We start from the raw sequence: 51,333 nt of genomic DNA, 5'->3' as shown, positions 1-51,333 counted from the left end.
GCGGTGAGCTGGTGTTGCCGTAGAGACCCCAGCCGATTCCGATGCCGAGCAACACGGCGACAACCAGCGCGGCCACCGCGATACCGCGACTGCCGAGCGCCGGGGATTTGGCGAGTGAGGGCAGTTGCACCGGGGCGCTGGCGGTCTGCAGATCACCCACCAACGTGTGCAGATCACCGAGTGTCACCGCACTGGTGGCCGCGCTGGTTGTCGCCGTGTTGCTCGGCATCGGAATCGGCTGGGGTCTCTACGGCAACACCAGCTCACCGCTGAGCTTCACATCGGATCCCGGCGAAAAACCCGACGGCATCGCGCCGGTGGTGTTGACGCCGCCGCGGCAACTGCAGTCGCTGGGCGGGTTGACCGGGCTGATGGAACAGGCCCGCAAGAAGTTCGGCGACACCATGGGCTATCGCCTGGTGATCTATCCCGACTACGCGTCGATGGAGCGCGCGGACCCCAACGAGCCGCGCCGGCAGCTGAGCTACACCTACCGCGGCGGGTGGGGCGATCCGAGCAGTTCAGCCAAAAGCGGTGACGCTGCTCTCGTCGACCTGGGGCAGTTCGACCCGAAGACGACGGTCGGCATCCTGCGGGGCGCCCCGGAAACCTTGGGCATCAAGCAGGCCGACGTCAAGTCCACGTATTTGATCGTGGAGCCCGCGCGCGACCCGACTACGCCGGGAGCGCTGTCGCTGTCGGTGTATGTCTCCAGCGACTACGGCAGTGGCTACATCCAGTTCGCCGGCGACGGCGCCGTCAAACGGGTGAACTACCCATCCTGAGCAGTTGAACGCGGTGCGAACGGCAGCTGGTGTGGTGGCAAATATATCGGGGCGATACTATGGCGCGAAGCTATACCCCGACACATCCAATCGTCGTAACGGCCGAGCAAAGGAGGTGACTCGATGCTGGAGCTTGCCATCCTCGGCCTTCTGCTCGAGTCGCCCATGCATGGTTATGAGCTGCGCAAACGACTGACCGGGCTACTCGGCGCGTTTCGGGCGTTTTCCTACGGGTCGCTCTACCCGGCGCTGCGCCGCATGCAGGCCGACGGGCTGATCGCCGAGGACGCCGCCCCTGCCGGGACACCGGTGCGACGGGCCCGTCGGGTGTATCAGCTGACCGACGCCGGCCGCCAGCGCTTTTCTGAACTGGTCGCCGACACCGGACCGCACAACTACACCGACGACGGCTTCGGGGTGCACCTGGCGTTCTTCAACCGCACCCCGGCCGAAGCGCGGATGCGCATCCTGGAGGGCCGGCGCCGCCAGGTCGAGGAACGCCGTGAGGGCCTGCGTGAAGCAGTGGCGCGGGCCAGCAACTCGTTCGACCGCTACACCCGCCAGCTACACCAGCTCGGGCTGGAATCGAGCGAACGGGAAGTCAAGTGGCTCAACGAGCTGATCGCAGCCGAACGCGTGGCGCAACACCGCGCAGAGCAGTCCTAAAACAATCCAGCAACACCGAAATACCCACGACACAGGGAGAAGTAAGGAGAACGCCCTAATGACTGAGCAAACCGCGGCAGAGGCGTCGACCGAGATCCGGGTCGCCATCGTCGGCGTCGGCAACTGCGCGTCCTCGCTGGTACAGGGCGTCCAGTACTACCAGAACGCTGACGAGGCAGCCACGGTGCCCGGCCTGATGCACGTGCGCTTCGGGCCGTACCACGTGCGCGACGTCAAGTTCGTCGCCGCGTTCGACGTGGACGCCAAGAAGGTCGGCTTCGATTTGTCCGAGGCGATCTTCGCGTCGGAGAACAACACCATCAAGATCGCCGACGTGCCGCCCACCGACGTGGTGGTGCAGCGCGGCCCGACGCTCGACGGCATCGGCAAGTACTACGCCGACACCATCGAGGTGTCCGACGTCGACGCCGTCGACGTCGTCAAGGCGCTGCGCGACGCCAAGGTCGACGTACTGGTCTCCTACCTGCCGGTGGGCTCGGAAGAGGCCGACAAGTTCTATGCCCAGTGCGCGATCGACGCAGGAGTCGCGTTCGTCAACGCGCTGCCGGTGTTCATCGCCTCCGACCCGGTGTGGGCCAAGAAGTTCGCCGACGCGGGCGTGCCGATCGTCGGCGACGACATCAAGAGCCAGGTCGGCGCGACGATCACCCACCGCGTGATGGCCAAGCTCTTCGAGGACCGCGGTGTGCAGCTTGACCGCACGATGCAGCTCAACGTCGGCGGCAACATGGACTTCCTCAACATGCTCGAACGCGAGCGGTTGGAGTCGAAGAAGATCTCCAAGACTCAGGCGGTCACGTCGAACGTGCAGCGCGAGTTCAAGACCAAAGACGTGCACATCGGCCCGTCCGACCACGTCGGCTGGCTCGACGACCGCAAGTGGGCGTATGTGCGGCTGGAAGGCCGGGCGTTCGGTGATGTGCCGCTGAACCTGGAGTACAAGCTCGAGGTGTGGGACTCGCCCAACTCGGCGGGCGTCATCATCGACGCGGTGCGGGCGGCCAAGATCGCCAAGGACCGCGGCATCGGCGGCCCGATCGTGGCGGCGTCGGCTTACCTGATGAAGAGCCCCCCGCAGCAGCTGCCCGACGACGTCGCCCGCACCCAACTCGAACAGTTCATTACCGGTTAGCGCGATGTTGACTCTGCGCTGACCAGACAAGCTACTCGCACTTCTGTCTGGTAGACGCAGAGTCAGTGCCAAAGATGAGCGACGACGAACTGGCCGGACTCTCCGAGTTCGCGCTGCTGCATGAGAACGCCGAACAGGCGGGAGTGACTCGGCGGCTACCGGACGTCCAGCGCGTCGACACCGGCGGCATCAGCGCGCTGCGCTGGGATGAGCGCCCGCCCCGGGTGATCTTCCTGCACGGCGGCGGGCAGAACGCGCATACCTGGGACACCGTGATCGTCGGGGTGGGCGAGCCGGCGCTGGCGGTGGATCTGCCCGGCCACGGCCACTCGATGTGGCGCGACGACGGCGACTACTCGCCGCAGCTCAACGCCGACGCGCTGGCGCCGGTGTTGCGCACGCTGGCGCCACATGCCGAACTTGTCGTCGGCATGTCGCTTGGCGGGCTCACCGCGATCCGGTTGGCGGCGATAGCACCAGAACTCGTCAACGAACTCGTGCTCATCGACGTCACCCCGTCGGCGTTGCAGCGGCACGCCGAGATGACCAAGGAGCAGCAGGGCACCGTGGCATTGATGCACGGCGAGCGCGAGTTCCCCAGCTTCGACGCCATGCTCGAGCTGACCACCGCCGCGGCACCACACCGAGATCCGAAGGCGTTGCGCCGCGGCGTGTTCCACAACTCGAAGCGGCTCGACGACGGCCGCTGGACGTGGCGCTACGACGCCATCCGCAGCTTTCCCGACTTCGCAAGCCTCTGGGACGACGTCGACGCCCTGTCCGCGCCTGTCACTCTGATTCGCGGCGGTGCCTCCGGCTTCGTCAGCGACGACGATGTCGCTGAATTACGCCGTCGCGCAAAGCGGTTTCGCGGCGCGCACGTCGTCGAGAATTCCGGCCACTCCGTGCAAAGCGACCAGCCTCGTGCGCTGGTCGACATTCTGCGAGCCGTGCTCGACGCCCGCTGAGCCAGATGACCAACGTCGATCGCCGCGGTGCTTCGGTCGGCCGGCCGCGTGACGCCTCGATCGACGAGCGAGTGCTGTCGGTGACGCGGGAATTGCTGGCCGAAGTCGGCTGGGACGAGCTGAGCATGCGCTTGGTCGCAGCACGGGCGGGGGTGGGCCGGTCCAGCTTGAACCGTCGCTGGGCCTCCAAAGCGGAGTTGGTGCTGCACGCCATATTGGGCGAAACCCCTGATCTGTCACCATTTTCCGGCACCGACGTGACTGGCTGGCTCGAGTGGGTGGTGCGCGGCAGTCACGAACTTTTCAGCAGAGCCGACGTGCGGGCAGCGGTGCCGGGCCTGCTGCTGGCGCTGAGTGAAAACGACGACCTCCGCAAAACCTTGTGGGCGGAGTTCAGCGGCCCCGCGGTGCGGCTGTTCGCCGAGGACGTGAACGCCACGACGCGTCCCGAACGGCGGCGCGCCGACCTCGACGCCCGGGCGTCGCTGGCGATGGCCGCGGGCGCAGCGCTATTCGTGACGACGATTGCCGTCGAAGACGACTCTCCAGCGCTACGAAACCGGATCGCGCAACTGCTGACGACGGCCATCACCGCGTCCCGCGCGCAATGACTCGACGATCGCGGCTTTCGGGCAGCGCCAAGTGATCCCGAGCTCGCGCAGCGTCTTGCTGTCGTCGGTCGGGGTGGCGGCGGTCAACAGCATCGCCGCCTCGTAGCTCAGCCCGTCGGCGAGTGTCAGGTAGCGGCCGGCCACGTCGGCGAGACGCCCGATGCCGCGAAACACCCTTGGCGACACCGGGATACGTCGCACTCGCCGCCCCAAGCCCGCTTCGAGGGCGTCGATCATATCGTCGAAGCTGAGCAGCTGCCCGCCACACACGTAGCGGCGAGGGCCCTGGCCGAGTTCCATGATCCGCACGTGCACGTCGGCGACGTCACGCACGTCGACCATCTGCATGCCGCCGGGCACGCTCGGCGCGACCGCCCAGCGCACGATCGGCGCCCAGCCCCGCTCGGTCACACCGGGGGCGGTGCCGAACGCGGGGCCGACCACGCTCGAGGGATAGGTGACCACGACCGGCGCGCCGGCGTCCTGCAGTCGCCGGGCGACCCGGTCGGCGTAGCCCTTGGTTTTGGCGTAGGCGCTGCGACCATCGGCTGTCGGCGAGTCCGGCGTGATGATCCCGTTCGGCGGCGGAAACAGGGCACTGTAGCTGCTCACCGATACCACCGGGTCAAGCCCGAGCTCGACAGCGCGGGTGAGAATCGATTCCGTCGCATAGGCGTTGATGTCCCACATCGCTTGGGCTCGGCGTTCATCGGTGCCGACAATGCCGGCCGCATGCAACACGGCATCGGCACCGCCCAGCAATTCGTCGATCGTCGACGACGCCCGAACGTCACCGACGGCTACCGTCACCGGGCCGAGCGTGCGGAACCGGTCGACGACGGCGGCCGGATCGTTCGGTGCCACCAACAGCCTGACCTCGTGGCCGGCCTCGAGCAGCGCACGCACGGTGTGCGCGCCCAGGTAGCCGGTTCCGCCCGTGACCGCAATGCGCACCGATCCGCCTCTCGCCGTGACGGAACCCTCCGCCGTAGTATATTTCGATGCCAATGGTATCGAAACAAGCCTTCACGTCAACGCGGGTGGGCCCGCTGACCCTGAAGAACCGGTTCGTCAAAGCGGCGACGTTCGAGGGCGTGATGCCGCGCGGCCAGGTCAGCGACGCGCTCATCGACTTCCACGTCGAAGTCGCCCGCGGTGGAGCGGCCATGACCACCGTCGCCTACTGCGCAACTTCGCCCGGCGGCCGGGTGCATCGCGACACCGTCGTGCTGGACCGTGATCGCATACCGCAGCTGCGCCGACTGACCGACGCGGTGCATGCCGAGGGCGCCCTGGTCTGCGCGCAGATCGGCCACGCGGGGCTGGTCGCCAACACACTGTCGAATCGGACACCGACGCTGGCGCCGTCGACCCGGCTCAGCGCACCGGCCATGGGGCTGGTGCGGGCGGCGACCACCGACCAACTCGACGGCGTCATCGACGACTTCGCCGCCGCCGCAGCCAACGCTGTCGAGGCCGGCTTCGACGCGATCGAAATCCACATGGGCCACGGTTATCTGCTCAGCTCGTTCTTCAGCCCGAATTTGAACAAACGCTCCGACCGCTACGGCGGCGACACCGTGAGGCGCGCCGAACTGGCCCGTCGGGTAGCCGAGCGCGTTCGGCTCACCGTCGGCCGATCCGTGGCGATCACCGCGAAGTTCAACATGGATGACGGGGTACGTGGCGGCTTCTGGCTGACCGACAGCCTGCCCACGGCACGGCTCCTGGAATCCGACGGACACCTCGATGCGCTGCAACTGACCGGCGGCAGCTCACTACTCAACCCGATGTACTACTTCCGCGGCGATGTCCCCCTCGACGAGTTCATCGCCTCTCAGCCTCGGCTGGTGGGCCTGGGCCTACGGGTTATCGGCCGACGGATGTTCCGCGCCTACCCTTTTGAAGAAGCGTTCTTCTTGCCGCTCGCACGCCAATTCCGGGCAGCGCTGTCGATGCCGCTGATGTTGCTCGGCGGGATCAACCGGCTCGACACGGTCGACAACGCGCTTGACGAGGGGTTCGAGGTGGTGGCCATGGCCCGCGCGCTGCTTCGAGACCCCAACCTGGTCAATCGCTTCCGCGAGGGCAGCGCCCGCGAAGGCCTGTGCATCCACTGCATGAAATGCATGCCCACCGTCTACAGCGGAACACACTGTACGGTCCGCGAAATCGCGAGCGGCCTGCCGACCGGATGAGGGTGAGTTCTACGGTAAGGGAATGACTCGCCCCGTCCGTATCGCCGTGCAACTGCAACCCCAACACGCCCCGCAGTACAGCTACCTGCGCGACGCGGTCCGCCGCTGCGAAGACATCGGTGTCGACATCGCGTTCAACTGGGACCATTTTTTCCCGCTCTACGGCGACCGCGACGGCGCCCACTTCGAATGCTGGACCATGCTGGCCGCCTGGGCCGAGCAGACGTCGCGCATCCAGCTCGGCGCCCTGGTGAGCTGCAATTCCTACCGCAATCCCGAACTGCTCGCCGACATGGCTCGCACGGTCGACCACATCTCTGACGGGCGGCTGATCCTGGGCATCGGCTCCGGCTGGAAACGCAGAGACTACGACGAGTACGGGTACGAATTCGGGACGGCCGGCAGCCGCCTCGACGACCTGGCCCTCGCGCTGCCTCGCATCAAAGCGCGGCTGGCCAAGCTGAATCCGGCCCCTACCCGCGAGATTCCGTTGCTGATCGGCGGCGAGGGTGAGAAGAAGACGCTGCGCCTGGTCGCCGAGCATGCCGACATCTGGCACAGCTTCGCCAATACCGAGAGCTATCCGGCCAAGTCGGCCGTGCTGGCCGACCACTGCAGCACGGTCGGTCGCGCCGCAGACCAGATCGAACGCTCGACGGCGGTAGGCGGCGAGACCGGCCGCGGTGGAGCGGACGAGCTGATCGCCGAAGCGGAGGCGCTGGTCGGCCTCGGTGTCACGTTGTTGACTGTCGGCTGTAACGGGCCGGACTATGACCTGACCGCCGCGGAAACGTTGTGCCGGTGGCGGGATCGCGGGTAGGCCGCTCACAGCGTCGCATGAGAAACTGGCCGGCGGATTCGTCGACGGGAATTGAGCGATGCCCAAGAAGTACGGGGCCAAGGAAAAGGACCAGGTTGTTGGCTACATCCTCAACCAAATCCTGACCGGCAAACTGCGCACCGGCGACCGCGTCGACCGCAACGAGATCGCCACCGAACTCGGGATGAGCCGCGTCCCGATTCAGGAAGCCGTCGTGCAGCTGGAACACGACGGGGTGCTGTCCACCCAATATCACCGCGGCGCGTTCGTCGAACGGTTCGACGAGGACACCATCCTCGAGCATCACGAGCTACACGGTGTGCTGATCGGCATCGCGTCGGCGCGGGCCGCCGCCAACCCCACTCCGCGGATCCTCAACCAGCTCGAGGCCCTGATGCGCACCATGCGCAGCGCGAAGGAACCTCGGGCCTTCCAGCAGACCGCGCGCGAATACCGCCGCGCAATCAACGACGAATACGCCGGCCCCCGGCTCCACGCCGCGATCCGGGCGTCGGCGGGCCTGATTCCGCGGGCGTTCTTGCTCAGCTACCCCAACGTCATCGCAGAGATGTTGCCGTTCTACGAGGAGGAGACGGCCGCGATCCACGGCCGCGACCCCGACGCCGCACGGGCCGCGTGCAGCGGCTGCGCGGCGTTGATGGCGAAAGTCATGGTGACCGAACTCGTTCGTCGAGGAGTGCTGGCTCCGCCACAGAAACCCGTCGTGGCGTTCTGAGCCAGCCGGCCGAACGTGGCCGAACCGATCATTCGCCGATACGTTGCGGGTTATGAATTTCAACGCCGGCTGCGCTGCAAAGCTGTTCGCGCTGATCGCCACCGCACTGCTGGTATGCAGCCTCGGAACGGCCGCACCGGCAGGAGCGAATCCCGACAGGTGTACCCCACCCGGGCTGGAGAGCGCGACCGAGTTGCCTCCGAAATTGGCCACCGCGAAACGCACTCACGAGGACAAGTACACGACCGCCAGCGTCGAACCACTGTCGTCGGTGGACGTCTCGACGCTGGGTCTCATCACGCCGGGCACGCTGACGGTCGGCACCATGTCGGAGTCACCGCCGAACGCCTGCATCAACGCCGCCGGGCAGTTCACCGGTTTCGACAACGAGGTGCTGCGGGCCATCGCCGCAAAATTGGGGTTGCAGGTCCGCTTCGTCGGTACCGACTTCGCCGGACTGCTCGCCCAAGTGGCGTCGCGACGGTTCGATGTCGGCTCGGCGTCCATCATGGCCAGCGAAGCGCGGCGACGGATCGTCAGCTTCACCAACGGCTATGACTTCGGCTATGCCTCGCTGGTCGTCCAGCCGGGCTCGCCGATCACCGGATTCGACGACCTCGCCGCCGGACAGCGGATCGGTGTCGTGCAGGGCACCGTGCAGGATGCCTACGTCACCGAGACGTTGGGTCTGCAGCCGGTGAAGTTCCCCGACATCATCACTGCCTACAGCAGCCTCAAGACTCATCAGATCGACGCCTGGGTTGCGGGTGGACTGGAGGCGATGAACGCGGTGCGGCCCGGCGACCCCGCCGCGATCGTCGCGAACTCGTTCAACGAGGGCGACTTCGTGGCCTACGCCGTCGCGAAAGACAACCGGCCGCTGCTCGATGCGCTGAACTCAGGATTGGACGCCGTCATCGCCGACGCCACCTGGTCGGGTCTGTACTCGGAATGGGCGCCGCGCCCGCTGCCGCCAGACTGGAAACCAGGATCGAAGGAAGCGCTGACACCTCACCTGCCGGACTTCGCCAAGATCGCGGAGCGCCATCACCGACCCAAGGCCGGACCGCCCGCGCCGACGTCCACGCTGGCCCAGTTGCGGGAATCCTTCCTCGACTGGGACCTCTACAAACAGACGATCCCCGTGCTGCTCAAGACGGGGTTGCCCAACACCTTGATATTGACGATCAGCGCCAGTGTCATCGGGTTGGGTGTGGGAATTGTGCTGGCCGTCGCCGGGATCTCGCGGACCCGCTGGTTGCGGTGGCCGGCGCGGGTGTACACCGACATCTTCCGCGGCCTGCCCGAAGTCGTGATCATTTTGCTGATCGGGCTGGGCGTGGGGCCGATCGTCGGCGGGCTGACCAACAACAACCCCTACCCGCTGGGGATTGCCGCGCTGGGGCTGACCGCCGCGGCGTATGTCGGTGAAATCTTCCGCTCGGGCATCCAAAGCGTCGAACCCGGGCAGTTGGAAGCCTCCCGCGCGCTGGGGCTCAGCTATCGGTCGTCGATGCGGCTGGTGGTGGTTCCGCAGGGGATTCGGCGAGTGCTGCCGGCGTTGGTCAACCAGTTCATCGCGCTGCTGAAGGGCTCGGCGCTGGTTTACTTCCTCGGACTGATCGCCGGGCAACGGGAGCTGTTCCAGGTCGGCCGGGATTTCAACGCGCAGACCGGCAGCTTGTCGCCGTTGGTGGCCGCCGGAATCTTCTACTTGATATTGACGGTTCCGCTGACCCACCTGGTGAACTTCGTCGACAACCGGCTTCGCCAGGGCCGCACCGCAGGCGAGCCCGAAGATCCCCTCGACCGGATTGCCTCAACAACCGGGCAGGAGATGACGTGACCGAAAGTATCGAGCGAGTACAACCAGTATCGTTGGCGGGCAAGGACATTCATTTGGCCTTCGGCCCGAACACGGTGCTGCGCGGCGTGGACATCGACGTGCCCGCAGGCAGCACGGTAGCGGTGATCGGCCCGTCGGGCTCAGGCAAGTCAACGCTGCTGCGGACCCTCAACCGGCTCCACGAGCCCGACCGCGGAGACGTCTTGCTCGATGGTCGCTCGGTGCTGGCCGAGGACCCCAACCGGCTGCGCCAACGCATCGGGATGGTGTTTCAGCACTTCAACCTGTTCCCGCACCGCAGCGTGCTGGACAACGTCACGCTGGCGCCGCGCAAGCTGAAGCGACTGCCGGCCGACGCCGCCCGCGAGTTGGCGCTGGCCCAATTGGACCGAGTCGGCATGAAGCACAAAGCCGACAGCCGGCCCGGCGCCCTGTCAGGTGGGCAGCAGCAACGGGTCGCGATCGCCCGCGCGTTGGCGATGGCACCGCAGGTGATGCTGTTCGACGAAGCCACCTCGGCGCTGGACCCCGAGCTGGTCAAAGGCATCCTGGCGCTGATCGCTGACCTCGGCGAAGAGGGCATGACGATGGTGGTCGTCACCCATGAAATGGGTTTTGCCAGGTCAACCGCGGATTCGGTGGTTTTCATGGATAACGGCGCAGTGGTGGAAACCGGGGCGCCCGAGCAGATCTTCGAGGCGGCCACAACCGAGCGGTTGCAACGGTTCCTCTCCCAAGTACTTTGACAGTACAACTGATTTTCGGCCTGCCTGAGGCCCATCAGGTTAGACTGGCGAATTATGGCGGAACGTGAAGCCACCGTGCCCGAAGTGACACAGCTGGCTGAAGGTCTACACCGCACACTGTCCAAACTTTTCACGATCCTCCGTCGCGGTGACCCTTCCGCGGGCGCCGCGACCGCCGGCGAGCTCACCCTGGCCCAGTTGTCGATCCTGGTGACGTTGCTCGACCAGGGTCCGATCCGAATGACCGACCTGGCTGCACACGAACGGGTCCGCACCCCGACCACCACCGTGGCGATCCGCCGACTGGAGAAGGTGGGCCTGGTCAAGCGCTCCCGCGACCCGTCTGACCTGCGCGCGGTGCTGGTGGACATCACCCCTCGAGGCCTGGCCGTGCACCGCGAATCGCTGTCCAACCGGATCGCCGCGCTGGCCGGAATGCTCAGCCAACTCAGCGAATCCGACCTGGACACGCTGACCAAAGCACTGCGACCGCTGGAACGCCTGGCCGGTGGCGAAGCCGCTGACGGTCCAGCCGATACCTCGCCTGCCCGCGAACAGGCGTGAAAGCCGCAGAGCCGCAACACTTTCACTGATATGCCGACCGCACTCATCACCGGCGCCAGCCGTGGTATCGGTGCTGCGATTGCCGAGGCCCTGGCTCCGACGCATACCCTGCTGCTGGCGGCGCGCCCGTCGGCGCAACTCGACGCCGTCGCCCATCGCCTTGCCGCCACAACGTTCCCGCTGGATCTGACCGACACCGACGCGATCGCCGCCGACACCGCGTCGATCACCGAACTCGACGTGCTGGTGCACAACGCCGGGGTGTCGATGCCCGGCCATGTCGGCGATACGACCGTCGACCAATGGCGCACCACATTCGACGTCAATGTCGTTGGCGCAGTGGCTGTTACGTTGGCGCTGCTGCCGGCGCTGCGGCGCGCCCGCGGGCAGGTGGTGTTCGTCAACTCCGGGTCTGGCCGCACCGTGTCACCGGGAATGCCCGCTTATTCGGCCAGCAAGTTCGCGCTTCGCGCATTCGCCGATTCACTGCGCGCCGATGAACCCACGTTGCGCGTCACCACCGTCTACCCCGGTCGCGTCGACACCGACATGCAACGAGACCTGGTCGCATTCGAGGGCGGCGAGTATGAGCCCGGACGCTTTTTGCGGCCACAAACCGTCGCCGAGGTGGTAGCCAATGTGGTGGCCACCCCGCCCGACGGGCATGTGCACGAAGTCGTGATCCGCCAACGCTGAACCATCAGACGACGAGGTTGACCAATCGACCGGCCACCACGATCACCTTCTTCGGGGTGGCCCCGTTCAGAAACGCCTGAACCTTCTCGTCGGCCAGCGCGGCTGCCTCCAGGGTGTCGGCGTCGGCGTCAGCGGCCACCACCACTTTGCCCCGCACCTTGCCGTTGACCTGCACCGGGTATTCGACGGTGTCTTCCACCAGGTACGCGGGATCGGCAATGGGAAATGGTCCGTGCGCCAACGAGGTAGCGTTACCCAACCGCTGCCACAGTTCTTCGCTGACATGTGGCGCCAGCGGCGCCAGCATCAGAACCAGGGGCTCGACCGCCGCGCGCGGCACCTCGCCCTGGTGGGTTTTGGTGAGGTGGTTGGTGTACTCGATCAGCTTGGCCGCCGCGGTGTTATTGCGCAGCGCCGCATAGTCTTCCGATACGCCGGCGATGGTGCGGTGCAGCAGCCGCAGGGTGTCTTCCGCGATGGCCGCATGGTTGGCCACCCGGGTTTCACCGGTCTGCTCGTCGACCACCAGCCGCCACACCCGCTGCAGAAACCGGTGCGCACCGACGACGTCCTTGGTGGCCCACGGACGTGATGCCTCCAGCGGACCCATCGACATTTCGTAGAGCCGCAGTGTGTCGGCGCCGTATTCGTCGCAGATCTCGTCGGGCGACACCGAATTCTTCAGGCTCTTACCGATTTTGCCGAACTCCTGGAAGACCTCGATCTCACCGGCCGGGCCGGGATAGTAAAACGTGCCGTCGCGTTCGATCACGTCGGCAGCGGGCACGTAAAAGCCCCGGGCATCGGTGTAGGCGAACGCTTGAATGTAGCCCTGGTTGACCAGTCGACGGTACGGCTCGCGGGAGCTGACCTCGCCCAGGTCGTAGAGCACCTTGTGCCAAAATCGGGCATACAGCAGATGCAGCACCGCGTGTTCGACACCACCGACATAGAGGTCGACGCCACCGGGGTCGTCGGGACCGTGCTCAGTCGGCCGCGGCCCCATCCAGTAGGCCTCATTCTCTTTGGCGCAGAACCGTTCCGAGTTGTGCGGATCGGTGTAGCGCAGTTCATACCACGAGCTGCCGGCCCAGTTCGGCATAACGTTGGTGTCGCGGGTGTAGGACTGCAACCCATCGCCGAGATCCAGCTCGACGTGCACCCAGTCGCTGGCCTTGGCCAGCGGCGGCGACGGCACACTATCGGCGTCGTCCGGGTCGAACAGCACCGGCGAGTAGTCCGAGACATCCGGCAACTCGACGGGCAGCGCGGCCTCGTCGAGCGGGTGCGGGCGCCCGTCGTCGTCGTAGACGATCGGAAACGGTTCACCCCAATACCGCTGTCTCGCGAAAAGCCAGTCCCGCAGCTTGTATTCGACACGGGTCCGGCCCCGGCCGTCGGATTCCAGCCGGTCGGTGATGGCCTGCTTGGCCGTCGCCACGTCCATGCCGTCGAGATAGCCGGAATTCACCAACGTCCCGTCACCGTTGTAGGCGGCATGTGAAATGTCGCCGCCGGTGATGACTTGCACGATCGGCAGGCCAAGCTCATGGGCGAATTCCCAGTCGCGTTGGTCGTGACCGGGGACGGCCATGATCGCACCGGTGCCGTAGCCGGCCAGCACGTAGTCGGCGATGAAGATCGGCACCTGCTGGCCGCTGGCCGGATTCGTTGCGTAACTGCCCAGGAACACCCCGGTTTTGGCTTTGCTCTCTTGGCGTTCCAGGTCCGACTTTGCGGCGATCGCCTTCCGGTACGACGCGACGGCCTCGGCCGGTGTTGCGGCACCGAATGTCCACCGCGGGTCCACGCCGTCCGGCCACTGGGCGGCGACCAAGCCGTCGACGCGGTCGTGTTCGGGCGCTAACACCAGATAGGTAGCGCCGAACAGCGTGTCCGGGCGGGTGGTGAAAACCTCGATGTCGCCGTTGTCGGTGCCGAACATCGCTGCAGCGCCGACCGAACGTCCGATCCAGTTGCGCTGCATCGTCTTGACCTTCTCCGGCCAGTCCAGCAGATCGAGATCCTCCAGCAGCCGATCGGAGTACGCGGTGATGCGCATCATCCACTGCCGCAGTCGTTTCCGGAACACCGGGAAATTTCCGCGTTCGCTGCGGCCGTCGGCGGTCACCTCTTCATTGGCCAACACGGTGCCCAGCCCCGGACACCAGTTCACCATCGAATCCGACCGGTAGACCAGCCGGTAGCCGTCGACGACATCTGCTCGCTCGTCGGCTGACAGGGTGGCCCAGTCCTTGCCGTCAGCCAAAGTGCGCTCAGCCGAATCGAGTTCGGCGATCAGTTCCGTGACGGGTCGTGCCCTGTTGGCGTCGGTGTCGAACCAAGCGTTGTAGATCTGCAAGAAGATCCACTGTGTCCACTTGTAGTAGTCGACGTCGGTGGTGGAGAAGCTGCGACGGGGGTCATGTCCGAAACCCAGCCGGCCCAGTTGACGCCGAAAGTTGACGAGGTTGGCCTCGGTACGCTCGCGCGGATGGGTGCCTGTCTCCACTGCATACTGCTCAGCAGGCAGACCGAAGGAATCGAACCCTAAGGCGTGCAAGACATTGCGGCCGTTCATCCGGAAGTAGCGCGCGTACACATCGGTGGCGATAAAGCCCAGCGGATGCCCGACATGCAGACCCTGGCCTGAGGGGTAGGGAAACATGTCCTGCACGAACATCTTGTCCTCGGGCACCGGGCCACCATCCGTGGGCGCCAGTGAGCCGACCGGATTGGCCACGTTGAACGTCCCCCACCGGGTCCAATTGTCCTGCCAGGCCCGTTCGATGCGATCGGCCAGCTGCGCGGTGTAGCGATACCGCGGCACGTCGGAGTCCGCGTCGCCTGCGCCGGTCCCGGCCGCGATCGGGGGTTCAGTCACGCCAACAGGGTATAAGGCGCCCGCTGACCGGCACGCCGGCCACGGCTCGGTCTCGGTTACGTTGCGGTGCGATCAGAGCTTCATCCCAGGTCTATTGCGAGCCTGGCGATAGCCGCGTGGCGCTGGTTACATTCGGCCTCTAACCCTGCGTTACCGGGAAGGACCGACGCTCATGATGCAGATCGCCCGTGGCTGGCGGGTTTTGATAGCGGGTCTGGCCGTCGGATCCGCGGGTGTGATGGGCTTGGGGGGCGCGGTCGCGTCAGCAGACCCGCTCTTTCCGCCCCGACCGAACCCGGCACCGGTGCCCGCTCCCCCGGCGGCGACCCAGAACAGTCTCGGCACCCTGGGCTCCGTCGGCAACAGCATGCCCGGTACGGCCCCGGCGCTGTCGCCGCCGCCGGTCTCGTCGCCGCTGCCCGCGGCAGCGCCTGCGCAGGTTCCTGCCGCGCCGACCCAGGTCTCTCCGCCACTGGCCGCCGCGGCCCCGGCACAGCCGTCGCTGCTGCCCGCCAGTTCCGGGACGCTGCGCGACTATTTTCAGGGCAAAGGCGTCCACCTCGAGCCGCAGCAGCCCCGGGGCTTCAAGGCCCTCGACATCACCTTGCCGATGCCGCCGGGCTGGACCCAGGTGCCCGACCCCAACGTTCCTGACCCCTTCGCGGTGATCGCCAACCGCTCCAGCAACAGCCTCTACACCTCGAACGCTCAGGTGGTGGTTTACAAGTTGATCGGCGACTTCGATCCCAACGAGGCGATCACCCACGGCTACGTCGACAGTCAGCAGCTGCCCGCCTGGCAAACCACCAACGCCTCGCTAGGCAATTTCGGCAGCTTCCCATCGTCGATCATCGAGGGAACCTATCGCCAGAACGATATGACGCTGAACACCTCGCGTCGCCAGGTCATCGCCACCTCCGGACCGGACCGCTACCTGGTGTCTTTGGCGGTGACCACGGATGCCGCCCAGGCGGTGGCCGAGGCGCCCGCTACCGACGCCATCGTCAACGGATTCCGGGTGAGCGCGCCCGCCGGGACCGCGCCTGCTGTTCCTCCCGCAGCGCCGGCACAGGCCGCAGCGCAACCCCTTCCCGCACTCCCGACGCTGCCCGGATTGTCGCCCGCCCCGACCCGCTGAGCCCGCTCGGCGGCCTCGTATTGTGGCCCCATGCTGATCGCCGGGGTGCTCTGCGTGGGCGCGGCGACCGTCTGCGCCGCGCTGGGATTGTGGTCGCTCTCTCGGCCGGCCGCCTCCGACGCCTCCCGGCAACTCGCACGCTCGGTGGCGCCGACGCAACTGGCCGCAGCTGTCATGCTCGCCGCTGGAGGGGCGGCGGCCCTGGTCGCCCCTCGGCACGCCGCAGTGCTAGCGGTGCTCGGCATGTGCATCGTCGGCGCACTCGGCACCATCGTCGCCGGATCCTGGCAAAGCGCGCGCTATGCGCTGCGGCGCGACGCCGCCCCGGCCGGCTGCAGCGGTGTGTGCGCGACCTGCACCCTAGGTGCTGACGCTCGTCCCTGCCACTGATCCGCCGTTCCGCGTGGCTTAGTTGCGGCTGACGTCGATCGGGTGGCTGGCCAACAACGCGAGCGGCAGCGGCTGTCGTCGCAGCACGGTGCTCCACAGATCTACCCGGGGCTGAACCAAAACGTCAGACGGCAAGGCCGACAACACAATCCAGTCGTCGCGTTCGATCTCGCCTTCCAGTTGTCCAATCGTCCAGCCGGAGTATCCCGCGAAGATCCGCACCCCTTCCACCAGCGGCGCGATCGAGTCAGGGTCGGCGTCGAGATCGACCATTACCAGTCGGCCCGACACATGGCGTAGTCCCGGCACCCCGTCCGGATCGGCGCCCACCCGCAGCACCGAGAGGCACAGCGCCGCGTCGCGTTTCACCGGGCCGCCGATGAACATCGTCTTGGGTTTGGCGGCCAACTTCGCCCATTGCGGCAACACGTTGTAAACGGCGGTCTCGCTGGGCCGGTTGAGTACCACCCCGAGCGTGCCGCCGTCGTTGTGTTCGACGATGTAGATCACGCTGCGACGAAATGTCGGCTCCAGCAGGTCGGTGTTGGCAAGCAGCAGAGTTCCCGCCCGCACCCGATGCGCGGTAGGAGCGATAAAGTCCTCGGGATCTTCGGGCTGAGCCACCTCACCATCATGGCATCCGCGCAGGGATCCCTGCGGTGAACAAGCGGCGCGCTGCGCAATATTTGTAGGCTGGATTGGGCCTCGAGTTGCGGCCTAGCTTGCCGGGCCGCCCGCGGAAGTAGGTTCTGTGATCCACATGCGCGCACCCGCAGCTGTCTGGCGCTCCGTGCGCAGCCTGCCCGACTTCTGGCGGCTGCTGAAGTTGCGCGCCGTCAGTCAATTCGGCGACGGCCTGTTTCAGGCGGGCCTCGCCGGCGCGCTGCTGTTCAACCCCGAGCGGGCCGCCCATCCGCTGGCGATCGCAGCAGCCTTCAGTGTGCTGTTTCTGCCTTACTCGGTCCTGGGCCCATTTGCCGGTGCGCTGATGGATCATTGGGACCGGCGGCTGGTGCTGGTCGGCGCCAACCTGGGGCGGCTGCTCTCGGTGGTCGCCGTGGGCATCCTGCTGGCCGCCGGGACAGGCGACCAGGCGGTGTTGTGCGGTGCGCTGATCGTCAACGGCTTTGGCCGGTTCGTCTCCTCGGGTCTATCGGCCGCGCTGCCCCACGTCGTGCCCCGCGAGCAGGTGGTGACGATGAACTCGGTAGCCGCCGCGACGGGTGCGGTCGCTGCCTTCCTCGGCGCGAACTTCATGTTGGCGCCCCGCTGGCTATTCGGAGCCGGTGACAACGGCTCTGCCTCGATCATCTTCCTCGTCGTGGTCCCAGTGGTGATCGCGCTGCTGCTGTCGTTGCGGTTCGCGCCGCACGCACTGGGTCCTGACGACACCAAACGTGCCCTCCACGGACCGGTGGCCTACCTGGTCGTCACCGGCTGGCTGCACGGCGCGCGGACGGTACTGGCCCGCCCGACGGTGGCGGCCACGCTCGCTGGGCTGGCCGCGCATCGAATGGCCTTCGGCATCAACACCTTGCTGGTGCTGCTGCTGGTGCGCCACGCCGGCGACACGTCCGTCGTTGGCCTGGGTACCGCGGTGCTGTTCGTGGCAGCGACGGGGACCGGGTCGTTTCTGGCCAACGCGTTGACCCCACCTGCGGTGCGCCGGTGGGGCCGCTACACCACCGCCAACGGCGCATTGGCAATCGCGGCCGCCATCCAGGTCATCGGCGCCACTCTGCATCTGCCGGTGATGGTGACCTGTGGATTCTTTCTCGGGACGGCCGGTCAAGTCGTCAAGCTGTGCGCCGATACCGCGATGCAGGTCGACGTTGACGATGCCCTACGCGGCCATGTGTTCGCGGTGCAGGATTCGTTGTTTTGGGTCTCGTTTATCGCGGCGATCACTGCGGTGGCGTTCGTCGTCCCCGACGACGGACGCGCTCCCGCGCTGGTGCTGGCTGGGACCGCGATTTATCTCGGCGGGCTCGCCATTCATGCCGTCGTCGGTCGGCGAGCGGCGGCAAGCGCCTCGCGCGAAGTGAGCCGCCCACCAGCCCCGTCAGCCGAGGACCAGCCCTCGTTAAGGTATTCGGATGGCCGGCCTTGATTCGATCGTGGCGGATTTGCGCGCCGAAAGCGATGAACTCGACGCGCTGGTAGCGCCGCTTTCCGGTGACCGCTGGGCCGAGCCCACGCCCGCGCCGGGCTGGACGATTGCACACCAAATCGCCCACCTGCTCTGGACCGACCGGGTGGCTCTGACGTCGGTCACCGACGAGTCCGCCTTCAGCGAAATGCTCGAAGCTGCGGCCGCCGACCCGACCGGATTCGTCGACGCTGGCGCCGACGAGCTGGCGATGACGCCGCCCGCCGGACTGCTTGCCGATTGGCGAGGCACCCGGATGCGGTTGCACGACAAGCTGTCGACCGTTCCCGACGGCCGGAAGCTGCCGTGGTTTGGTCCGCCGATGAGCGCAGCGTCGATGGCTACCGCCCGGTTGATGGAGACCTGGGCGCACGGCCTTGACGTCGCCGATGCGCTCGGCGTTCAGCGGCGGCCCACTGCGCGGCTGCGATCCATCGCGCACATCGGGGTGCGGACCCGCGATTACGCCTTCATGGTCAACGGTTTGACACCGCCGACCGAGCCGTTCCTCGTCGAGCTGCGCGCACCCGACGGCGGCATCTGGTCGTGGGGCCCAGCCGACGCCGCCCAGCGGGTCACGGGATCTGCCGAGGACTTCTGTTTCCTGGTCACGCAGCGACGCCCGCGCAGCGCACTGGATATCGTGGCCGAAGGTGACGACGCGCAGCGCTGGCTGGGCATCGCGCAAGCGTTTGCCGGCCCGCCGGGTCCGGGGCGATAATTTTCGTCGAACGTCGGGTTGTTGTGCGGTTTCCCGCGTTTTGCGCACAACTTCTCGACGTTCGAGGCACTGACTACAGCGTCGCTGCGCCGTCGGCGGTGCCGTCGCCGTCGCTGTCGGTAAGTCGTAGATCCCACCGGCCGTCGCCGTCGGTGTCGAGATATCCGGACATGCCATGCTCGCCGGCGCACATCGCACGATCGGCCAAGCCATCGCCGTCGCTGTCCAGCAGCCGGTCGTCGGCCTGACCGTCGCCGTCGAAGTCGACCAGCGGCCCACCGGTGTGTTCGACGCCGTCGAGTCCGAACCAGCACAGTGGACCGCCCCGGTCAGCCGCAACCGCCCACGTTCCGGAGCCGTCGTCGGTGAAGTAGCTTTCCGCGGTGCCGTCGTCGTCGAGATCCAGCACGGCATGGTCGGCGACACCGTCACCGTCGAGATCCGCCAGCGCGTCATCACGCAACCCGTCGCCATCGAAATCCAAGCCCACGGCGTCCAGCCGGCCGTCACCGTCGAGGTCGAGGTCGGGCTGGCCATCCCAGATCGTCGCCGCGCCGTCGGCGTCACCCAAGCAGTACTCCATACCCAGACCGACGCGCCATGAGCGCTAGCGGTTCCCGCGCTCCTGCCACCACGCCAGCAGTTCGGCCGTCGCCTCGTCGCGCGACAACGGCCCCCGATCCAGCCGCAGTTCCTTCAGGTGACGCCACGCCTCACCGACCTGCGGCCCGGGCGGAATGTCCAGCAGCTCCATGATCTCGTTGCCGTCGAGGTCAGGGCGCACCCGCTGCAGGTCTTCAGCGGCGGCCAACTCGGCGATCCGCGCCTCCAAGTTGTCGTAGTTGGCCTGCAACCGGGCCGCGCGCCGCTTGTTTCGGGTGGTGCAGTCGGCACGCACCAGCTTGTGCAGTCGCGGCAACAGCGGTCCGGCGTCCGTGACGTAGCGGCGCACGGCCGAGTCGGTCCACCGCCCCCCGCCGTAGCCGTGGAACCGCAGGTGCAAATACACCAGCTGCGAGATGTCGTCGACCATCTGCTTGGAGTACTTCAGCGCGCGCAACCGCTTGCGGGTCATCTTGGCGCCGACCACCTCGTGATGGTGAAAGCTCACGCCGCCGTCGGGCTCGTGGCGGCGGGTGGCGGGTTTGCCGATGTCATGGAGCAGCGCCGCCCACCGCAACACCAGATCCGGACCGTCGTCCTCGAGTGCGATGGCTTGGCGCAGCACGGTCAGCGAGTGCTGGTAGACGTCCTTGTGCTGGTGGTGCTCGTCGATGGCCATCCGCATGCCGCCGATCTCGGGCAGCACCACCTCTCCCATCCCGGTCTGCACCATCAAGTCGATCCCGGCGGCCGGATCGTCGCCCAGCAGCAGCTTGTCCAATTCGGCGGCGACCCGCTCAGCGGTGATCCGGCCGAGTTCCGGGGCCATCTGCTCGATCGCCTCCCGCACTCGCGGTGCGACGGTGAAACCCAGCTGCGAGACGAACCGCGCGGCACGCAGCATCCGCAACGGGTCGTCGCCGAACGACACCGACGGCGCTGCCGGCGTGTCCAATACTGCGGCGCGAAGCGCCGCCAAACCCCCTAGCGGATCCACGAATTCGCCCGCCCCGTGCGCTGTGATGCGCACGGCCATCGCGTTCACGGTGAAGTCGCGGCGTACCAGATCGTCCTCGATGCGGTCGCCGAAGCGGACCTGCGGATTGCGCGACACCTGGTCGTAGCGGTCGGTGCGGAAGGTGGTGATCTCCAGCCGCTGGTCGCCCTTGCCGACCCCCACGGTGCCGAATTCAATTCCGGTGTCCCACAGCGCATCGGCCCACGGCCGCATAATCTTCTGTACCTGCTCCGGATGGGCGTCGGTGGTGAAATCCAGATCGGGGCTCAACCGTTGCAGCAGCGCATCACGCACCGATCCGCCGACCAGATACAGCTCGTGGCCAGCCGCAGCGAACAACGAGCCGAGCTCCCGAAACAGTTCGGCATACCTGTTCAACGCGACGGCGGCTGCGGTCAGCAGATCAGCGTCCTGGACGGTTTCTGGCACGTGGAGAGCGTAGTCCGAGTCGGTTTCAGGCCATTCCGGCCCGCGTCGTCGGCCGGACGGAAAGATGCGACGGGCAGCACATCACCGCACTACCGGCGAGTGGGGCCGGGCGGCACAGGCGTGCCAGCTACTATCGCTTGGGTGTCGGACGGCGAACATGCCAAACCACGTCGGCGCCGGGGCAGGCGCCGCGGGCGACGCGCTGCCGGTCCGGCCGAAAAGCGCACCGACAACGGTCAGATCAGCGCAGCCAGCCCGGCCTCGGGCGGCGGGCCGGCAAACTCGGGGCGTTCACGCTCGGCCGGTCGCGCACCCGATCGGTTGCGCACCGTCCACGAGACCTCGGCCGGCGGGTTGGTCATCGACGGCATCGACGGGCCGCGCGAAGACCAGATGGCCGCGCTGATCGGTCGAGTCGACCGGCGCGGTCGGATGCTGTGGTCGCTTCCCAAGGGTCACATCGAGCTCGGCGAGACAGCTGAGCAGACCGCGATTCGGGAGGTCGCCGAGGAGACCGGAATTCGCGGCAGCGTGCTGGCCGCGCTGGGCAGCATCGACTACTGGTTCGTCACCGACGGGCGACGCGTACACAAGACCGTGCACCACTATCTGATGCGGTGCTCCGGCGGAGAGCTGTCCGATGAGGACCTCGAGGTGGCCGAGGTGGCCTGGGTGCCGATCCCCGAGTTGCCCGCCCGACTGGCCTACGCCGACGAACGCCGGCTGGCCGAGGTCGCGGACGAACTGATCGACAAGCTGCAAACCGACGGGCCCACCGCGCTGCCGCCGCTGCCGCCCACCTCGCCGCGGCGCCGGCCGCAGACGCACTCCCGCGCCCACCACCGGCAACCCGCGCCCGCCCGGAAGAACGGTCGCGGTCGAGGGCCGTGATCGGGCCCCGCCTATTCCAAGTGGCGACCCGCCGCGCCCGGCTTCGCCGCGCTCGCGATCGCCACGGGCTGTTCCACGTGGCCGCCCTACTGCGCTTCGCCGTAGTGGCCGGCATCTTGGCTGGCCTAGGAGCCGTGCTCACGCTACCGACCGCCGCACCGCGCGCCGTCGCGGGCGAGCCCGGCGCAACACCGTTTGTCCAGATCCGAATCGACCAGGTGACCCCGGACGTGGTCACCACCACCAGCGAACCCGTCGTCACCGTGAGCGGCATCGTGACCAACGTCGGCGACCGGCCGGTGCGGGACGTGATGGTCCGCCTCGAGCGCGCGGATCCGGTGACCTCGTCGGCCGGCCTGCGCACCAACCTCGACGGAAGCACCGACCAGTACCAGCCGGTGGCCGATTTCCTCACGGTGGCCGGCCAACTGCAGCGTGGACAGGGCGCAGGCTTCACGTTGTCTGCCCCCCTGCGCTCGCTGAGCGCAACCTCATTGGCGATCGACAAGCCCGGCGTCTACCCACTTCTGGTCAATGTCAATGGAACACCCGACTACGGTGAACCCGCCCGGCTCGACAACGCCCGATTTTTGCTGCCAGTAGTAGGGGTGCCGGCCGACCCGACGGATAACTCGGCGGACGCGTTGAGCTCCGTCGTCGCGCCTGACACCTCCAAACCGGTGCAAATCACCATGCTGTGGCCACTGGCTGACCGACCACGATTGTCGCCGGGCGTACCCGGCGGTGCGGTTCCGGTGCGGTTGATGGACGACGAGCTGGCGACCGAGCTGGCCACCGGCGGACGGCTGGATATCCTGCTGTCCGCCGCCGAGTTCGCAACCAGCCGCGACGTCGATCCCGACGGCGCGGTCGGCCGTTCGCTGTGCCTGGCCGTCGACCCAGACCTGCTGGTCACTGTCAATGCGATGACCAGTGGCTATGTCGTCGCCGACGCCCCCGACAAAGCCGGCCCGGGCGCCCCCGCGCATCCAGGCACCGGCCAGGCCGCAGCCGCGGGCTGGCTCGACAGGTTACGCGCGTTGGCTCGCCGAACGTGTGTCACCGCGATCCCCTACGCCCAAGCCGATCTCGACGCCCTGCAACGCGTCGGCGATGACAGCCTCAGCGCCATCGCCACCACTACCAGCAGTGACATCGTCGACCAGATCCTGGGAGTCATGTCGGTTCGCGGTGCCACGCTGATCGCCGACGGTCCGCTGACCCGCCGCACCGTAGATTTGCTCAGCGGCGACACCGAGACCGTGGCGGTTGCCGCCGCAGACTTCTCGGCAGCCGACTCGGCTACCGGCGCACCCGCGACCGCAGACACCGCCGCATACCGGGTGTCGGCGCAGGTGGTCACCGCGCCGTTCGACCCGACGGTCGGCGCAGCGCTGGCGGCCGCCGGCACCGACCCGATCGCACCGACCTATCTCGACCCGGCGCTGGCGGTGCGACTCCGGCACGACTCCAGCACCGCCCGCCGCCAAGATGCGCTGGGGTCGATGCTGTGGCGGGGGCTTCGGCCTGACCTCGAACAGCGCACCGAGATTCTGTTGCCGCCGACGACGTGGACCCTGCAATCCGATGACGCGGGCGCAATCCTGACCACGTTGGCCACCGCGGTGCGCTCCGGGCTGGCCGCGCCGCGCCCGCTACCGGCGCTGATCGCCGAGGCTGCGGCCGACACCAGCGCGCCCCGACCGCCAACTGCCGACGCAACTCAGCGCGGCCGGTTCGACGACCAGGTGATCGCCCAGATGTCCCGCGAGATGGGCCGCCTGCGTGATCTGACCTCAGCCCTGACGACCGATGCCCGAACCGGGTTGAGCGGAACTGGCTACACGGCTCCGCTGCGTGAGGACATGCTGCGCGCAGTCAGCCAATCGGAGCGACCGGACACCCGCAACGGACTGGCCCATCACCGGTTGGAGATCGCCGGCAACTCCATCGATGACCTGTTCGGCGCCGTCACGATCGTCAACCCGGGCGGGTCCTACACGCTGGCCACCGAGCACAGCCCGTTGCCGCTGGCACTGCACAACGGTCTGGCAGTCCCTATCCGGGTGCGGCTTCAGGTGGATGCGCCACCGGGAATGACAGTGACCGACCTCGGCGAGATCGAACTCCCGCCGGGGTATCTCCCGCTGCGGGTGCCCATCGAAGTCAACTTCACCCAGCGCGTCGCGATCGACGTGTCGCTACACACCCCCCAAGGCGTGGCGCTGGGTGAACCGGTGCGGCTTTCGGTGCACTCCAACGCCTACGGCAAAGTGCTGTTCGCAATTACGTTGTCTGCCGCGGCGGTGCTGGTGGCGCTGGCGGGTCGACGGCTGTGGCACCGGTTCCGCGGTCAGCCCGACCGTGCCGACTTGGACCGTCCACCCGAGCCGCCCGAACCCGCCGATGCGCGGCTGGCCGCGAAACACGCTGCGGCCAAAGACCTCGTCGACGAAGAGCGCCCGGTATGAGGTCCGGCGGCCGGCGGGTGCCGCCACCGGCACAGCCACCGACGCGGGGGTCCGCGCCTCCCCCACCGGGGCTGCCACCCCCGGCGCAGCCACCGCGGCAACCACGGGCCGAACTCTCCGACGCAGCGCTGGTGTCGCGGTCCTGGGGGATGGCGCTCGCGACGCTGATCAGCCGCGTCACCGGCTTCGCGCGGATCGTGCTACTGGCCGCAATCCTCGGCGCGGCGCTGTCGAGCGCGTTCTCGGTGGCCAACCAGCTGCCCAACCTGGTCGCGGCACTGGTGTTGGAGGCCACCTTTACCGCGATCTTCGTTCCGGTGCTGGCCCGCGCCGAGCAGGACGACGCCGATGGCGGCCGGACGTTCGTCCGCCGCCTGGTCACGTTGGCGACCACGCTGCTGCTGGTCACCACGCTGCTGTCGGTGGCCGCCGCACCGCTGCTAGTGCGGCTGATGCTCGGCCGGGACCCGCAGGTCAACGAAGCGCTCACCACCGCATTCGCTTATCTGCTGTTGCCGCAGGTGATCTTCTACGGCCTCTCGTCGGTGTTCATGGCAATCCTGAACACCCGCAACGTGTTCGGGCCTCCCGCGTGGGCACCCGTCGTCAACAACCTCGTCGCGATCGTCACGTTAGGCGTCTACCTTGCGGTGCCCGGCCAGTTGTCGGTCGACCCGGTACGGATGGGCAACGCCAAGCTGCTGGTTCTGGGCATCGGTACGACGTTGGGGGTCGTCGCGCAGACCGCGGTGCTGCTGGTGGCGATCCGGCGCCAGCGCATCAGCCTGCGTCCGTTGTGGGGAATCGACCAGCGGCTCAAGCGTTTCGGCGCAATGGCCGCCGCGATGGTGTTCTACGTGCTGATCAGCCAGCTCGGTTTGGTGGTCGGCAACCAGATCGCCAGCACCGCAGCGGCTTCCGGCCCGGCGATCTACAACTACACCTGGCTGGTGTTGATGCTGCCGTTCGGCATGATCGGCGTGACGGTGCTGACCGTGGTGATGCCGCGGCTGAGCCGCAACGCGGCCGCCGACAACACCGGGGCGGTGCTGGCCGATTTGTCGCTGGCCACCCGGCTGACGATGATCACGCTGATTCCGGCGGTGGCGTTCATGACGGTCGGCGGCCCGGCCATCGGCAGCGCGCTGTTCGCCTATGGACGTTTCGGCGAAGTCGATGCCGGCTATCTGGGGGCGGCCATCGCATTGTCGGCATTCACGCTGATCCCCTACGCGCTGGTGCTGTTGCAGCTACGGGTTTTCTACGCGCGTGAGCAGCCCTGGACACCCATCGCGGTCATTCTCGTCATCACGACCGTCAAAATCGTGGCTTCGCTGCTCGCGCCGCACCTCACCGCCAACCGCGAGCTGGTCGCAGGCTACCTGGGGCTGGCTAACGGCCTGGGATTTCTGGCCGGCGCGATCGTCGGGTATTTCCTGCTGCGCAACGCCCTGCGCCCGCCCGGCGGGCATCTGATCGGGGCCGGCGAGGCGCGCACAATCCTGGTGACGATCGCAGCGTCGCTGCTGTCCGGATTGGTGGCTCATGCGGCCGATCGGCTGCTTGGGCTGGAAAAGTTGACGGCCTACGGTGGCGGCGCCGGATCGCTGCTCCGGCTGTTCGTAGTCGCGATGATTATGGCCCCGATCATTGCCGTCGTGATGTTGCGCGCGCAGGTGCCCGAGGCGCAGGCCGCGCTCGCCAGGATCCGCGGCTGGCTCGGCGCCGGCGCCAAGACGGGCCGATCCGCGCGACACGATCAGCTGCCCGGCCAGGGCACGGTCCCGTACTCTGAGCAAAGGAATTCGTTCACGACGGGGGGGCATCCGGTTCGGGAACCCATCCGGCGCGGGCCTCCGGAGCGGGTGACCGGAGCGGGCATGCGGAAAGGACCGGAGGTGACCGACGGCCCATCGGACAGCACTGCATCCAAAGCCGGCTCAGAGCCGGACCGGCCGCGGCAGTCCGGATCTGATGGTCCGGCTCCTTCTCGGGCCACTGCGCGGCCCGCATCGTCGCCGTCGGAGTCTGATGGTCCGGCTCCTTCTCGGGCCACTGCGCGGCCCGCATCGTCGCCGTCCGCCGACGACTTCCAGCCGGACATCCCGCCCGATCTTCCCGTCGATACCGTTTCGGCGCCCGTCCCGCCCAAGGACTCCAACGGCGGCTCCTCCACAGATTCGGGCCGTGCGGCCGCCGACCACGCCGCCGATGCAGAACCGGCCGAGTTCGACGCGCCCCGCGACAGAGCGGCCGAACGGCCCGCGGCTCAAGACGAGGTCCACCTGGTGCCGGGCGCCAGCATCAGCGGCGGCCGCTACCGCTTGCTGGTGTTCCACGGCGGCGCACCCGGGCTGCAGTTTTGGCAGGCGCTCGACACCGCGCTGGATCGGCAGGTGGCGCTGACGTTCGTCGACCCCGACGGGGTCCTGCCCGACGGCGAAGTACGCGAAATCCTGTCCCGCACGCTGCGGCTGAGCCGAATCGACAACCCCGGTGTCGCGCGGGTGCTCGACGTTGTCGATTCCGGCAGCGGCGGGCTGGTGGTCGCCGAGTGGATCCGGGGCGGGTCGTTGCAGGAGGTGGCCAACACGTCACCGTCTCCGGTTGGTGCGGCGCGCGCGATGCAAACGCTGGCCAGCGCCGCCGAGGCCGCTCATCATGCCGGGGTCGCGTTATCGGTCGACCACCCCAGCCGAGTGCGGGTCAGCATCGAGGGCGACGTGGTGTTGGCATTTCCGGCGACCATGCCCAAGGCGACTCCGGATGCCGATATCCGCGGAATCGGCGCGGCGCTGTATGCCCTGCTGGTCAACCGGTGGCCGTTGCCGGAGTCCGGAATGCGCAGCGGGCTGCCCCCGGCCGAGCGGGACCGAGCCGGCCAGCCGGTCGAACCCCGCGTGATCAACCGCGACATCCCCTTCCAGATCTCCGCGGCCGCTACCCATTCGCTCCAAGGTGACGGCGGGATACGCAGCGCGGCAACACTTTTGAATCTGCTCCAGCAGGCGACGGCAGTCGCTGACCGTACCGACTTGCTGACTCCGATCGACGAACCGGTCCCCGGAACTGGGCGGCCGGCCCGCGGCCGACCGCCCACGCAGGAAGACCAAGAGGCCCAACTCCGTCGCCGTCGCAACGTGATGATCGGCGTCGGGGCCGGCGTCGCCATCATCGTGGTGGCGCTGCTGGTGCTGGCGTCGGTGCTGGGCCGGATCTTCGGCGATCTCGGCGGTGGCCTGGACAAGGACCAGCTTGGCCTCAACGGGCCGTCGTCGTCCTCGGCCTCGTCGAGCGGTTCTGCAGCGGCCGGCAGCACCGTCAAACCCTCACGGGCGACCGTCTTTTCGCCTGGAGGCGACGCCGACAACCCGAGCCAGGCCGGGCAGGCCATCGACGGCAACCCGTCCACGTCCTGGGCGACCGACATCTATACCGACGCAGTGCCATTCCCCAGCTTCAAGAACGGTGTCGGACTGCTGCTACAGCTACCCAAACCCACCACCGTGGGCACGGTGACCGTCGACCTCACCTCCACGGGCACCAAGGTTCAAATCCGATCGTCGTCGACGGCGACGCCCGCCAAGCTGGAGGACACCACCGCGCTGACCGAACCGGTCTCGCTGCACCCGGGCCACAACAGCATTAAGGTCAATGCGTCGTCGCCGACGTCGAACCTGCTGGTGTGGATCTCCACTCTGGGAACCACTGACGGTAAGAGCGAAGCGGTCATCTCCGAGATCACCGTGCAGGCGGCTTCCTGACCCGGCGAACGGGTGAAGTGCCGCGCATCGGCCGATAAGTTACTGTCCGGCCGTGGGTTTCGGCTACCGGATGCGGCGCGAACGCAGCGACGCCGAACTGCTGGCCGACCACGTCGCCGGTGACCGCCACGCGTTCGAAGAGCTCTTCTCCCGCCACCACCGACAGCTGTATCAGCTTGCCCGGTTCACCAGCCGCAATCCCGAAGACGCCGCCGATGCGTTGCAGGACGCGATGCTTTCCGCTCACCGCGGCGCCGCGGCTTTCCGGCACGACGCCGCGGTCAGCAGCTGGCTGCACCGCATCGTGGTCAACGCATGCCTGGACCGACTGCGGCGCAACAAGTCGCATCCCACCGCGCCCCTCGAGGACGTCTACCCGGTGGCTGATCGCACCGGGCAGGTGGAGACCGCCATCGCGGTGCGGCGCGCGCTGATGAGACTGCCCGTCGAGCAGCGGGCAGCGGTGGTCGCCGTCGACATGCACGGCTACTCCGTCGCCGACACCGCCAAGCTGCTGGGGGTGGCAACCGGCACCGTCAAAAGCCGATGCGCCCGTGGTCGGGCCCGCCTTGCCGCGTCGCTTGGCTATCTGGATCCGGCCGCCGACCGCTCGGCAGGCTGACCCGACCCGTGGCCGTTGACCGGCACATGGCGGACACTAAGGCCGATGAGCGACGACGATGCTGCGATCGAGCTGCCGCTGACGACGGAACTACTAGCCGACCTGCAGGCAGGCTTGCTCGACGCCGACACCGCTGCGCGGGTGCGCGACCGCCTTCGGACGGATCCAGCGGCCGGGCGCACATTGGATGCGTTGAACCGGGTGCGCCACGACGTCGCGACGCTGGGTGCCGGCACGTCCGCCCACGAGGAAGTTCCGCCCGCTGTTGTGGCCGGCATCGGCGCCGCACTGCGCCGCGCCGGCCTCCCCGACCGCCCTGCCCACGCCGCCAGGCCGGGCGCTCGTCCGGCGCGAGTGGTCGCCGCCGTCGCCGGCTTGGCAGCCGCGGCCACCGCGGTCGGGCTCGGGACCGCTGCTCTGATCGCCGCGCCGGCACCCGCCCCGACCAGCCCGACCACCGCCCAACACATCACCGTGTCGCGGCCCCCGGCGATGATCCCCTTGTCCGACGCCCAGATCCTCGCCCTGCTGGACGCGGCGCCGGACTACGGTCCACTGGTCGATCCCGGACGACGCGCCACCTGCCTAAGTGGTCTGGGCTATCCGGCATCGGCAGCGGTCCTGGGCGCTCAGCCGATCCAGATAACCGGGCATCCCGGCGTGCTTCTGGTACTAGCGGGCGACACCCCCGACACGGTGCGGGCGCTGGCGGTGGCTCCGAGCTGTAACTCAGCGAACACCGGGCTGCTGGCCGACCGGGTTGTCCCACGGCCTCGGTAGGATGCGTGGCGACCCGTCCCCCGCAAGCGGGAGGTACCCCCGGCACCCCCATTCGCCGCGCTGGCGATCGCCACGAATGCGCTGGGAACATCACCGCCTACCCTGGCGTTCGAGTGTCTGAACCCGGCTTGACGTCCTTGAAAGGCTCCCATGACTGAGACCACCCCTCTTCACGACGTGATCATCATCGGCTCGGGGCCGGCCGGATACACCGCCGCGCTGTACACCGCACGCGCACAGCTGGCGCCGCTGGTGTTCGAAGGCACCTCGTTCGGCGGCGCGTTGATGACGACGACCGAGGTGGAGAACTATCCGGGATTTCGTGACGGGATCACCGGTCCGGAGCTGATGGACCAGATGCGCGAGCAGGCGCTGCGATTTGGCGCCGATTTGCGGATGGAAGACGTCGAAGCGGTGTCGCTGGACGGTCCGGTCAAATCCGTCGTCACCGCCGATGGGGAGACCCACCAGGCGCGCGCCGTCATCCTGGCAATGGGTGCGGCCGCCCGCTACCTGCATGTGCCCGGCGAGCAAGAGCTGTTGGGCCGCGGTGTGAGCTCCTGTGCGACGTGCGACGGGTTCTTCTTCCGCGACCAGGACATTGCCGTCATCGGCGGCGGCGACTCGGCGATGGAAGAAGCCACGTTCTTGACCCGGTTCGCCCGCAGCGTCACGATCGTGCACCGCCGCGACGAGTTCCGCGCCTCCAAGATCATGCTCAACCGGGCCCGCAGCAACGACAAGATCCGCTTCCTGACCAACAGCGTGGTGGTCGCCGTCGAGGGAGACACCACCGTGACCGGGCTGCGGCTGCGCGACACCGCCACCGGCGCGGAATCCAACCTGGCGGTGACCGGGGTTTTCGTCGCGATCGGCCACGACCCGCGCTCCGAGTTGGTGCGCGGTGCCGTCGACCTCGACCCCGACGGCTACGTGCTGGTGCGGGGCAACACCACCCACACCTCGCTCGACGGTGTGTTCGCGGCCGGCGACCTGGTGGACCGCACCTACCGCCAGGCCGTGACCGCCGCCGGCACCGGCTGCTCCGCGGCGATCGACGCCGAACGCTGGCTGGCCGACCACGACGATCCCGACCAGCCCGAACAGACCAAGGCCACCGGAGCCGCCGGCAGCAGCGAGATGATTGGAGCACCCCGATGACCCCGAACACCGGCACCCCCGTGGAGGTATCGGACGCCACGTTCGCAACGGACGTGCTATCCAGCAATAGCCCTGTGCTGGTTGACTTTTGGGCTACCTGGTGCGGTCCGTGCCGGATGGTTGCGCCGGTGCTCGAGGAGATCGCGGCGGAAAAGGCGGGACAGCTCACCGTCGCCAAACTCGACGTGGACGCCAACCCCGAAACCGCGCGCGACTTCCAAGTGGTCTCGATCCCGACGCTGATCTTGTTTCAGGGCGGTCAGCCGGTCAAAAGGATCGTCGGCGCCAAGGGCAAAGCGGCACTATTACGTGAAATTTCCGACGTGGTGCCTGACTCCCAGTAACGAAAGTCCGGTTCGCCACACCTGATAACGGTTTGCCTGGTGTTTTCTCGAATTCGGTGAGGGTCTGCGACAATACCGCCAAGCCTGTCGAGCCCTGGCAGGGATATTCACACTGGCTTACCGGAGGCCCCCTGGAATGTCGACTCCGCACCGCGGTGCCGGCGACGCGCTGCGCTGTGGTGACCGCAGCGCAGCGGTCACCGAGATCCGGGCTGCGCTGGCCGCGCTGGGCCATCTACACAGTCCCGATGAGGACATCACCACCGGCCAACACATCGCCCTCGACCTGTTCGACGAGGAGCTCGATCAGGCAGTCCGGGCATTCCAGCAGCACCGCGGCCTATTGGTGGACGGCGCCGTCGGCGAGGCTACCTACCGCGCGCTGAAAGAAGCGTCCTATCGGCTCGGCGCCCGCACGCTGCATCACCAATTCGGCGCACCGATGTACGGTGACGACGTCGCCACGCTGCAATCTCGGTTGCAGGACCTTGGCTTCTACACCGGCTTGGTCGACGGCTACTTCGGGCTGCAGACACACAACGCTTTGATGTCATACCAACGCGAGTACGGACTGTACGCCGACGGCATCTGCGGCCCAGAAACGTTGCGTTCCTTGTACTTTCTCTCCGCGCGAGTTAGCGGCGGATCGCCGCACGCCATCCGCGAGGAAGAGCTGGTGCGTAGCTCTGGCCCGAAGCTGTCGGGCAAGCGGATCATCATCGACCCGGGGCGTGGCGGTGCTGACCACGGGCTGCTCGCGCACGACGCTGCGGGGCCGATCAGTGAAGCGGATGTCCTGTGGGACTTGGCAAGTCGGCTCGAAGGCCGGATGACGGCCATCGGCATGGAGACATTTCTGTCGCGGCCACCCAACCGCAGCCCGTCGGACGCCGAACGCGCCGCCACCGCCAACGCCGTCGGCGCCGACCTGATGATCAGCCTGCGCTGCGCCACCCAGACCAGCCCCTCGGCTAACGGCGTGGCTTCTTTCCACTTCGGTAATTCGCACGGCTCGGTATCCACGATCGGTCGCAACCTCGCCGACTTCATTCAGCGAGAAGTGGTGGCGCGTACCGGTTTACGTGACTGTCGCACCCACGGGCGCACTTGGGACCTGCTGCGGCTGACCAGGATGCCGACGGTTCAGGTCGACGTCGGCTACATCACCAACCCGCATGATCGCGGCATGCTGGTCACGACGCAGACCCGAGATGCGATCGCCGAAGGGGTTCTCGCCGCGGTCAAGCGGTTGTATCTGCTAGGCAAAAACGACCGGCCCACCGGCACTTTCACTTTCGCCGAGCTGCTTGCTCACGAGTTGTCGGTGGAACAGGCCAGCAGGCTCAGCGGCTCGTAATCGAGGAGCCGGCTGCCACCGGCTGCTGCAGCTGGGCATTCTCGAGTAGCCGTTCGAGGGCCGCTTCAACCTCCGCCTTCCAGCCCAGGCCCTTGTCCAGCTCGAGTCGCAGCCGCGGAAAGTAGCGGTGCGGTGCCACCACAACGAAACCCGCATCACGCAGAAAGTCGGCGCCGATCACACAGTGGTCGACCGAACAATCGCCCAGCGCCTCCAGCACCGGCCGCAGATCAGGGTCGGCAGCCTGCGAGGTGAGCAGCTCCGCGACCTCAGAGGTGCGGCCGAAGGCCTCCAGCGCCCGGACTCCGCGGCGCATCAACTCGTCGACCACTCGCGCAATGAGGCTGTAGGGCAAGTCGTCGGCATTGCGCCCCGGCTCGACACCCATCGACGTGAGCAACACTGCGTCAGCCGACACCGGGGCCGTGGGAAAGCGGCGCGCCCTGGGCACCGCCCGCGGCGGCGCATAAAGTACGTAGCCCATGCACGGCGGTTCGCTCGGGCCAGACTCCGACGGAATCGCCATCGCGACCTGGCCGCACGAGCCCCACTCCAGCATCACCATCGACAGCCAGGCTTCCTTCTCGAATTCCGGGTCGGCGAGATGCTCTTCTTTGCCCAGAGTCGCCGGGTCCACCTCCCAGAAGACGCACCGACGCGCATGCTTGGGAAGCTGCTCGAACGCCTCGAGCTGCAGCGGCGTGATTCGAGCTGACACTAGACTCCTGGACCTTGGTGCGGCGCCGCCATGGTGATCGGGCTTCCTCGCGATCGGGTAGTACCCCGCCCCCTCGCAGGCGAGAGTACCCCGAGCAGGCCCGCATCGTCGCGGAGCTGACAGACGCAATTGACGTACCCAGGATAAGAGAATCGGCCCCCGCCGGGCGGGTATCGACACGGATACGCCGTAGCAGCCGGCATGCGAATGAAAGATGCTGGCGCACAGCATGATTGGCTCGATCGCCGCGCTGATCTGCGGCCCCGGTCACGGCAATGTCACAGTGACGTAACTACTGCGGGTGGTGATTCACGGATTCGACGAATTCATCAGGTCCACAATCCGCTGCAGATCGTCCACCGACCCGAACTCGACGACGATCTTGCCCTTGCGTTTGCCGAGGCTGACCGTGACCCGCGTGTCGAAGGCACTCGACAGCCGCTCAGCAACATCTTGAAGTCCCGGCATCTGAATTGGCTTGCGCCGCGGCGGTGTCGGCTTGCCGGCGTCACCGCGATTGGCCAGGGTGACCGCTTCCTCCGTGGCGCGCACCGACAGACCCTCGGCGACGATCCGGGCGGCAAGTTCTTCTTGAGCGTCCGACCCGCCCTCCAGCGACAGCAGCGCCCGGGCGTGGCCTGCTGACAGCACGCCGGCTGCAACGCGTCGCTGGACGGCGATGGGCAAACGCAGCAGCCGGATCATGTTGGTGATCAGCGGACGGGATCGTCCGATCCGGGCGGCGAGTTCGTCGTGGGTGACACCGAACTCGTCGAGCAGCTGCTGGTAGGCGGCCGCCTCTTCCAGCGGGTTCAGCTGCACGCGGTGGATGTTCTCCAACAACGCATCGCGCAATAGATTGTCGTCGCCGGTCTCCCGCACGATCGCCGGGATGGCCGTCATTCCGGCTTCCTGGGCGGCGCGCCACCGCCGCTCCCCCATCACCAGCTGATAGCGCGGGCCATCCGTCGTCGCGTCCAGCGCCCGGACCACGATCGGCTGCATGAGACCGAACTCGCGGATCGAGTGCACCAGTTCGGCGAGCGCCTCGTCGTCGAAAACCTGCCGGGGTTGGCGCGGATTCGGCTCGATGAGCGCCGGGTCGATCTCTCGGTACACCGCGCCCATGCCGGCCGGCGCCGCGCCGGTCGGGCCGCCGAGCACCACATCGGCAGCTGCCGCACCCATCCGTGGTCCCAGGTCGGTCGTCCCGGTTTCGCCTTCCGATGGCCCGGTCGGGATCAGCGAGGCCAGACCGCGGCCCAGGCCGCCTTTCCGTCGTGACGGCTGAGTCATGTGTGCCGCTCCTCATCACTTCGTTCTGCATCGTCGCCGGCGGCTCGTGCTTGTCCCTTCGCGGATGGTGGTCGGTCGCGCTCGGCGAGTTCACGGCTGGCGTCGAGATAGCTCATGGCCCCCCGCGAACCGGGATCGTAATCGATGATGGTCATGCTGTAGCCGGGCGCTTCGGACACCTTGACGCTGCGCGGGATCACCGTCCGCAAGACCTTGCTGCCGAAGTACCGCCGTACTTCGTCGGCGACCTGATCGGCAAGCTTGGTCCGACCGTCGTACATGGTGAGGACGACGGTGGTCACCTCCAGGCGTGGGTTCAGATGCGCCTTCACCATCTCGATGTTGTTCATCAACTGCGACACTCCCTCCAGGGCGTAGTACTCGCACTGGATCGGTATCAACACCTCGGGAGCGGCGACGAGCGCATTGATGGTCAGCAGCCCCAGCGACGGCGGGCAATCGATAAAGACGTAGTCGAAGTCGGTGTTATCCAACTCGGCCAACGCGGTCCGCAATCTGTTCTCCCGGGCCACCATGCTGACCAACTCGATTTCGGCGCCGGCCAAGTCGATAGTGGCCGGTACGCAGTACAGCCTCTCGCTGTGGGGGCTTCGCCGCAGCGCGTCACGCAGCGGGATTTCGCCGAGCAGCACCTCGTAGGACGACGGGGTGCCGGAGTGGCGCTCGGCGATCCCCAGCGCCGTGCTAGCGTTGCCTTGCGGATCGAGGTCGATGACAAGCGTTTTGAGGCCTTGGATGGCCAGGGCCGCCGCGAGGTTGACCGCTGTCGTGGTCTTCCCGACCCCGCCCTTCTGATTGGCGATGGTGAACAGTCGGCGGTTGGCGGGCCGCTGCAATCGCGGATGCGTGGTGTGCAGAACCTGCATGGCTCGCTCTGCGGCAGCCCCGATCGGGGTGTCGAATTCCGACGACGTTTCACGTGAAACATTCGACGCTGCCGCCCGGGTGGCTCCGGAGTCGCGCGCAGCCGGTCCGCGTGGCGCGGTCATAACGCCTCCCTCTTGTCCCGGTTGGACCGGTGCGACGGCGGGCGCGGCCGATGCCTCGACGGCGTCGGCGTTCCGCGCTGCGCCACCACCACGGTTGCGGGCGGAGTCAAGTAGTTCACGCCACATTTCACCACCCTCACATTCGCGGCGCCTAACCCGCTCATCACACGCCGGTGCCGCGAGACTTCTTCGTCGGCCCGCTCTCCTTTGATGGCCAACATCCGGCCGCCCGGGCGCACCAGCCGCAGGCTCCACCGAGTCAGCTTGTCCAACGCCGCGACGGCTCGGGACACTGCGGCGTCGCTGCCGCCGACGCGATCGCGCACCGCCGCCTCCTCCGCCCGCCCGCGCACCACTTCGACATCGAGTCCGAGTTCGGCCACAACCGCTTGCAGAAAATCAACCCGGCGTTGCAGCGATTCGACCAACACCACCTGCAGGTCGGGTCGGGCGATCGCGAGCGGGAGTCCTGGTAGGCCAGCGCCGCTGCCGATGTCGACGAGTCGTTCCCCGGGTTCTAGCAGCTCCGCGACCGCCGCGCTGTTGAGAAGGTGGCGCTCCCAGAGCCGGTCGACCTCGTGCGGCCCGACCATCCCCCATTCGATGCCGGCTCCCGCCAGCAGTTCGGCATAGCGCTGAGCGACGGCGAGCCGAGGACCGAAAATTGTCGCGGCGGCCGGCGGCGGCGCGGCCACGTCGACATGTTTCACGTGAAACATTCCTCCGGTTCTGGGGCCTGGGCCGCGCCGCGAACTACACGCCTGTAACTTTCCCGGGCGTCGTCACTCGGGCAGGACGACGACCCGTCGCGACGGTTCGATGCCCTCGCTTTCGCTGCGAACGCCGCGGACTGCCGCTACCGCGTCGTGGACGATCTTTCGTTCGAACGGCGTCATCGGTGCGAGCTCTTCTCGCTCCCCGCTCTCGAGCACGCGTCGAGCGACCTTATCGCCGAGCGCCGCCAACTCGTCGCGACGCCGCCGGCGCCAGCTGGCGACGTCGAGCATGAGGCGGCTGCGCACACCGGTCTTTTGGTGCACCGCCAGCCGCGTCAGCTCCTGTAGCGCGTCGAGGACTTCGCCCTTGCGGCCCACCAGTTTGTTCAGGTCGTCGCTGCCGTCGATGCTGACCACGGCCCGGCTGCCCTCGACATCGAGGTCGATGTCGCCGTCGAAGTCCAACAAGTCCAGCAACTCTTCGAGATAGTCGCCCGCGATTTCGCCCTCGGCAACCAGCCTCTCCTCCAGATCCGCGTCCGCTTCGGCCCCACTTTCCGCGGTCGTATCGTCCTGCACCAGTTCTTCGTTGGCTTCGCGTTCGGTTGTGTCGGCGTCGGTCATGCCTGCCTCTTTCTCTTCCAGTCCGCCAGGGGCTGCTTCTTCACCCGGCTAGTTCACAAGTCCTGCGGTGGTGTTGTTCGTTGCCGTCAATCGTCACGCAGCGCGGTCACCGTTTCCGCTTTTTCGGTCTGGCCCCCGGACGCGGCGTCCGGCTGGGCGAATTGCCATCGCGCGTCGGTTGATTGGCCTTACCCGCTTTGGCCTTCGACCGGTTGGAGTCGGTTGCCTCACCGTTGGGTTCGGCGCTCGACGCCGCTGGCGCTTCCTCGGTCGCGGCCTTCGCCGACTCCGCTGCACCGCCCGGCGCAGACTTAGCGGGGCGCCTCGGCTTGGCGCCGGGCGCCGGCGCATTGGCCGCACGGCGCTCCAATGCCTCGCGCTTTTTCGCTTCGTCCTCTTTTTCGATCATCCCGAACACGTAGTGCTGCTGACCGAAGGTCCAGATGTTGTTGGAAAACCAGTACAGGATGATGGCCAGCGGCAGGAATGGCCCACCGACCACCACACCGAGCGGAAAGACATACAGCGCAAGCTTGTTCATCATCGCGGTCTGCGGATTGGCTGCGGCCTCGGGACTCTGTCGGGCAACCGACGCACGGCTGTTGAAGTAGGTTGCCACCCCCGCGAGGATCATCACCGGCAGGCCCACCGCAATGACGGCTGGGCGACTGAATTCGGTGAACGCGTCCAACCCGGTGCGCTGGGTCATGAACGCGCCGATCGGCGCGCCGAAAAGGTTGGCGTCCAGAAAATGCGCGACATCCGCCGGGGTGAACACGTAGTTGCCGGTAGCCCGGTTCTCGGCCACCGACAAGTGCGGCTGCCCAAACCCGCCCGTCGTCCGGTTGAACGAGCGCAGCACGTGATACAGCCCGAGGAACACCGGGAGCTGGGCCAGCATCGGTAGGCAGCCGAGGATCGGGTTGAAGCCATGCTCGCGTTGCAGCTTCTGCATCTCCACCGCCATCCGCTGGCGATCCTTGCCGTACTTTTTCTGCAGCGCCTTGATCTGTGGCTGCAGCTCCTGCATTTGACGGGTGGTGCGGATCTGCCGGACGAACGGCTTGTAGAGGATTGCGCGCAGGGTGAACACCAGGAACATCACCGACAGCGCCCATGCGAAGAAGTTCGAGGGGCCCAGCACCGCGGCAAACGCCTTGTACCAGACCCACATGATCGCGGACACCGGGTAGTAGAAGATGTCCAGGCTGAACAGATCAAAGGACAACGGACGCACTCTCCCCTTGCTTCACTGGGGCGCCGTTGGCATGCCCCATCTGGGCCGGAACTGTCCGGCGCTCAGGTATCGGATCCCATCCTCCCCGATGCCATGGTCCGCACTTCACCAGCCGGGCTGCAGCCAGCCAGCTCCCCCGCAGCAGGCCGTATTCGGCCAGCGCCTCGACGGCGTATTGACTACAGGTCGGGATGAACCGGCAGGTCGCCGGTCGCAGCGGCGACACCATATGCCGGTACAGCTGGATCAAGAAGATCAGCCCGCGTGCTGTCATCGCGCCGGTCCTGCCGAGTCGGCTGGTCACCGCCTTCACCGCCCTGGTCCTGTCGCCTGGCGGATCCGCTCTAACCCGGTGCGCAGTTGCTGCTCTAGCCGCGGCGAGATCGCATGCCGACTGCTGGGCAGCGCGCGGATCACCACCTGGTCAACATCGTCCAAGTCGGGTAACACCGCTCGCGCCACATGCCGCAACCGGCGCGCCACCCGATGCCGTTCCACTGCGGAGCCAACCGATTTCGCGATGATCAACCCGATCTTCGCCGACGGCGCGGGCGGACCCTGCCGGGCGTGGATTACGACGTCGGGTTGCACGGCTCGCCGTCCGTGCTTGACCGTCGCGTCGAAATCTGCGGACCGCGTCATGCGGTTGCGCGCGGGAAGCACCGCTCTGACACCTGGGGAAGGGTCAGGCAGTGAGTGAGCGGCGCCCCTTGCGACGCCGGCTGGAAACGATCGCGCGCCCGGCCCGGGTGCGCATCCGCAGCCGGAAGCCGTGCACGCGGGCCCGACGCCGGTTGTTCGGCTGGAAGGTCCGCTTGCCCTTCGCCACGGCTCTCTCCTCGTCGCATCTGGCATCGCATTCTGCCCACTTAGTGATGTGGGTCGGACGCGATCGCCCGCACGAAGCCTTCGGTAGGCTCTGTGTCTCGGTGGTAACCGGCGCGGGCCCCGGGCGGATGTCCCGGATCGCTGCCGTATCGCCGACTTTCGGGCGACTGTTCGAGGGTACTGACGAGGCCTCTCCGGGTCAAACCTGCTCCCGCGCGACCGCCCCCCACCCCGAGGGTCGCTCCCGTCCGGGACCCAACCCGAGCTCAATTCTTCACTGTTTTCACACCCGCCACGGCGCTCGTCGCAATCTCATCGGGTCGCCGGCGAATGTTGCGGAATGGTTGGCACTTGCACGGAAAACTGTTAGCTTCGGGCGGTGCAGTTTTCAAGCTGTTCCAGACCGGAACGGTCCCCGACAACGTAGCGAGGATGGCGGTTCGGCCCACTGCCCAGGCAACCTAATGCTGGCTGTCGACAGCGCCGATTTCGCATGCCGTCGCCGACAGATAGTGCCGCGATGACGACCCTCCTGTCCACACCTGTGGATAACTATGTGGACAGTTCGTCGGCGCGATTAGTGGTTGTATCTCGAGTTCGAAGCAGGGGGATCCGTCGTTGAGCGATGATCCCGGTGCAGGTTTTGCGAACGTCTGGAACGCGGTTGTCTCTGAGCTCAACGGCGAAAGCCACCCCGACGACACCCCCAGCAACGGCGAACCCTTCCTCACACCGCTGACACCCCAGCAAAAGGCCTGGCTGAACCTGGTGCAGCCGCTCACGATCGTCGAAGGCTTTGCTCTGCTGTCGGTCCCCAGCGGCTTCGTGCAAAACGAGATCGAGCGGCATCTCCGCAGCCAAATCACCGATGCGCTGAGCCGGCGGCTCGGACAACAGGTCGAGCTCGGTGTGCGCATCGCCCCGCCGCCCGACGACGAGCCAGACTCGATAGCGCTGCCGGACGACTCCGATGAAGTCGACGACGATCGCGAAGCACTCGCCTCCGCGCACGCAAACTGGCCGACTTACTTCACCGAACGGCCCAACGGCAACGACGCGGCGGCTGCCGGCGGCACCAGCCTCAACCGTCGCTACACGTTTGACACCTTCGTCATCGGCGCATCCAATCGGTTCGCTCACGCAGCGGCCCTGGCGATTGCTGAAGCCCCGGCCCGCGCCTACAACCCGTTGTTCATCTGGGGTGAGTCCGGACTTGGCAAGACGCACCTTCTGCATGCGGCCGGCAACTACGCCCAGCGACTGTTCCCCGGCATGCGCGTCAAGTACGTCTCCACCGAAGAGTTCACCAACGACTTCATCAACTCACTCCGCGATGACCGCAAGGTCGCCTTCAAACGCAGCTACCGCGACGTCGACGTGCTGCTCGTCGACGACATTCAGTTCATCGAAGGCAAAGAAGGCATCCAGGAAGAGTTCTTCCATACGTTCAACACGCTGCACAACGCCAACAAGCAGATCGTGATCTCTTCCGACCGCCCGCCCAAACAGCTGGCAACCCTGGAAGACCGACTGCGGACCCGCTTCGAGTGGGGGCTGATCACCGATGTGCAGCCGCCCGAGCTCGAGACCCGCATCGCCATCCTGCGCAAGAAGGCGCAGATGGAACGCCTGGCTGTTCCCGACGATGTACTCGAGCTGATCGCCAGCAGCATCGAACGCAACATTCGCGAGTTGGAAGGCGCGCTGATTCGCGTCACCGCATTCGCGTCGCTGAACAAGACTCCGATCGACAAGGCACTCGCCGAAATCGTCCTGCGCGACCTGATCGCCGATGCCAGCACGATGCAGATCAGCGCCGCCACGATCATGGCCGCCACTGCTGAATACTTCGATACCACCGTCGAGGAACTCCGCGGGCCGGGGAAGACGCGCGCGCTGGCCCAGTCCCGCCAAATCGCGATGTACCTGTGCCGCGAGCTCACCGACCTGTCGCTGCCCAAGATCGGACAGGCATTCGGCCGAGACCACACCACGGTCATGTACGCCGAGCGCAAGGTTCGCGGCGAGATGGCCGAGCGACGTGAGGTCTTCGATCACGTCAAAGAACTCACCACCCGCATCCGCCAGCGCTCCAAGCGCTGACTTTCGAAAATTTTTTTGGCCTCCGATGCTGTGTATGCAGCTGTGAACAACCCGTTTGCATGAGCCGGCCGCGTTGCGGCATGTCGTGCAGAAGCCGCATGATCCCCAGCAGCTGCACACAAACCCCACAGCAGTCCGCAGCATCATCCACAGCCCATCGGCGCCCCCAGCAGCACTGATGCCGTGGCGTCCCCAGTCTGCACAGGACTTACTACTGTTACTGGTATCTCTTCGTAGTTTGTTCTTCGAAAAGATCCCTGGGGAAGCACCGTTCCACACGTGGGATGCCAACGCGGCCGCGTCGAGTGTCATTGCGATCGATTAGCTTTCAAGATGGCGCCAGACGCTCTACGGTTGTTGTTCGACTGCCAGTTAGGGCCGTCGCGGCGGATTACATGCACAGGCGTTCGTCACCGGGGAGTAGCCGCTGAGTATGAACCTTGTTCGAGGTGATGAAGGGACGCTATGGACGTGGCGACGACGACCAGAGTCGGCCTCACTGACTTGAAGTTCCGCCTGGTGCGGGAAGACTTCGCCGACGCGGTGGCGTGGGTGGCGAGGAATCTGCCTTCTAGGCCCACGGTGCCAGTGCTTGCCGGTGTACTGCTGACCGGCTCAGACGACGGGCTGACCATTTCGGGATTCGACTACGAAGTGTCCGCGGAGGTCCGACTCGCCGCTGAAATCGCTTCTCCTGGAACGGTTTTGGTATCCGGCAGGCTGCTGTCGGATATCACTCGGGCGTTGCCGAACAAACCCGTGGACGTCCACGTCGACGGGACCCGGGTGTCGTTGACGTGCGGAAGTGCCAGGTTTTCGCTGCCGACGATGGCTGTTGAGGACTATCCGACGCTGCCGGCGCTACCCGAAGAGACCGGGGCGTTGTCGGCAGATCTGTTCGCTGAAGCCATCGGCCAGGTTGCCGTCGCAGCCGGCCGTGACGACACCTTGCCGATGCTGACCGGGATCCGGGTGGAGATTTCCGGTGACACGGTGGTGCTGGCTGCCACCGACCGGTTCCGGTTGGCGGTTCGCGAGCTTTCCTGGTCGGCGATCACGCCCGATATTGAAGCCGCGGTGCTGGTGCCCGCCAAGACGTTGGCAGAGGCCGCCAAGACCGGTACCGACGGCTCGGAGGTGCGGTTGTCGTTGGGCGCGGGATCCGCAGTCGGTCAAGATGGCTTGCTCGGGATCAGCGGTAACGGCAAGCGCAGCACCACCCGCTTGCTGGATGCCGAGTTCCCCAAGTTCCGCCAGCTGTTGCCGACCGAACATACGGCGGTGGCCACGGTCGGAGTCAGCGAGTTGACCGAAGCCATCAAACGTGTCGCGCTGGTCGCCGATCGGGGCGCGCAGGTCCGAATGGAATTCAGCGAGGATGCGCTGCGACTTTCGGCCGGGGCCGACGACGTCGGGCGCGCGGAAGAGGATCTGCCGGTCGAGTTCGCCGGTGAGCCGTTGACGATCGCATTCAACCCGACCTACCTGACCGACGGGCTGGGGTCGCTGCATTCGGAACGGGTTTCGTTTGGCTTTACCACGCCTAGCAGGCCCGCGGTGTTACGGCCCGCATCCGATGACGGTGCGCCAAGCGATAACGGTCCCTTCCCTGCCGTGGTGACCGACTACGTCTACTTGTTGATGCCGGTCCGTTTGCCCGGTTAGCGGGGTCGCGTGTACGTGCGTCGTCTTGGCCTGCACGACTTTCGGTCGTGGGCAAATGCCGACCTGGAATTGGGACCCGGGCGTACGGTTCTGGTCGGCCCCAATGGCTACGGGAAGACGAATTTGGTTGAAGCACTGTGGTATTCGTCGACGCTGAATTCCCACCGGGTGGCCACCGACGCGCCGCTGATCCGGGTGGGGGCGTCGCGGGCGGTGGTGTCGACAATCGTGGTCAACGACGGCCGGGAATGCGCGGTCGACCTGGAAATAACAGCTGGGCGCGCCAACAAGGCGCGGCTCAATCGCACGCCGGTGCGCAGTGCCCGTGAAGTGGTGGGCGTCTTACGTGCGGTGCTGTTCGCGCCCGAAGATTTGGCGCTGGTCCGCGGCGACCCCGCCGACCGCCGTCGCTACCTAGACGACTTGGCCACCGTCCGCCGGCCGCGGATCGCGGGGGTACGGGCTGACTACGACAAAGTCTTGCGTCAACGCACAGCGTTGCTCAAGTCCGCGGCCGGCGCTCGATACCGAGATGATCGCGGGGTGCTGGACACCCTTGACGTCTGGGACGGACATCTGGCCGCCCGCGGCGCCGAGTTGATGGCGGCCCGGATGGAGTTGGTGAACGAATTGGCCCCCGAGGTCCAGAAGGCCTACGAGCTGTTGGCCCCCGGTTCGCGATTGGCTTCGATCGGCTACCGAACCAGTATCGATACCTCCCCCGACGACGGCATCGACACGGGGTTCCTCGAAACCGCCTTGTTGGCGGAGATGTCCCGGCGGCGCGACGCCGAACTGGAACGCGGGGTGTCGCTCGTTGGCCCGCACCGCGACGATTTGGAGTTGCGGCTCGGTGATCAGCCCGCGAAAGGCTTTGCCAGCCACGGGGAATCGTGGTCGATGGCGTTGGCGCTGCGGCTGGCCTCCTACGAATTACTGCGCGCAGACGGAGGTGAGCCGGTGTTGTTGCTCGACGACGTGTTCGCCGAACTCGACGTGGCCCGGCGGCGAGCCTTGGCCGCCGCGGCGGCATCGGCGGAGCAAGTCCTGGTGACCGCAGCAGTCGCCGACGACATACCCCATGACTGGGATGCCACCCAGGTGACTATCGCATTGCACGACGGTGATGACGGGCGCATCTCGGTGGTGCAACCATGACCGGCGCCGAGTCGGGTCCGCCGGAACACCTCCGCGGCTTACCCGGTATGGACCTCGTCAGGCGCACCCTGGAGGAGGCCCGTGGCGCTGCCCGGAGTCAGGGCAAAGACATCGGGCGCGGCCGGCCGTTGGGCCCAGCTGTGCGCCGCGTAGCCGGCAGCTCCAGCCGCCGGCGCTGGTCTGGGCCAGGCCCCGATACTCGAGATCCGCAGCCGCTGGGCCGGGCGGCGCGTGAGGTGGCCAAGAAGCGGGGGTGGTCTGCACAAGTCGCCGAGGGAGCCGTGTTCGGGCAATGGTCGACGGTGGTGGGTCCGCAGATCGCCGAACACGCTACGCCGACTGCGCTGCGCGACGGGGTGTTGAGTGTGTCGGCCGAATCCACCGCCTGGGCGACGCAGCTACGGATCATGCAGGCCCAGCTGATAGCAAAAATCGCCGCGGAGGTCGGAAACGGTGTGGTGACCGCGCTGAAAATCACCGGACCGACGGCTCCGTCGTGGCGGAAAGGCCCGCTGCACATCGCCGGACGAGGCCCGCGCGACACCTATGGCTGAGAGTTGGAACGATCGGCTCACGGCCGTCAGAAGGAAGCAAGTTCGTCTGGCAGGCGTCAGGACGCAACCAAGCGTGAAAAATTCCGCGCACGAGCCGGATAGCTGTGTAGAAACGCCCTCGCAGAGTCGGTGCTGTCGGCTCTTACCGGTAGACTGGCCGAGAACCAGCGCGCGGTAACTGCACCGCGTCAACGCTAACCCCAAGGAGAGCTGTCCGACCGTGGCTGCCCAGAAGAAGGCCCGCAATTCGTACGACGCCGGGGACATCCAGGTTCTTGAAGGGCTGGAGGCCGTTCGCAAACGACCGGGCATGTATATCGGGTCTACCGGCGAGCGGGGTCTGCACCATCTTATCTGGGAGGTCGTCGACAACGCGGTGGACGAAGCCATGGCCGGTTTCGCCTCCAAAGTGGACGTCAAGATCCTCGAGGACGGCGGCGTCCAGGTGACCGACGACGGCCGCGGCATCCCGGTAGCGATGCACTCGACGGGCATGCCCACCGTCGACGTCGTGATGACCCAGCTGCACGCCGGCGGAAAGTTCGGCGGCGACGACGGCGCGTACGCGGTCTCGGGCGGTTTGCACGGGGTAGGCGTTTCGGTGGTCAACGCGTTGTCGACGCGCCTCGAGGTCGAGATCTCCCGCGACGGCTACGAGTGGGCGCAGTTCTACGACCATTCGGTGCCCGGGACCATCAAGCAGGGTGAGAAGACCAAGAAGACCGGAACGACGGTGCGCTTCTGGGCCGACCCTGACATCTTCGAGACCACCGAATACGACTTCGAGACGGTGGCGCGGCGGCTGCAGGAGATGGCGTTCCTCAACAAGGGTTTGACCATCGACCTGGTCGACGAACGGGTCGCCGCCGAGGAAGTGGTGGACGAGGTCGTCAGCGACACGGCCGAAGCGCCGAAGTCAGCGCGTGAGCAGGCTGATGAGCGCAATGCTCCGCAGAAGGTCAAGCACCGCACCTTCCATTACCCGGGTGGCCTGGTCGACTTCGTCAAACACATCAACCGCACCAAGAATTCGATCCACAGCAGCATCGTCGATTTCTCCGGCAAGGGCACGGGCCATGAGGTCGAGATCGCCATGCAGTGGAACGCCGGCTATTCGGAGTCGGTGCACACGTTCGCCAACACGATCAACACCCATGAGGGCGGTACCCATGAGGAGGGCTTCCGCGCGGCGCTGACCTCGGTGGTGAACAAGTACGCCAAAGACAAGAAACTGCTCAAGGACAAAGACCCCAACCTCACCGGCGATGACATCCGCGAGGGTCTGGCCGCGGTGATTTCGGTGAAAGTCAGCGAACCGCAGTTCGAGGGCCAAACCAAGACGAAGCTGGGCAACACCGAAGTCAAGTCGTTCGTGCAGAAGGTTTGCAACGAACAGCTCACCCACTGGTTCGAGGCCAATCCCAGCGACGCGAAGACCGTGGTGAACAAGGCGGTGTCGTCGGCGCAGGCGCGCATCGCCGCCCGCAAGGCCCGAGAACTGGTGCGGCGCAAGAGCGCTACCGATTTGGGTGGGCTGCCCGGCAAGCTCGCCGACTGTCGCTCCACCGATCCGCGTAAGTCGGAACTGTATGTGGTGGAGGGTGATTCGGCGGGCGGCTCCGCCAAGAGCGGCCGCGACTCGATGTTTCAGGCGATCCTTCCGTTGCGTGGCAAGATCATCAACGTCGAGAAGGCCCGTATCGACAGGGTGTTGAAGAACACCGAAGTCCAGGCGATCATCACGGCGCTGGGTACCGGAATTCACGACGAATTCGACATCACCAAACTGCGCTACCACAAGATCGTCCTGATGGCCGACGCCGACGTCGACGGTCAACACATCTCCACCTTGCTGCTCACCCTGCTGTTCCGCTTCATGCGACCGCTGATCGAACACGGGCACGTGTTCTTGGCGCAGCCGCCGTTGTACAAGCTGAAGTGGCAGCGCAGCGATCCCGAGTTCGCGTACTCCGACCGGGAACGCGACGGCTTGCTCGAGGCCGGGCAGAAGGCCGGCAAGAAAATCAACAAGGACGACGGCATCCAGCGTTACAAGGGCCTCGGCGAAATGGACGCCAAGGAGCTGTGGGAAACCACGATGGACCCGTCGGTGCGAGTGTTGCGTCAGGTGACCCTCGACGACGCGGCTGCGGCCGACGAGCTGTTCTCCATCCTGATGGGCGAGGACGTCGAAGCCCGCCGCAGTTTCATCACCCGTAATGCCAAAGACGTTCGCTTCCTAGACGTTTAAGGGAATTTGATGACAGACACCACGCTGCCACCGGGCGGTGACGCCGCCGATCGCGTCGAGCCGGTCGACATCCAGCACGAGATGCAGCGCAGCTACATCGACTACGCGATGAGCGTCATCGTCGGTCGCGCGCTGCCAGAAGTGCGCGACGGCCTTAAGCCGGTACACCGCCGGGTGCTCTACGCGATGTTCGACTCCGGGTTCCGCCCCGACCGTAGTCACGCGAAATCGGCGCGCTCCGTTGCCGAGACGATGGGCAACTACCATCCGCACGGCGACGCGTCGATCTACGACACCCTGGTGCGGATGGCCCAGCCGTGGTCGCTGCGCTACCCGCTGGTCGACGGTCAAGGCAACTTCGGCTCGCCCGGCAACGACCCGCCAGCGGCCATGCGGTACTGCACCTCCGGAGATACGTTGGTGCGCTTACCCTTTGGGCAGTCAGTGCGGATCGGCGACGTCGTTTCTGGCGCCCGTCCCAACTCCGATAACGCTCTCGAGTTAAAGGTTATCGACCGGCACGGCGACCCCGTTCTTGCCGACCGTCTGTTCCATTCAGGCGAGCACGAAACGTTTACCGTGCGAACTGCCGAAGGCTACGAGGTCACCGGTACCGCCAACCACCCGTTGCTTTGCCTGGTCGACGTCGGTGGTGTGCCGACGCTGCTATGGAAGCTGATTGAAGAGATCCGCCCCGACGACCATGTCGTGCTACAGCGGACCCCGCCATTGGAACTCGGCCCCGCCGACTGGAAGCCGACGATGGAAGCGCTTCTCCTCGGCGCTCTCATTAGCGAGGGCTTTGTCTCGGACAGGCGTGCGGGTTTCAATAACCTCGACCGCAGCTACTTCGACATCGTCGTTGCTGCGTACGACGCGGTCGTGGGCGGCCAGCGCTATGTTTCCGCGCGGACAATCCGCTCCGGCTCGATACTCCACGAGCTGGATGTCCAGAACCTCACCGCGCTGAGGACGTCACGGCTCGGCGACTTGTGCGGCCAGCGATCGGCGAATAAGTATGTGCCGGAATGGCTGTGGCACTCCTCCGCCGCGGTCAAGCGGGTGTTCCTACAAGCGCTGTTCGAGGGCGACGGGTCGTGCTCAGCACTGCCGCGCAACACAATCCAGGTGTCCTACTCGACGCGGAGCAAACAGCTTGCTAAAGACGTGCAGCAAATGCTGCTGGAGTTCGGTGTCGTGTCCAAGCGCTACCGGCACGCCGTCGGCGAGTACAAGGTCGTCATCACCAACCGCGCTCAAGCCGAGCTCTTCGCCAGCCAAGTCGGCTTCGGCGGCGCCAAGCAAGAGAAGCTCGTCGGCATCCTGTCGTCCATGCCACCGGGTGCCGGCATGGACACCGACCACGTCCCCGGGCTGGCGCGATTCATACGCAGGTACTGCGGCAGCCGCTGGGTCGACAAGGATTGGCTGAATCGTCACAACATCGATCGGTTATCCCGCTGGCGCCGCGACGGCGCAGAGATCCTTTCCCACATCGCCGATCCTGACGTCCGAGCGATCGCGACCGAGCTGACCGATGGCCGGTTCTACTACGCCAAAGTCGCCAGTGTCACCGACGCCGGCGTGCAGCCGGTGTACAGCCTGCGGGTCGACACTGACGACCACGCTTTCATCACCAACGGGTTTGTCAGCCATAACACCGAGGCGCGGCTGACTCCGCTGGCAATGGAGATGCTGCGCGAAATCGACGAGGAGACAGTCGATTTCGCGCCGAACTATGACGGCCGGGTGCAGGAACCGACGGTACTGCCGAGCCGGTTCCCTAACCTGCTCGCCAACGGGTCGGGCGGTATCGCGGTCGGTATGGCCACCAACATCCCGCCGCACAACCTGCGCGAGCTGGCGGAAGCAGTGTTCTGGTGCCTGGATAATTTCGACGCCGACGAAGAGGCGACGTTGAAGGCGGTCACCAAGAAGGTCAAGGGCCCCGACTTTCCCACGTCCGGGTTGATCGTCGGCTCCCAAGGCATTTCCGACGCCTACGCGACCGGCCGCGGCTCGATCCGGATGCGCGGAGTCGCTGAAATCGAAGAAGATTCCCGCGGCCGAACCTCGTTGGTAATCACCGAGTTGCCCTACCAGGTCAACCACGACAATTTCATTACCTCGATCGCCGAGCAGGTTCGCGACGGCAAACTCGCCGGCATCTCCAACATCGAGGACCAGAGCAGCGACCGGGTCGGGCTGCGCATCGTCATCGAGCTCAAACGCGATGCGGTGGCCAAGGTGGTGCTGAACAACCTCTACAAGCACACCCAGCTGCAGACCAGTTTCGGCGCCAACATGCTGGCGATCGTCGACGGTGTGCCGCGCACCCTGCGGCTCGACCAGCTGATCCGCCATTACGTGGACCACCAGCTGGACGTCATCGTGCGTCGCACCACCTACCGGTTGCGCAAGGCCAACGAGCGCGCCCATATCCTGCGCGGTCTGGTCAAGGCGCTCGACGCGCTCGACGAAGTGATCGCGTTGATCCGGGCCTCGGAAACCGTCGATATCGCCCGGCAGGGCCTGATCGAGTTGCTCGACGTCGACGAGATCCAGGCACAGGCGATCCTCGACATGCAGCTGCGCCGTCTGGCTGCGTTGGAACGCCAGCGCATCATCGACGACCTGGCCAAGATTGAAGCCGAAATCGCCGACCTGGAAGACATTTTGGCCAAACCGGAGCGGCAGCGCCGCATCGTGCGCGACGAACTCAAAGAGATCGTCGACAAGCACGGCGACGACCGTCGCACCCGGATCGTGGCCGCCGACGGCGATGTCAGCGACGAGGATCTGATCGCCCGCGAGGACGTCGTCGTCACGATCACCGAAACCGGGTACGCCAAACGCACCAAGACCGACCTGTATCGCAGCCAGAAGCGCGGCGGTAAGGGCGTCCAAGGGGCGGGTCTCAAGCAGGACGACATCGTCCGGCACTTCTTCGTGTGCTCAACCCACGACTGGATCCTGTTCTTCACCACGCAGGGCCGGGTGTATCGGGCCAAGGCCTACGACCTGCCGGAGGCGTCCCGGACAGCGCGCGGACAACATGTGGCGAACCTGTTGGCCTTCCAGCCGGAGGAGCGCATCGCTCAGGTCATCCAGATTCGCAGTTACGAGGACGCGCCGTATCTGGTGCTGGCCACCCGCAAGGGCCTAGTCAAGAAAACCAAGCTGACCGATTTCGACTCCAACCGGTCCGGCGGAATTGTCGCGGTCAATCTGCGGGATGGCGACGAACTGGTCGGTGCCGTGCTGTGTTCGGCCGACGAGGATCTGCTGCTGGTCTCGGCCAATGGGCAGTCGATCCGGTTCTCCGCCACCGACGAAGCGCTGCGACCGATGGGCCGCGCCACCTCCGGTGTGCAGGGCATGCGGTTTAACACCGACGACTATCTGCTCTCGCTGAATGTGGTGCGGGAAGGCACATATCTGCTGGTGGCAACGTCCGGCGGCTACGCCAAGCGCACCGCGATCGAGGAGTACACGGCTCAGGGCCGCGGGGGCAAAGGCATCCTCACCATCCAGTACGACTCGCGTCGTGGCAGGCTGGTTGGGGCGTTGATTGTCGATGACGACAGCGAGGTGTATGCCATCACCTCCGGCGGCGGGGTGATCCGTACGGCGGCGCGGCAGGTCCGTAAGGCCGGTCGGCAGACCAAGGGCGTTCGGTTGATGAACTTGGGCGAGGGCGACACACTGTTAGCCATCGCACGCAATGCTGAAGAAGCCGCAGTAACCGACGACGCGGAGGAGGCAGGCACCTAGCCTGGTTCCCGACAAGGAGCCGGGCGTCGGAGCCTGCCCGACGCGACTCAAGGCGCGCATACCAAAGGAGCCAGGGTGAGTTCATCGAACGAGCCGGGTCCCGCCGAATCGGGCGACAACCCCAACGGGGATGGCTCGGCCGACCGCGGGGGCTCACACCGATCGGAGGCCCGTCCGCCTGCTCGGGGACCCGACAGCGGGGATGTGCCGCCGTGGCAGCGCGGCGGGGCGCGGCCGTCGCAACCGCAGCACCGGCCCCCGTCGGAGTCGGCGGGGCACCATGAGCCGCGGTCCTCAGCGCACTCCCCCGGCGTCGAAGCCCGGTTGACTCGGTTCATTTCGGGCACAGCCGCGCCGGGTGCCGGCTCTGCCACGCAGTCCAGTCATCCGAAGGCGCCGGCGCATGACGCGGATGCTCCGCCCGCCCGCGGGGACAGTCGCCACAACGAGGCCTACGCCAGTGAGCTCCCCGACCTGTCCGGCGCGCCGCCGCGGTCGGCGCCGCGCAAACCCCCGCCGGATCGCGCACCTGACAGCGCGCGGGCCTCGGAGCCGAGTAGGCCGGCAAGCCGACTTCAGGTAGGGGCGCGGTCGCGCGGGCCGGTGCGGGCCAGCATGCAGATCCGGCATATCGACCCATGGAGCACGCTGAAGGTGTCGCTGGTGCTGTCGGTGGCCCTGTTCTTCGTCTGGATGATCGCCGTCGCTTTCCTGTACCTGGTGCTCGGCGGTATGGGCGTGTGGAGCAAGCTCAACAGCAACGTCGGCGACCTGCTGAACAACACCAGCGGCAGCAGCGCCGACCTCGTCTCCAGCGGCACGATCTTCGGTGGCGCGGTGCTGATCGGCCTGGTGAACATCGTGCTGCTCACCGCGATGGCCACGATC

44 protein-coding genes and 2 pseudogenes are annotated in these 51,333 nt (G+C 66.5%); 31 read left to right on the top strand and 15 right to left on the bottom strand.

Annotation, left to right across the window (positions count from 1 at the left end):
• Positions 1 to 229, bottom strand: a pseudogene (locus A5707_RS23385) (hypothetical protein); the annotation flags it as partial.
• On the opposite strand from A5707_RS23385, the pseudogene A5707_RS15425 reads away from it, so the two are divergent.
• From A5707_RS15425 to A5707_RS15405, 5 genes and pseudogenes are all read left to right on the top strand, one after another.
• Positions 192 to 785, top strand: a pseudogene (locus A5707_RS15425) (hypothetical protein); the annotation flags it as partial. The pseudogenes A5707_RS23385 and A5707_RS15425 sit on opposite strands and share 38 nt — an antisense overlap.
• A 123-nt stretch (positions 786 to 908) precedes the next feature.
• Positions 909 to 1,451, top strand: a complete 543-nt coding sequence (locus A5707_RS15420) for a PadR family transcriptional regulator (protein WP_065015331.1) — start codon at positions 909 to 911, stop codon at positions 1,449 to 1,451.
• Between the two features lie 58 nt (positions 1,452 to 1,509).
• Positions 1,510 to 2,604 carry an inositol-3-phosphate synthase gene (locus A5707_RS15415; protein ID WP_065015330.1) on the top strand — a complete coding sequence of 365 codons (1,095 nt, stop codon included), beginning with the start codon at positions 1,510 to 1,512 and terminating at the stop codon, positions 2,602 to 2,604.
• A gap of 74 nt (positions 2,605 to 2,678) precedes the next feature.
• On the top strand, positions 2,679 to 3,572 hold the full coding sequence (locus A5707_RS15410) for an alpha/beta fold hydrolase (protein ID WP_065015329.1): 894 nt from the start codon (positions 2,679 to 2,681) through the stop codon (positions 3,570 to 3,572).
• 5 nt (positions 3,573 to 3,577) lie between these two features.
• Positions 3,578 to 4,183, top strand: a complete 606-nt coding sequence (locus A5707_RS15405; RefSeq protein WP_065015328.1) for a TetR/AcrR family transcriptional regulator — start codon at positions 3,578 to 3,580, stop codon at positions 4,181 to 4,183.
• On the opposite strand, the gene A5707_RS15400 is transcribed toward A5707_RS15405, so the two are convergent.
• Entirely contained in the window at positions 4,124 to 5,137 is a 1,014-nt protein-coding gene (locus A5707_RS15400) for an NAD-dependent epimerase/dehydratase family protein (RefSeq protein WP_065015327.1), read from the bottom strand. The two genes, A5707_RS15405 and A5707_RS15400, sit on opposite strands and share 60 nt — an antisense overlap.
• Positions 5,138 to 5,190: 53 nt before the next feature.
• On the opposite strand from A5707_RS15400, the gene A5707_RS15395 reads away from it, so the two are divergent.
• From A5707_RS15395 to A5707_RS15365, 7 genes are read left to right on the top strand one after another with little or no spacing between them, the layout of a single operon-like run.
• Positions 5,191 to 6,381 carry an NADH:flavin oxidoreductase gene (locus tag A5707_RS15395; protein WP_065015326.1) on the top strand — a complete coding sequence of 397 codons (1,191 nt, stop codon included), beginning with the start codon at positions 5,191 to 5,193 and terminating at the stop codon, positions 6,379 to 6,381.
• A 22-nt stretch (positions 6,382 to 6,403) separates the two neighbouring features.
• The gene (locus tag A5707_RS15390; RefSeq protein ID WP_065015325.1) at positions 6,404 to 7,201 is read left to right on the top strand and encodes an LLM class F420-dependent oxidoreductase; all 798 of its coding nucleotides are present in this window, start codon (positions 6,404 to 6,406) and stop codon (positions 7,199 to 7,201) included.
• A 58-nt stretch (positions 7,202 to 7,259) separates the two neighbouring features.
• Positions 7,260 to 7,937: a GntR family transcriptional regulator gene (locus A5707_RS15385; RefSeq protein ID WP_065015324.1), complete on the top strand. Its 678-nt coding sequence runs from the start codon at positions 7,260 to 7,262 to the stop codon at positions 7,935 to 7,937.
• A 52-nt stretch (positions 7,938 to 7,989) separates the two neighbouring features.
• Positions 7,990 to 9,783, top strand: coding sequence for an ABC transporter substrate-binding protein/permease (locus A5707_RS15380; RefSeq protein WP_065015323.1), 1,794 nt, complete (start codon positions 7,990 to 7,992; stop codon positions 9,781 to 9,783).
• Complete coding sequence (locus A5707_RS15375) at positions 9,780 to 10,529, top strand: amino acid ABC transporter ATP-binding protein (protein ID WP_419866433.1); 750 nt, start codon at positions 9,780 to 9,782, stop codon at positions 10,527 to 10,529. The genes A5707_RS15380 and A5707_RS15375 overlap by 4 nt, the downstream gene beginning before the upstream one ends.
• 54 nt (positions 10,530 to 10,583) lie before the next feature.
• Positions 10,584 to 11,093, top strand: coding sequence for a MarR family winged helix-turn-helix transcriptional regulator (locus A5707_RS15370; protein WP_065015322.1), 510 nt, complete (start codon positions 10,584 to 10,586; stop codon positions 11,091 to 11,093).
• 30 nt (positions 11,094 to 11,123) lie between these two features.
• Positions 11,124 to 11,789, top strand: coding sequence for an SDR family oxidoreductase (locus A5707_RS15365; RefSeq protein WP_065015321.1), 666 nt, complete (start codon positions 11,124 to 11,126; stop codon positions 11,787 to 11,789).
• 4 nt (positions 11,790 to 11,793) lie between these two features.
• Here the strand turns inward: A5707_RS15365 and leuS are convergent, their stop codons facing one another.
• Positions 11,794 to 14,673, bottom strand: coding sequence for a leucine--tRNA ligase (gene leuS / locus A5707_RS15360; RefSeq protein ID WP_065015320.1), 2,880 nt, complete (start codon positions 14,671 to 14,673; stop codon positions 11,794 to 11,796).
• Between the two features lie 172 nt (positions 14,674 to 14,845).
• Here leuS and A5707_RS15355 point away from each other — a divergent pair, with 172 nt between their 5' ends.
• Both A5707_RS15355 and A5707_RS15350 read left to right on the top strand, forming a co-directional pair.
• Positions 14,846 to 15,811: an LpqN/LpqT family lipoprotein gene (locus A5707_RS15355; RefSeq protein WP_065015319.1), complete on the top strand. Its 966-nt coding sequence runs from the start codon at positions 14,846 to 14,848 to the stop codon at positions 15,809 to 15,811.
• Between the two features lie 30 nt (positions 15,812 to 15,841).
• Positions 15,842 to 16,201, top strand: a complete 360-nt coding sequence (locus tag A5707_RS15350; RefSeq protein ID WP_065015318.1) for a hypothetical protein — start codon at positions 15,842 to 15,844, stop codon at positions 16,199 to 16,201.
• 18 nt (positions 16,202 to 16,219) lie between these two features.
• Here A5707_RS15350 and A5707_RS15345 read toward each other — a convergent pair whose 3' ends face one another.
• On the bottom strand, positions 16,220 to 16,825 hold the full coding sequence (locus A5707_RS15345; protein ID WP_065015317.1) for a YqgE/AlgH family protein: 606 nt from the start codon (positions 16,823 to 16,825) through the stop codon (positions 16,220 to 16,222).
• A 136-nt stretch (positions 16,826 to 16,961) separates the two neighbouring features.
• Between A5707_RS15345 and A5707_RS15340 the strand changes: the two genes are divergently transcribed.
• Together A5707_RS15340 and A5707_RS15335 are read left to right on the top strand one after the other, a co-directional pair.
• Entirely contained in the window at positions 16,962 to 18,311 is a 1,350-nt protein-coding gene (locus A5707_RS15340; protein WP_082969480.1) for an MFS transporter, read from the top strand.
• Positions 18,298 to 19,071 carry a TIGR03084 family metal-binding protein gene (locus A5707_RS15335; protein ID WP_065015316.1) on the top strand — a complete coding sequence of 258 codons (774 nt, stop codon included), beginning with the start codon at positions 18,298 to 18,300 and terminating at the stop codon, positions 19,069 to 19,071. The genes A5707_RS15340 and A5707_RS15335 overlap by 14 nt, the downstream gene beginning before the upstream one ends.
• Positions 19,072 to 19,144: 73 nt before the next feature.
• Here A5707_RS15335 and A5707_RS15330 read toward each other — a convergent pair whose 3' ends face one another.
• Both A5707_RS15330 and A5707_RS15325 read right to left on the bottom strand, forming a co-directional pair.
• Positions 19,145 to 19,654 carry a pullulanase gene (locus A5707_RS15330; protein WP_065015315.1) on the bottom strand — a complete coding sequence of 170 codons (510 nt, stop codon included), beginning with the start codon at positions 19,652 to 19,654 and terminating at the stop codon, positions 19,145 to 19,147.
• Between the two features lie 24 nt (positions 19,655 to 19,678).
• Positions 19,679 to 21,121 (bottom strand): CCA tRNA nucleotidyltransferase, encoded by a 1,443-nt coding sequence (locus A5707_RS15325; RefSeq protein ID WP_065015314.1) that lies wholly within the window; start codon positions 21,119 to 21,121, stop codon positions 19,679 to 19,681.
• Positions 21,122 to 21,262: 141 nt separating this feature from the next.
• Between A5707_RS15325 and A5707_RS15320 the strand changes: the two genes are divergently transcribed.
• From A5707_RS15320 to A5707_RS15285, 8 genes are all read left to right on the top strand, one after another.
• Positions 21,263 to 22,012: an NUDIX hydrolase gene (locus A5707_RS15320; RefSeq protein ID WP_065015313.1), complete on the top strand. Its 750-nt coding sequence runs from the start codon at positions 21,263 to 21,265 to the stop codon at positions 22,010 to 22,012.
• Positions 22,013 to 22,089: 77 nt separating this feature from the next.
• Complete coding sequence (locus tag A5707_RS15315) at positions 22,090 to 24,483, top strand: hypothetical protein (protein ID WP_065015312.1); 2,394 nt, start codon at positions 22,090 to 22,092, stop codon at positions 24,481 to 24,483.
• The gene (murJ, locus tag A5707_RS15310) at positions 24,480 to 28,247 is read left to right on the top strand and encodes a murein biosynthesis integral membrane protein MurJ (RefSeq protein WP_065015311.1); all 3,768 of its coding nucleotides are present in this window, start codon (positions 24,480 to 24,482) and stop codon (positions 28,245 to 28,247) included. Before A5707_RS15315 ends, murJ begins: the two co-directional genes overlap by 4 nt.
• Before the next feature lie 52 nt (positions 28,248 to 28,299).
• Positions 28,300 to 28,869, top strand: coding sequence for an RNA polymerase sigma factor SigM (gene sigM / locus A5707_RS15305; RefSeq protein WP_065015310.1), 570 nt, complete (start codon positions 28,300 to 28,302; stop codon positions 28,867 to 28,869).
• A gap of 45 nt (positions 28,870 to 28,914) precedes the next feature.
• A complete protein-coding gene (locus A5707_RS15300) occupies positions 28,915 to 29,649 on the top strand; it encodes a hypothetical protein (protein ID WP_065015309.1) in 735 nt (244 codons plus the stop codon).
• A 150-nt stretch (positions 29,650 to 29,799) separates the two neighbouring features.
• Positions 29,800 to 30,810, top strand: coding sequence for a thioredoxin-disulfide reductase (gene trxB / locus A5707_RS15295; RefSeq protein ID WP_065015308.1), 1,011 nt, complete (start codon positions 29,800 to 29,802; stop codon positions 30,808 to 30,810).
• Positions 30,807 to 31,154, top strand: a complete 348-nt coding sequence (gene trxA / locus A5707_RS15290; protein WP_065015307.1) for a thioredoxin — start codon at positions 30,807 to 30,809, stop codon at positions 31,152 to 31,154. The genes trxB and trxA overlap by 4 nt, the downstream gene beginning before the upstream one ends.
• A gap of 136 nt (positions 31,155 to 31,290) precedes the next feature.
• Positions 31,291 to 32,511, top strand: coding sequence for an N-acetylmuramoyl-L-alanine amidase (locus A5707_RS15285; protein ID WP_065015306.1), 1,221 nt, complete (start codon positions 31,291 to 31,293; stop codon positions 32,509 to 32,511).
• Here A5707_RS15285 and A5707_RS15280 read toward each other — a convergent pair.
• From A5707_RS15280 to rpmH, 9 genes are all read right to left on the bottom strand, one after another.
• A complete protein-coding gene (locus tag A5707_RS15280) occupies positions 32,498 to 33,229 on the bottom strand; it encodes an acetyltransferase (protein WP_065015305.1) in 732 nt (243 codons plus the stop codon). The genes A5707_RS15285 and A5707_RS15280 overlap by 14 nt on opposite strands.
• A gap of 309 nt (positions 33,230 to 33,538) precedes the next feature.
• Positions 33,539 to 34,525, bottom strand: coding sequence for a ParB/RepB/Spo0J family partition protein (locus A5707_RS15275; protein WP_065015304.1), 987 nt, complete (start codon positions 34,523 to 34,525; stop codon positions 33,539 to 33,541).
• Entirely contained in the window at positions 34,522 to 35,535 is a 1,014-nt protein-coding gene (locus A5707_RS15270) for a ParA family protein (protein ID WP_065015303.1), read from the bottom strand. The genes A5707_RS15275 and A5707_RS15270 overlap by 4 nt, the downstream gene beginning before the upstream one ends.
• Positions 35,532 to 36,254, bottom strand: a complete 723-nt coding sequence (gene rsmG / locus A5707_RS15265; protein ID WP_065015302.1) for a 16S rRNA (guanine(527)-N(7))-methyltransferase RsmG — start codon at positions 36,252 to 36,254, stop codon at positions 35,532 to 35,534. The genes A5707_RS15270 and rsmG overlap by 4 nt, the downstream gene beginning before the upstream one ends.
• 63 nt (positions 36,255 to 36,317) lie before the next feature.
• The gene (locus A5707_RS15260) at positions 36,318 to 36,875 is read right to left on the bottom strand and encodes a protein jag (RefSeq protein ID WP_065015301.1); all 558 of its coding nucleotides are present in this window, start codon (positions 36,873 to 36,875) and stop codon (positions 36,318 to 36,320) included.
• A 106-nt stretch (positions 36,876 to 36,981) separates the two neighbouring features.
• A complete protein-coding gene (gene yidC, locus A5707_RS15255) occupies positions 36,982 to 38,049 on the bottom strand; it encodes a membrane protein insertase YidC (RefSeq protein ID WP_232000730.1) in 1,068 nt (355 codons plus the stop codon).
• Between the two features lie 43 nt (positions 38,050 to 38,092).
• Positions 38,093 to 38,386 carry a membrane protein insertion efficiency factor YidD gene (gene yidD / locus A5707_RS15250; RefSeq protein WP_065015333.1) on the bottom strand — a complete coding sequence of 98 codons (294 nt, stop codon included), beginning with the start codon at positions 38,384 to 38,386 and terminating at the stop codon, positions 38,093 to 38,095.
• A 35-nt stretch (positions 38,387 to 38,421) separates the two neighbouring features.
• Positions 38,422 to 38,775 carry a ribonuclease P protein component gene (gene rnpA / locus A5707_RS15245; RefSeq protein WP_082969478.1) on the bottom strand — a complete coding sequence of 118 codons (354 nt, stop codon included), beginning with the start codon at positions 38,773 to 38,775 and terminating at the stop codon, positions 38,422 to 38,424.
• A gap of 22 nt (positions 38,776 to 38,797) precedes the next feature.
• Positions 38,798 to 38,941, bottom strand: coding sequence for a 50S ribosomal protein L34 (rpmH, locus tag A5707_RS23380; protein WP_081968348.1), 144 nt, complete (start codon positions 38,939 to 38,941; stop codon positions 38,798 to 38,800).
• A gap of 617 nt (positions 38,942 to 39,558) precedes the next feature.
• Here rpmH and dnaA point away from each other — a divergent pair.
• The 7 genes from dnaA to A5707_RS23375 all read left to right on the top strand — a co-directional run.
• Positions 39,559 to 41,043, top strand: coding sequence for a chromosomal replication initiator protein DnaA (gene dnaA / locus A5707_RS15240; RefSeq protein ID WP_065015299.1), 1,485 nt, complete (start codon positions 39,559 to 39,561; stop codon positions 41,041 to 41,043).
• Between the two features lie 465 nt (positions 41,044 to 41,508).
• A complete protein-coding gene (gene dnaN / locus A5707_RS15235; protein WP_065015298.1) occupies positions 41,509 to 42,708 on the top strand; it encodes a DNA polymerase III subunit beta in 1,200 nt (399 codons plus the stop codon).
• Between the two features lie 9 nt (positions 42,709 to 42,717).
• On the top strand, positions 42,718 to 43,866 hold the full coding sequence (recF, locus tag A5707_RS15230) for a DNA replication/repair protein RecF (protein ID WP_065015297.1): 1,149 nt from the start codon (positions 42,718 to 42,720) through the stop codon (positions 43,864 to 43,866).
• The gene (locus A5707_RS15225; protein ID WP_065015296.1) at positions 43,863 to 44,420 is read left to right on the top strand and encodes a DUF721 family protein; all 558 of its coding nucleotides are present in this window, start codon (positions 43,863 to 43,865) and stop codon (positions 44,418 to 44,420) included. The genes recF and A5707_RS15225 overlap by 4 nt, the downstream gene beginning before the upstream one ends.
• Positions 44,421 to 44,640: 220 nt before the next feature.
• Positions 44,641 to 46,671, top strand: a complete 2,031-nt coding sequence (gene gyrB, locus A5707_RS15220; RefSeq protein WP_065015295.1) for a DNA topoisomerase (ATP-hydrolyzing) subunit B — start codon at positions 44,641 to 44,643, stop codon at positions 46,669 to 46,671.
• Between the two features lie 9 nt (positions 46,672 to 46,680).
• Entirely contained in the window at positions 46,681 to 50,445 is a 3,765-nt protein-coding gene (gene gyrA, locus A5707_RS15215) for an intein-containing DNA gyrase subunit A (protein ID WP_065015294.1), read from the top strand.
• 75 nt (positions 50,446 to 50,520) lie between these two features.
• Positions 50,521 to 51,333: DUF3566 domain-containing protein (locus A5707_RS23375; protein WP_082969482.1), on the top strand; the 813-nt coding region annotated here is incomplete at its 3' end.

This window comes from Mycobacterium kyorinense (assembly GCF_001672775.1).
Taxonomy (GTDB): Bacteria; Actinomycetota; Actinomycetes; order Mycobacteriales; family Mycobacteriaceae; genus Mycobacterium; species Mycobacterium kyorinense_A.
Note: the sequence above shows the minus strand (reverse complement) of the source record. Positions and strands in the feature narration are given on the sequence as shown.

Coding starts and splice junctions, on each gene's coding strand:
- A5707_RS15420 (WP_065015331.1), top strand. CDS start 909: ATGCTGGAGCTTGCCATCCTCGGCCTTCTGCTCGAGTCGCCCATGCAT.
- A5707_RS15415 (WP_065015330.1), top strand. CDS start 1,510: ATGACTGAGCAAACCGCGGCAGAGGCGTCGACCGAGATCCGGGTCGCC.
- A5707_RS15410 (WP_065015329.1), top strand. CDS start 2,679: ATGAGCGACGACGAACTGGCCGGACTCTCCGAGTTCGCGCTGCTGCAT.
- A5707_RS15405 (WP_065015328.1), top strand. CDS start 3,578: ATGACCAACGTCGATCGCCGCGGTGCTTCGGTCGGCCGGCCGCGTGAC.
- A5707_RS15395 (WP_065015326.1), top strand. CDS start 5,191: ATGGTATCGAAACAAGCCTTCACGTCAACGCGGGTGGGCCCGCTGACC.
- A5707_RS15390 (WP_065015325.1), top strand. CDS start 6,404: ATGACTCGCCCCGTCCGTATCGCCGTGCAACTGCAACCCCAACACGCC.
- A5707_RS15385 (WP_065015324.1), top strand. CDS start 7,260: ATGCCCAAGAAGTACGGGGCCAAGGAAAAGGACCAGGTTGTTGGCTAC.
- A5707_RS15380 (WP_065015323.1), top strand. CDS start 7,990: ATGAATTTCAACGCCGGCTGCGCTGCAAAGCTGTTCGCGCTGATCGCC.
- A5707_RS15370 (WP_065015322.1), top strand. CDS start 10,584: ATGGCGGAACGTGAAGCCACCGTGCCCGAAGTGACACAGCTGGCTGAA.
- A5707_RS15365 (WP_065015321.1), top strand. CDS start 11,124: ATGCCGACCGCACTCATCACCGGCGCCAGCCGTGGTATCGGTGCTGCG.
- A5707_RS15355 (WP_065015319.1), top strand. CDS start 14,846: ATGATGCAGATCGCCCGTGGCTGGCGGGTTTTGATAGCGGGTCTGGCC.
- A5707_RS15350 (WP_065015318.1), top strand. CDS start 15,842: ATGCTGATCGCCGGGGTGCTCTGCGTGGGCGCGGCGACCGTCTGCGCC.
- A5707_RS15340 (WP_082969480.1), top strand. CDS start 16,962: ATGCGCGCACCCGCAGCTGTCTGGCGCTCCGTGCGCAGCCTGCCCGAC.
- A5707_RS15335 (WP_065015316.1), top strand. CDS start 18,298: ATGGCCGGCCTTGATTCGATCGTGGCGGATTTGCGCGCCGAAAGCGAT.
- A5707_RS15330 (WP_065015315.1), bottom strand. CDS start 19,654: ATGGAGTACTGCTTGGGTGACGCCGACGGCGCGGCGACGATCTGGGAT.
- murJ (WP_065015311.1), top strand. CDS start 24,480: ATGAGGTCCGGCGGCCGGCGGGTGCCGCCACCGGCACAGCCACCGACG.
- A5707_RS15300 (WP_065015309.1), top strand. CDS start 28,915: ATGAGCGACGACGATGCTGCGATCGAGCTGCCGCTGACGACGGAACTA.
- trxB (WP_065015308.1), top strand. CDS start 29,800: ATGACTGAGACCACCCCTCTTCACGACGTGATCATCATCGGCTCGGGG.
- trxA (WP_065015307.1), top strand. CDS start 30,807: ATGACCCCGAACACCGGCACCCCCGTGGAGGTATCGGACGCCACGTTC.
- A5707_RS15285 (WP_065015306.1), top strand. CDS start 31,291: ATGTCGACTCCGCACCGCGGTGCCGGCGACGCGCTGCGCTGTGGTGAC.
- A5707_RS15275 (WP_065015304.1), bottom strand. CDS start 34,525: ATGACTCAGCCGTCACGACGGAAAGGCGGCCTGGGCCGCGGTCTGGCC.
- A5707_RS15270 (WP_065015303.1), bottom strand. CDS start 35,535: ATGACCGCGCCACGCGGACCGGCTGCGCGCGACTCCGGAGCCACCCGG.
- rsmG (WP_065015302.1), bottom strand. CDS start 36,254: ATGTTTCACGTGAAACATGTCGACGTGGCCGCGCCGCCGCCGGCCGCC.
- A5707_RS15260 (WP_065015301.1), bottom strand. CDS start 36,875: ATGACCGACGCCGACACAACCGAACGCGAAGCCAACGAAGAACTGGTG.
- yidC (WP_232000730.1), bottom strand. CDS start 38,049: ATGTGGGTCTGGTACAAGGCGTTTGCCGCGGTGCTGGGCCCCTCGAAC.
- yidD (WP_065015333.1), bottom strand. CDS start 38,386: ATGACAGCACGCGGGCTGATCTTCTTGATCCAGCTGTACCGGCATATG.
- dnaN (WP_065015298.1), top strand. CDS start 41,509: ATGGACGTGGCGACGACGACCAGAGTCGGCCTCACTGACTTGAAGTTC.
- A5707_RS15225 (WP_065015296.1), top strand. CDS start 43,863: ATGACCGGCGCCGAGTCGGGTCCGCCGGAACACCTCCGCGGCTTACCC.
- gyrA (WP_065015294.1), top strand. CDS start 46,681: ATGACAGACACCACGCTGCCACCGGGCGGTGACGCCGCCGATCGCGTC.